This is a genomic window from Bacillus sp. EB106-06-01-XG163 (genome assembly GCF_058791615.1).
Map to the genome: position 1 here is coordinate 1 of NZ_JBYTDS010000012.1, position 56,563 is coordinate 56,563.

Here is a 56,563-nt window from a genome sequence, read left to right on the forward strand (position 1 = left end):
TCTAATTTCGGATAACAACGATCCGTTTTCAAACTTGAAGGTGTTTTTTGTTTGTCTCATATTATGGGGTCAGTCCCGCTTGGCTCCGGGGTTTTTCTTTCACTTATACTTCTTCACAATATTCTTCAAATGCTTCCTGCAGTTTTGTGACGACGGCCATCGGCTCATGGCCTTCAATTTCATGGCGTTCCACCATTTTCATGATTTTCCCGTCTTTTAAAATGGCAAATGACGGAGAGGACGGCGGATAGCCTTCAAAGTATTCTCTCGCTTTGGCTGTCGCTTCTTTATCCTGTCCGGCAAATACCGTCACAAGCTGATCCGGGCGTTTATCGTAATGTACGGAATGGTACGCGGCAGGCCGTGCAATACCGCCTGCGCATCCGCACACAGAGTTGACCATGACGAGTGTCGTTCCTTTTTTCGAAAGCGCTTCGTCCACTTCCTCAGCGGTTTTCAGCTCTGTATACCCGGCGGCCGTGATTTCCTGGCGGGCTTGACGCACGACATCATTCATAAATAAATTAAAATCCATATTCAACTGGGACCTCTCCTTTTTGATCATCTCTTCTTATGATAGCAAGGAACCTCCCTATCGGCAAATGACACCGCTCATATCCAATTGTTTTTTGTCCCTTTTATGTTCCCGATGTAAGTTTATGACCCTTTAAAAACGGGAAACTTGTTAAGGAGATTGTCTGAAATAAAGGAGCAGTCATATGAGCCAACGGAAAGCAGTTTTAATTTATAATGGAAACGCCGGTCAAAAACAGATTGATAAAACGCTCGGCACGGTCGTCCCCATTTTGGCCCAGTCAGCTGATGAACTTTTGATTAAACCGACCAAACATCAGGATGATGCCCGTCAGTATTGTGAAAATCTCGACAGTTCAGTTGACCATTTATATATTTTAGGCGGGGACGGCACTGTGCATCAATGCATCAACAGCATCAGCAAGCTTGATCACAGACCCGCTGTCGGCATTTTGCCGGGAGGAACGTGCAACGATTTCTCCCGGGCGCTCGGCATCCCGCAAAACCTTCAAAAGGCCGCTGAAGTGCTCGCGGCCGGACATAAACGGATGATTGACGTCTGTAAAACGGATGACGGCTATTTTCTGAACTTCTGGGGCATCGGACTGATCACCGAAGCATCAAGCCATATTAATGAAACTGAAAAAGCATGGCTTGGTAAAATCAGCTATTTCACGAGCGCCTTGCGGACGATGACAAGCGCGAACCCGTTTCCTGTCAAATTGACGATTGACGGCGAGGTGAAAGAAGACGAAGCCGTAATGGTGCTTGTCATGAACGGGCATTATATCGGGACAAACAGAGTTCCCCTGCCTGATGCCAGCCTCCGGGACGGCTTAGCCGATGTGTTAATCTGCCGCAACACAAGCCTTGCCGCGCTGCGGGAGCTGATGACGATGGAGCAGGGTTCGTTTGATGATTTCAAAGGGGAGCTGTCCTATATCCAGGCCTCCAGGATTGAAATCGAAACCGCACGTGAGATGGACGCGGATACAGATGGCGAGGTATACGGAACAACACCTTGTACGATCGAAGTGAAAAAACATCATCTCACTATGCTTGTTCCCGAGGATTCACAATGAAAATAAAAAAGCTCCTTTTGCCGCCCGGGCAAAAGGAGTTTTTTTTAATAGACGGAAGTATGTTCATCAATGTTTTCTAAGATCTCTTTGACGCGTCCGAGGAATCGGCCGCACACGAGCCCGTCGAGCACTCTGTGATCTAAAGACAGGCAAAGATTAACCATATCACGAACGGCGATCATCCCGTTATTCATGACAACCGGACGTTTGACGATAGATTCTACCTGAAGAATCGCCGCCTGCGGATGGTTGATAATGCCCATAGATTGAACTGAGCCGAAAGATCCCGTGTTATTGACGGTAAATGTGCCGCCCTGCATATCTTCCGCAGTAAGTTTTCCGTTTCTCACTTTTTTCGCAAGGTCCGTTATTTCTCTGGCTATGCCTTTAATCGTTTTTTCATCAGCATGCTTAATAACCGGAACAAACAGCGAATCTTCCGTGGCAACGGCAATGGAGATGTTGATGTCTTTCTTTTGGACGATTTTGTCTCCCGCCCACATGCTGTTCATCTGCGGGAACTCCTTGAGAGCCTGCGCCGCCGCTTTTACAAAGAAAGCGAAAAACGTTAAATTGAAGCCTTCTTTCTGTTTAAATGAGTCTTTAATGCTGTTTCTGTACGCCGTCATGTTCGTGACGTCGACTTCCATCATCGTCCAGGCATGCGGAATTTCTGTTTTGCTTTTATGCATATTGGCGGCGATGGCTTTTCTGACGCCTGTAACCGGAATTTCAATATCACCGGCTGACAGAGCGGGTGCCGGCGCTTGTTTTTGCTGTTGTTTCGGCGCTTGTTGCGTTGTTTGAACGGCAGCCGGCGCCGGTGCTTCCGACTTCTGCTTCATTCCCGAATCAATGATCTTTTGAATGTCTTTTCGCGTAATTCTTCCGCCTGCACCCGTTCCTTCAACTTCTTCAAGCTGAATGCCGTGTTCTCCCGCTAATCTGAGCACAGCCGGCGAATAACGCGCTTTATTTGACTGATCTTTACCTTGACGGTTTGCACCGGTGTCTGAAGGGGTATTCTGCTCTTCTTCCCGCTTCGGCGCCTCTTCGGTTTCCGTTTCTTCTGTTTCAATTTTGCAGATGATCTCGCCGACTGCAAGAGTCTGGCCTTCTTCTCCTACAAGTTCTGTAATCGTACCGGTAAAAGAAGACGGCACCTCCGCATTCACTTTATCCGTCATGACCTCCGCGATGGGGTCATATTTATTCACTTGATCACCGGGGGATACCAGCCACTTGCTGATCGTCCCTTCCGTCACGCTCTCTCCGAGCTGAGGCATAGCCATTTGTTCAATCGCCATGTCAAAAACCTCCTTACGTCTTTAAAACTCCGCTAATTCTCTCATCGCGGCTTCTGCTTTGTCAGGATTCATCATGAAGTATTTTTCCATTGTCGGCGCATAAGGCATTGCCGGAACGTCAGGACCTGCAAGCCGCTTGATCGGCGCGTCTAAATCAAATAAGCAGTTTTCAGAAATAATGGCGGCGACCTCGCTCATAATACCGCCTTCTTTCGTATCTTCTGTGATCAGCAATACTTTTCCCGTTTTAGACGCGGCTTCAATGATGGCTTCTTTATCTAACGGATAAACCGTACGCAAATCTAATACGTGTGCGGAAATTCCGTCTTTTTCAAGGCGCTCGGCAGCCTGCAGAGCAAAATGGACGCATAATCCGTACGTAATAACAGTAATGTCGCTGCCTTCGCGTTTTACATCCGCCTTTCCGATCGGAAGGACGTAATCATCCGCAGGGACTTCGCCTTTAATCAGACGGTACGCCCTCTTATGTTCGAAAAACAGCACCGGATCTTCGTCACGGACTGCAGCTTTCAACAACCCTTTTGCGTCATAAGGAGTTGAAGGCATGACAATTTTAAGGCCCGGCTGGTTGGCAAAAATAGCCTCCACAGATTGGGAATGATACAACGCGCCGTGCACGCCGCCGCCGTAAGGCGCTCTGATGACCATCGGACAGCTCCAATCATTGTTTGAACGGTAGCGTATTTTTGCCGCTTCTGAAATGATTTGGTTGACCGCAGGCAGAATGAAATCGGCAAACTGCATCTCGGCAATCGGGCGCATGCCGTACATCGCGGCGCCGATGCCGACACCGGCAATCGCTGATTCAGCAAGCGGCGTATCCATCACCCGCTCTTCTCCGAACTGTTCATAGAGACCCGCCGTGGCTTTAAACACGCCGCCTTTTCTCCCGACGTCTTCCCCGAGAACAAACACGCGCGGATCTCTTTCCATTTCTTCTTTCATTGCTGCATTAATACTGTCAATATAAGACATTACAGACATAAGTATTCCTCCCTACTTCGCATAAACGTGATCAAGCGTTGATTCAGGAGATGCGTATGGCGCTTTCTCCGCTTCGTCTGTCGCTTCGTTTACGATAGCCATGATGTCATCCAGCATGGTCTTTTCTTCTTCTTCACCTAGAAGCCCGGCTTCTTGCAAGTATGCTTTGTATAAAAGAAGCGGATCTTGTTTCTTTGCTTCTTCTACTTCTTCGCGTTCTCTGTAGCTGCTGTCGTCGTCATCACTGGAATGCGGCGTCAAACGGTAGGAAACCGTTTCTATTAATGTAGGGCCTTCGCCTTTAGACGCCCGTTCGCGCGCTTCTTTTACGGCCCGGTAAACTTCCAGCAGGTCGTTTCCGTCAACAGTGACTCCCGGCATGCCGTAGCCTGCCGCCCGGTCGGATATTTTCTCGCACGCCACCTGTCTGTCATACGGGACAGAAATGGCATACTTATTGTTTTCACACATGAAAATGACCGGCAGTTTATACACGGCGGCAAAGTTTGCCCCTTCGTGAAAATCCCCCTGGTTGGAAGATCCTTCTCCAAAGGTAACGAAAGAGACGATATCCTTTTTATCCATGCGTCCCGCAAGCGCGATTCCGACTGCGTGAGGAACCTGCGTCGTAACAGGGGATGAGCCCGTTACGATTCTGTTTTCCTTTTGCCCGAAGTGGCCCGGCATCTGCCTTCCGCCTGAGTTCGGGTCAGCTGCTTTCGCAAAACCCGACATCATCAAATCCTTTGCAGTCATACCGAATGCAAGCACAACCCCTATATCTCTGTAGTACGGAAGCACATAGTCGGTATCACGGTTTAAGGCATAGGCCGCGCCTACTTGCGCCGCTTCCTGTCCTTGACATGAAACAACGAACGGAATTTTGCCCGAGCGGTTTAAGAGCCACATTCTTTCGTCGATTTTTCTGGCTAACAGCATGGTTCTATACATTTCAACGGCTTCTTCGTCAGAGAGCCCTAATGCTTGATGGCGGTTTGTAGTCATTCAAACCCCTCCTTCTTTCCTTTTAAAAATGAATCGCGTTTCCGTCTGCGGCTAACGCAGCTTCTCCAATCGCCTCTGAAAGCGACGGATGCGGATGTATGGACTGGCCGATTTCCCAAGGCGTCGCGTCGAGCACCTTGGCAAGCCCCGCTTCAGAGATCATATCGGTGACGTGCGGGCCGATCATATGAACACCGAGAATATCATCTGTATTCCGATCGGCGACGATTTTGACAAAGCCGTCGCTTTCTCCGTATACAAGAGCCTTTCCGATCGCCATGAACGGAAACTTCCCGATCTTCAGTTCATGCCCTTTTCGAAGAGCTTCCTCTTCTGTCAGACCGACGCTCGCCGCTTCCGGATTTGAATAAATACATTTCGGCACAAGAGCGGCATCAAGCGGAGCCGGATTAAGACCCGCCATATGCTCAACGGCAATGATGCCCTCACGGGAGGCCACATGCGCAAGCTGCAGCCCGCCGACAACATCACCGATCGCATAAATGTGCGATTCCTTCGTCTGCCCGGCTTCGTTCACGATGATAGAACCGTTTTCCGCTTCAATATCCGTGTTTTCAAGCCCGATCCCTTCAATGTTCGGCTGGCGGCCGATGGAAACAAGCATTTGTTCCGCGTGATACGTTTCTTTTTTTCCATTCTTTTCAGCGGCAATTGAAACGCCGTCCGCTTTTTCCAATGTATCCGGAAGCACTTTCGCACCCGTCACGATCTTAATTCCTTTTTTCGTTAACAGTTTTTCCATCTCGCTTGAAATATCACGGTCTTCCGTCGGCAAAATGCGGTCCGCATATTCAATCACAGTGATATTGACGCCGAAATCGTTCAGCATGGAGGCCCATTCAATTCCGATGACACCGCCGCCGACGATCATCATGGATTGGGGCAGACGTTCAAGCTCTAACGCTTCATCTGATGTCAGAATATATGTACCGTCTGCTTCTAAACCCGGCAGCATTTTCGGCCTTGAACCGGTTGCGATAATCAATTGTTTCGGTATCAGCATGTCGTTTTCTTCACCATTTGCGTATTCGACGGAAACCGTACCGGGCAGAGGTGAGAAGATGGAAGGGCCGAGCATACGTCCGTACCCGTTGAATACATCAATCTTCCCCTTTTTCATCAAGTGGGCGACACCACCGGCCAGCCGGTCAACGATTCCCTGCTTTCGTTTTTGCACGCTGTCAAAGCGGAGGGAGACACCTTCCGTTTCAATGCCGAATGCTGCCGCTTCCTTTGCGGTTCGGTACACTTCCGCGCTTCTTAACAGCGCTTTACTCGGGATACATCCTTTATGCAGGCATGTTCCGCCGAGCTTTTCTTTTTCTACAACGGCCGTTTTTAAGCCGAGCTGGGCCGCTCTGATGGCGGCTACATAACCGCCCGTGCCGCCGCCCAGAATGACCACATCATACTCAGTCGCCATTTGTTTTCACTCCTTCGCCGATCTGATATTGCTTTGACTGCTCCTCACCGGCTAAAACCCGAAGCGCGCCTTGCGCGAGAGATTGCAGTTCATTTTCTCCCGGGTACACCAGTACATCCGAAATCCAATCTATGTACGATCTGATGGCGGATACGAAACTTTTCCCGTACGCCAATCCGCCCGTCAGGACGATAATGTCTACTTTTCCTTTTAAAACGGCGCTTGCCGCCCCGATTTCTTTTGCTACTTGATAAGCCATGGCGTCATAAATGAGACGCGCATGCTCATCTCCGGCCTGAATGCGTTTTTCCACCTTCACCGCGTCCGTTGTCCCCAGGTAGCCGGAGAGTCCGCCCGTGCCGACAAGTTTTTTCATCATATCGGCTTTTGAATACTTGCCGGAAAAACACATTTCTACCAAATCACCCGCCGGAACAGTTCCCGCGCGCTCCGGGCTGAAGGGTCCTTCTCCGTGAAGCCCGTTGTTGACATCCGTCACCCGTCCGCAATCATGGACACCGACTGTGGTGCCGCCGCCCATATGAGTGACGATCATCTTCATCTGTTCATACCGTTTGCCGAGGGACGCCGCCGCCTGACGGGCAACAGCTTTTTGGTTCAAAGCATGGAAAATGCTTTTCCGCTTGATCTCAGGCATTCCTGATACTTTAGCGAGCGGAGTCATCTCATCCACCACGACCGGATCGACGATATACGCGGGGATATTTAATCCGTCAGCTATTTCCCTGGCAATAATTCCGCCCAGATTAGAAGCATGCTGGCCGTTGTAGCCGTTTTTCAAATCAGTGATCATGGCGTCATTCACTTCATATGTGCCGCCCTCAATCGGTCTGAGCAGGCCGCCCCTGGCACAAACGGCATCGAACTTTGAAATGTTGATGCCCTGTTCGTGCAAAGACTCAAGAATGCTTATTTTTCGAAATTCGTATTGGTCGATGATGCTGTTAAATGTTTTCAGCTCTTCTTCGGGATGCCGCAGCGTCTTTTCAAAGATACAGCGTTCATTGTGAAAGACACCGATTTTCGTTGATGTTGAGCCTGGATTCAGAATGAGAATGCGTTTTTCCTTTTCGAACATTTTCATACCTCCAGATCAAATTCCTATCGTCTGCTTAATATACTTTGGCCGTTTTGCAGAAACTGGCTTCTTGAACGGCGCATGCGCTCAATTCGTTCCTCAGCCAGACGGTCGGCCGCTAAGTATGTCGGAATGCCGTCACGCGCGGAAATATCGAGCACCCGCTCAATGTTTGCATAGATGCCTTCAACTTTTTTCAAAGCCCGCTCAGCATTGTAGCCGTAAAGCTCATCGGCCACATTGATGACGCCGCCTGCATTGATGACATAATCCGGAGCGTACACGATTCCCATTTCATGAATGGTATCGCCGTGACGTGTTTCTTTCAGCTGGTTATTGGCCGCTCCCGCAATGACTTTCGCCTTCAGCTGTTTAATCGTGTCATCGTTAATGACGGCGCCGAGAGCACATGGGGCATAAATATCGCACGCCTGTGAGTAAATGTCGCCGGGATCAACTGCGCGGGCGCCGAAGTCCTCAACGGCACGTTTAACAGATTCTTTATTGATATCCGTTACGATTAAAGAAGCGCCTTCTTCGTGAAGGTGGCGGCATAGATTGTAAGCCACATTTCCCACGCCTTGCACGGCAATTGTTTTACCTTCCAGGGAATCAGTGCCAAACGCCGCTTTCGCTGCGGCTTTCATCCCTTTGTAGACGCCGTACGCCGTAACCGGGGACGGATTTCCTGATGAACCGAATGCCGGAGAAATTCCGGTTACATAGTCTGTTTCATCATGAATGATGTCCATATCTTCAACGGTGGTGCCGACGTCTTCCGCCGTAATATACCTTCCGTTTAAGCCTTGGATGTACCGGCCGAACGCGCGGAACATTTCTTCATTTTTATCTTTGCGCGGGTCTCCGATAATAACGGTTTTCCCGCCGCCTAAGTTTAAACCGGCAGCCGCATTTTTATAAGTCATGCCTTTTGCGAGTCTTAGTGCATCTTCAATCGCCGCTTCTTCACTGTCATATGTCCACATTCTTGTTCCGCCGAGTGCGGGGCCGAGCGTCGTATCATGAATCGCGATGATCGCTTTTAATCCGGATTGTTCATCTTGGCAGAATACCAATTGTTCGTAATCATAAGTCTCCATATATTTAAAAATTTCCATAGGTTCGTTCCTCCTACTGTTCTTGTGATGCGCAAATCGCAAGCGCAATTGAATACAGTTTATTTTCTGCGGTATCCGCTCTGCTCGTTAATGCGATCGGCGCTTTTGCACCGGCGATGACGGCAGCAACACTTGCTTTCGCAAAATAAATCATTGACTTATAAAGCATATTTCCGGCCTCGATTGAAGGAACCAAGAGAATATCCGCCTGGCCCGCTACGCTTCCGGAAATCCCTTTTTGCAGCGCAGCCGCTTGAGATACGGCATTATCCAAAGCAAGCGGTCCGTCCGCAATGCAGCCGGTAATCTGTCCTCTATTGCACATCTGGACGATCGCAGCCGCGTTCAGCGTCGCCTCCATTTTCGGATTAATCGTTTCAATAGCGGCAAGGACTGCGGCTTTCGGCATAGGATTCCCTACTGAATGTGCGACATGAACCGCATTTTGCAGAATATGCCCGAGCTCTTCAAGAGACGGGGCAATGTTCAGCGCTGAATCAGTCACATACATCAGCCGGTCATAGTCCGGCACCTCAAAAACGGCTACATGTGATAACACCCTTTTTGAACGAAGCCCTTCATGGCGGTTTAAAACCGATTTCAGAAGAGTTGAGCTCGGGAGATTCCCTTTCATTAAAACGTCCGCCTCTTGTTCACGCACTGCGCGCACTGCTTTTGCCGCAGATTCTTCGGGTGAATCGGCGTGGATGATTTCAGCATTGAACTTCGGCTCATTTGCCAGAAGCTCTTTCAGCTTTCCGCTGTCACCCGTCAGTAAAAATCGTGCCGACAAGTGTTCTGCCGCCATTTTGACGGCCTGGATCACTTCTTTATCTGCTGCGTGGGCCACTGCAATGGTTTTTGCGTTTTTTGCCGCGGCTTTTTCAACTAGGTCTCTCAGCTTCATTTTGTACCACCTTCCTTGTGCGAATCCGCTTTTAACAATGCAAGTTCCGTGCCAAATGTGCGGGAGGGTTTATTCCGGATTTCTTCAAGAAAACATGCAGCTGTTTGCGCTTTCTCTGCAATTTATTGCATGCCGTCATTTGCAAGGCCGTACTTATCCATTTTGTAGTACAGATTCCGAATGCTGACACCAAGCGTTTTTGCCGTTTTGGTTCGGTTGAATTTATGCTTTTCAAGCGTTTTTTGAATGACGTGCGCTTCAAATTTTTCAACAGCCTGAGACAGCTTTTCCCCTTCCACATCCGGAAAATCACTTTGGGTGCCGTTTTTTTCATTCAGCTCTGATTCAAAAACAGGCAGATGCTGCTGTTCGATCCGTTCCATGTGCGGCTCTAAAAATATCATTGCCCGTCCGAGAACATTTTCAAGCTCCCGGACGTTTCCCGGCCAGCTGTAGGCTGATAAAGCTCGCAGCGCGTTCGGCGTGAGCCCCTTTACATTTCGGCCGTAATCCTGATTGATTTTTTCAATGAGCCGAATGCTCAGCGCTTCAATATCTTCTTTGCGCTGCCGAAGCGGCGGGATTGAGATCGGATAGCGGTTAATCCGGTAATACAGGTCTTCACGGAACGCGCCTTCCGCCATGGCCTTTTCGATGTTGACGTTTGTCGCTGCGATAATTCTGACATTGACAGAAATCGCTTTAGCGCCGCCGACTCTGATAATTTCTTTTTCCTGCAGAACTCTGAGCAGCTTTGCCTGGGTGCTTTGGGTCAGCTCTCCGATTTCATCTAAGAAAATGCTGCCGTTATTCGCTTCCTCAAAAAGTCCTTTTTTGCCCCCGCGCCTCGCGCCCGTAAACGCGCCTTCCTCATAGCCGAAAAGCTCGGATTCTAGCAGGGATTCAGACAGGGCGGCACAATTGACCCGGATGAACTTATTGTATTTTCGGTCGCTTTCATTATGGATGGCGTGGGCGAAAAGTTCTTTTCCTGTGCCGGATTCTCCCCGCAGCAGAATCGTCGCCGGCGTTTTCGCCCCGAGCTTCGCCTGTTCAAGGGCGACCAGCATTTGTTCACTCGTGCCGATAATGTCGTCAAACGTGTATTTCGCTTCAAGCGTGCGGATGATCTGGCGCGCCCGATTCAGCTCAGCAGTCAGCGTTTTAATTTCTGACACGTCGTGGATGACGCCGACGCTGCCTTTTAAAATACCGTCCACAATAACGGGGGCAACATTTACGATAACATCCTTTTTATTGGGGCCGACCTTCATTCTCACACCCCGCACGGGCCGCCTTGTCCCCAATACTTTCAGGTGCATGCTCTCCCCTTCTGAGATATCGGTGGAAGCGGGTTTTCCGATGACTTCGCTTTCTGACAGCCCGGTCATTTTTGTATACGCTTTGTTGATTAACATTCCGATGCCGTTTTCATCAACGACAGAAATGGCCTCGTCTGACGATTGTATAATCGCTTCAAGCATGGTGCGGATTTGTTTTAAGTTCGTGACCTCTTCCGCCAGTTCAACTGCGTCGGTGATGTCTTTAAACACGCATAACGCGCCGAGAAGTTTTCCGCCTTCATCAATGATCGGCAGTCTTGTCGTGACAATCTGCAGGTGCTTTCCGAGAAGCTGCTTCTGGTTATATTCCGGCTCTCTCGTTTCCAGAATCCGCGGCAGCTTTGTGTTCGGCACTACATCTTTAATTTGGCGGCCGATGACATCCTCCCGTTTTTGGCCGACCATTTTTTCTGCCATCTGATTAAATAAAATGATCGTTTCGTTGACGTCTATAAAAATCATGCCGTCGTGCGTTGAATTAAAAATCCGGTCATGCTTATACGTCTGCGACTTCAGCATTTGGATAAGCTGCTGTTTTTCCTCCATCAGCTGAAACACCATGTACGCCAATTTTCCCGGCATGACGATGGTTTGTTCTTTTTTCTCATGGAGCAGCTCATCCATGACCGCTTTATCGCCTGTTGTATGGATGATAATATCTATATCTTCAGTTATGTAGGGTTTCCAATCTGATGAGGTTGCAATTCCATATCTCCGGGCTTCTTGCAGCCCTTGCGCCTCCGGATCTTGATCAACCACCGCAATAATCCGGATCAGCTTTGTTTTCATCAAAATCTGTAGGAGCGCCGTGCCTCCTTTACCAGCACCTATAATCAGCACCTTCTGCATCCCGATACCCCTTTATATGAAAAAATTTGCACACCTGTATTTCCCGTTGCAATAATTTGCACAACCCCTATGTTACCACGTTTTGATCTCTTGACAAAATATTTTTTCGATTGGACAATAAAGGAAAACATATCGTAAAGGGGTTTTCTGAATATGAGCCGGCTTGTTGCGCTTTTGATTCTGGTCCTCCCCGGCGCTGTCGCGGCGCTCGGCATTAAGCTGATGAGAGATGCATTATTCGGGCATGCGTTTTCCCCGTTTCCGTCCCTTTTTCTTCAGGGGGCGGCCGGATTGGCGTTTTTTTTGTTCGGCCTTTATGTTCTGGCCGGATTTATTCTGTACAGAGATCGGAAACGCAATCAAGTCAGCCCGCGGTTCAGGAAAAAAAAGCTGTAAAAAAAGCCCTTGCAAAAAAAGGGCTTTTTCAGTCGTCCGGCAGTATTGTTTTGGCAATGGATTGATCCAGTTCTTCATAGTCATCGTAAGCGATCGTTTCATATAATTCTTTTCTCGTCTGCATATCCGAAAGCCCCTCTTTTTGCGAGCCTTCTTCTTTCAGAAGGCGGAAAATACGCTCAAAAGCCTTGGCTGCCGTTCTGAGTGACGTGACCGGGTAAATGACCATCTGACAGCCCATATCGGAAAATTCATCAGCACTGTAATACGGCGTTTTTCCGAATTCAGTCATGTTTGCGAGAATCGGCACACTGATTTGTTTGGAAAACGCTCTGAATTCACTTTCGGATTGGAGCGCTTCCGGAAAAACAGCGTCAGCACCCGCTTTTATATAAGCGGACGCCCTTTTTAATGCCCCCTCCAATCCTTCCTGCTGCCTGGCGTCTGTTCTCGCAACAACAAGAAGAGTCGGCGCGGCCCGCTTGACCGCTTGGATTTTTTGTGCCATTTCTTCAATCGGCACGAGCTGCTTCCCATTCAGATGTCCGCATTTTTTCGGCAGGCGCTGATCCTCCATCTGGACGGCGGCCGCGCGCGCTTCATACATTTCTTTCGCCGTCCGGGCGGCATTCAGCACGCCTCCGAAACCCGTGTCAATATCGACAAGGACGGGCAGATCAGACGAGCGGACCAGATCTTTAACCCGTTCAGCCATTTCCGCCGACGTGATGATCCCTAAATCGGGCAGCCCTCTGCTCGCCGTGTAAGCCGCGCCTGATAAATAAAGAGCCGAAAAACCCGTTTTCTTGGCGATAAGAGCGGCCATGGCATCGTGAGCGCCGGGAATCTGCAATAGATCCGGCGCTGCCATCAGCGTACGGAACCGCTCTGCAAGCTCCTCTTGAGACGACTGCTTGCTGACGATCCACGTCATGTTTGTCACCCTCCTATTTTATACGAGAAATAAGTCCATAAATTCACTAACGCTGAGCTTCTGCATTCGGCCGCTATCTTTACAGACCTCTTCGATTTTCCGCTGTTGCTTCAATGAAAAATGAGTGCTGATGTTTGCTGAAAACTTGGCAAGAATCTTCGGAACGGCTTCTTTTCTGCGGAATCGGTGCCCGAGCGGATATTCACATTCAATCCGTCCCGTAGCCGTGCCGTCTGTAAAATGCACCTGTACGGCATTTGAGATGGATCGCTTATTCGGGTCTAAGTAATCTATTGAGTACGCTTTGTGTTCCGTCACCTCCATTTTGCTCCGCAATGTATCAATTCGCGGGTCAGACGCCGTTTCCTCTTCATAATGATCCGCCGTGATATCTCCGAAAAGCAGCCCGATTGCCGTAATATACTGGAGGCAGTGATCCCGGTCAGCCGGATTGTGAAGCGGCCCTTTTTTATCGATAATCCGGATTGCCGACTCATGGGTCATAATCGTGATCCTATCAATGTCTTCGATGCGGTCTTTCACCTCCGGATGAAGCCGGACCGCGCATTCCGCCGCTGTCTGGGCGTGGAATTCAGCCGGGTAGGATACTTTAAACAAAACATTCTCCATCACATAGGACCCAAGCGGGCGGGCAAGCTTCATTTCCTGCCGGTTAAACAATACGTCTTGAAATCCCCACCCAGATGCGGTCAGAGCCGTCGGGTACCCCATTTCACCTTTTTGCGCCATAAGGGCCAAATATACGCCTCTGCTCGTCGCGTCGCCGGCCGCCCATGATTTGCGTGATCCGGTGTTCGGCGCATGACGATACGTTCTGAGGCTTGAATTATCAATCCAAGCGTGAGATACGGCGTTATTGATTTCCTCTCTTGAGCCGCCCAGCATTTGTGCGCAAACAGCCGCAGTCGCCACTTTCACAAACAGCACATGATCAAGCCCCACTCTGTTTAAGCTGTTTTCCAAAGCGAGAATCCCTTGAATTTCGTGCGCTTTGATCATTGCGCAAAGCACATCACGCACGGTAAGCGGTTCTCTCCCTTCTGAAATCCGCACTCTGGATATATAATCCGCACAAGCCAATATGCCTCCGAGATTATCAGACGGATGACCCCATTCCGCAGCAAGCCACGTATCATTATAATCGAGCCACCTGTTGATACAGCCGATATTAAAAGCAGCCGTGACCGGGTCTAAAACAAAAGGCGTGCCCGGGACTCTGCTGCCGTTGGGGACGGAGGTTCCCGGGACAATCGGGCCGAGCAGCTTTGTACATTCGGGATAGCTGAGCGCCAAAATTCCGCAGCCTATCGTATCAAGAAGCACATGTCCTGCCGTAGTAAAAGCTTCTGAACTGTCAATCTCCTGATGGAGCACGTAGTCAGAAATCTCTTCGATTACAGCGTCCATTCGGCGGGGTTCTGTCATGTTTTCATCTTCCTTTCTCATCTGTTTACAGGCGCGCTCCGGTATAGCGGACACGCGGGCGGAAAAGCCGGTTTCGGCTGTGCTGTTCAATGACGTGGGCACACAATCCGACCGTCCGTGCACTGAAGAATATAGGCGTGTACAGCGGTATTGGGATGCCGAGCATGTAATAGACCGGCGCTGCGTAGTAATCTAAATTCGGATAAAGGCCTTTTTTCTCCCGCATGACGGTTTCGCCGGCTTCACACATATGATAAAGACGGAAATCACCTGAAAGATCAGACAGCTTTTTTAACGCTTCTTTCATCATGAGCGCCCTCGGGTCCATTTTTTTCATGTAGACACGGTGGCCGAAGCCCATGATTTTTTCTTTGTTTGCGAGTTTTTGAGTTAATAATTGTATAAACCCGTCTGTATCCTTCGCTTCCTCAAGCATGTACATAACCGCTTCGTTCGCTCCGCCGTGAAGATTTCCCTTAAGCGAGGCGACGGCTCCGGTCAGCGCACCGTAAATATCCGATTGCGTCGAAGCGATGACACGGGCCGTAAACGTTGAGTTCGGCAATTCATGCTCACTGTATAAAAGAAGCGACCGGTCGAAGATTTCTTCTTCCAAAGATGACGGTGTTTTTCCGGTAATCATATATAAAAAGTTTGCGCTGTATGATAAGGTTCCGACCGGCGCCAAAGGCTCCAGCCCGTTGATGACTCGATAGCTGTTGACCGTCAGATTCGGCATTTTGCCTATCAGTCCGCGTACGCGGTGCTGATTTACGGAAGATGAACGGTCATCGATGTCCTTGTCAAAGCCTCCAAGCGCGGACAAACCCGTCCTCAGTCCGTCCATCGGGTGAGTATGTTCAGGCAGCAGACGGCATATGTGCAAGATTTCCTCGGGAAGGTGCCCGCCGCGCCGAACGTCTTCTTCAAGCGCCGCCTTCTCTTTCGCATCAGGAAGTCTGTCTTCCAATAAGAGATGAACAATGTCCATATAGCCGGCCGTTTTAGAAAGCTCAATCAGATCGTGGCCTTTGATTAAAATACTGCCCTGCTGTGTATCCAGGAAAGAAATCCCCGTTTCCACCGCTATGACGCCATCTAAACCGGGAGAATAAGATTCCATGGTTTCGCTCCTTTGCGCACTTTTTATTGAAGAAGATACTTAGAAATAATCAGCCTTTGAATCTCATTGGTTCCTTCATAGATTTGCGTGACTTTCGCATCCCGAAATAAACGCTCCGCGGGATACTCTTTCATATAGCCGTAGCCGCCGTGAATCTGCACAGCCTCCACCGCCGCTTTCATCGCCGCATCGGACGCGAATTGCTTCGCCATAGATGCTTCTTTTCCGCACGGAAGCCCTCGCTGATACAGATCAGCAGCATGATAGACCAATAATTTGGCAGCTTCCGCATTCGTCGCCATGTCAGATAATTTAAATGAAACGGCCTGATTCGAAGCGATGGGTCTGCCGAACTGGCTGCGGGTTTTGGCGTACTCCACCGAGCAGCCGAGCGCCGCTTCGATAATCCCGAGCGCCTGAGCCGCTATGCCGATCCGTCCGACGTCAAGGTTTTTCATGGCGATTGAAAAGCCTTCACCCTCTTCGCCGAGCCGGTTTTCAACCGGAATTTCCGCTTGGTCAAACTGCAATTCGACAGTATTGGAACCTAACAGTCCGAGCTTTTTTTCTTTTTTTCCGACAGAAAAACCGGGTGTGTTTTTTTCAACGATAAACGCTGAAATTCCCTTTCTCCCTTTACCCGGATCGGTTATGGCGAATGTCAGATACAGATCTGCCGCTCCGCCGTTTGTAATAAAGATTTTTGAACCGTTCAGAATATATGAACCGCCTTTTCGCACGGCCGTTGTTTTCAGGCTGCCCGCATCAGATCCGGATTGAGGCTCAGTAAGCGCAAAAGCCCCAATATATTCGCCCGCTGCCAGCTTCGGAATATACGTTTGTTTTTGGGCTTCTGTCCCGAAATGCAAAATCGGGATTGTCCCTACCGATGTGTGGACGGATAAAATGACGCCGACGGCCGCGCTGACTTTTGATATTTCATGAATCGCTAAAATGTAAGATGTTGTATCAGCACCCGCCCCGCCGTAAGTTTCCGGGACGGGAATGCCCATCAATCCCGCTTCGCCCATTTTTTTAATCAGCCGCTCCGGAAATTCATCTGTTGATTCCATGAGCTCAACCACCGGCGCGATTTCCTTGCGGGCAAAATCACGCACCATTTTTCTCATCATGATGTGCTCTTCTGTAAAATGCATGGCTGCCGTCTCCCCTCATGATCTTTACGTCATCTGCCGTACTCATAAAAACCGCGCCCGCTTTTTTTGCCGAGCCAGCCGGCGCTGACATATTTTCTGAGCAGAGGGCATGGGCGGTATTTCGGATCTCCGAGCCCCGCATAGAGAACCTCCATAATGGAAAGGCACGTATCCAGCCCGATGAAGTCAGCTAATGTTAATGGACCCATCGGATGCCGCATGCCGAGCTTCATCACCGCATCAATGGCTTCCTTTGAAGCTGCTCCTTCGTAAAGGCAATAAACGGCTTCGTTAATCATCGGCATTAATATGCGATTAGATATAAAGCCCGGGAAGTCATTGACTTCGACAGGGGTTTTATTCATCCGGACGGCAAGCTTCTTTACTGTTTCCGCCGTTTCTTCCGATGTGGCGAGTCCTCTGATGACTTCGACAAGCTCCATGACAGGAACCGGATTCATAAAATGCATGCCGATTACTTTTTCAGGCCTTTTTGTGGCCGCGGCAAGCTCCGTAATGGGAAGAGAAGACGTATTGCTTGCCAATACGGCATGAGGGGGACAGATTTTATCTAGTGTGTCAAACAATTCTGCTTTTGCTTTTTTGTTTTCGGCAATGGCTTCAATTACAAAATCAGCATCTCCCGCTTCTGTGAGTTCTGCCGGGGAAATACGGCTGAAAACGGCATCTGTCTCCTGCCGTGACTTCCGTCCTTTTGCCTGCTCTTTCTCCAGGTTTGTCTTTATGCGGTGAAGACCTTTTGTTACCGTTTCCGGCTCCCAATCGTATAACATGACGGCAAACCCGGCTTCTGCAGCCGTCTGCGCGATGCCTGCTCCCATCTGACCGGCACCTGCGACCATGATTGTTTTCATTTTCATCCGGCGCTCCCTCCTTTGATCAGTACACCTCAAGCAGGACGGCATCTCCTTGAGCCGCTCCGCTGCATATAGCCGCTATGCCTAAACCTCCTCCGCGACGCTTTAATTCGTATATTAAACTCATGATGATTCTCGCTCCGCTTGCGCCGATCGGGTGGCCGAACGCGATTGCCCCTCCGTTTACATTCACTTTTTCCCGGCTGAACCCGGCTATTTTTTCACTCACGAGCACGACGGACGCAAATGCTTCATTTACTTCAAACAAATCAATATCGTCAACGGACAGTCCGGTTTTTGTCAAGAGCCGGCTGATGGCCTCTCCCGGCGCGCTTGCCAGCTCGCACGCTTCCAGTCCGACTGACGCAAAGCCAAGTATCGCTGCGAGCGGCCTGACATGCTGCTTCGCGGCTTTTTCCTCTGACATCAGCACAAATGCTCCGGCCCCGTCATTTACACCGGGAGCGTTTCCGGCTGTAACCGTTCCGTCGGCTGTAAAAATTGGCTTGAGCGCTGCAAGCTGCTCAAGGCTCGTATCAGGGCGCAGCCCCTCATCCGCTTCAACGGTATGCTGTTTGCCCTTTTTGCCGGTCCAGGTGACGGGGACAATTTCTTCACGCAATTTGCCCGCCTCGGCCGCCTCAGCCGCGCGTTTCTGGCTCAAAAGAGCGTAATGATCCTGTTCATCCCGGGAAATGCCGTACTTTTTGGCCGCAGTGCTTCCGTGGACAGCCATATGCACCTGGTCGAACGCACAGGTCAGCCCGTCATGAACCATTAAATCCTGAAACACCCCGTCCCCCATCCTCACACCCCAGCGGCCGGCCGGAATGGCGTACGGAATGTTGCTCATGCTTTCCATTCCGCCTGCAATCAGCACGTCCGCATCTTTCGCCCGGATCATTTGATCACAGATGGTAACGGCCCTGAGCCCTGATGCACAGACCTTATTAATGGTTTCAGCCGGAACGGACCACGGAAGCCCGGCATATCTTGCAGCCTGCCGTGCCGGAATCTGCCCGGCACCCGCCTGGACGACCATTCCCATCACCGCTCCTTCCGCTTCGCTTTCACTGATAGCGGCGCGCTTGATTGCTTCTTTTATGGCAATGCCGCCAAGCTCGGCCGCCTTTACCTCTTTTAATGCGCCGCCAAATTTTCCGAACGGCGTTCTTGCCGCACTGACGATAACCGTTTTTCCCACAATTTTGCCTCACTTTCAATAAGATAAAAGATAACGCTTACACAAAACGCCCTGTTACAATATATGAACCGGCTGACCGAGTTATGAGTGCACCGCCTTTTTCCCGCCCATAAAAAAAGAAGACTGTCTGAACAGTCTTCTCAGCTGCGGCATTCTTCTTTTATAGAAACAGCCAGCTTTGGATAATCGGTGAAAATTGCGTCTGCTCCCGCTTTCATCAGCTGCTTCATATCCTCAGGACGATTGACGGTGAACGGACGGAGCGCCGCTTGGTGTTTTGCAAGATGTTTGATCACTTCAGCGCTCACCGCCGGCGTACCGAGCTTCGGATGATAACCCGAAGCGGGAATGGCGGCAAGATACCGTTCAGGCCGGTACAGCACATCCATTGTCAGCACCGCCCGTTCAATTTCAGGCGCCAGGGCGTGGCAAACCGCGAGACTCTCATGATTAAATGAAGAAAAAATAACGCGCTTTTCCAGTCCGTAATATCTGACTTTTTTAATCACTTCTTCTTCCATTCCTTCGTAACGGAATACACTGTTTTTCAGCTCAATGTTTATCAGAAAATCAGCACGTTCCGCAAAACGCAGCACATCTGACAAAAGCGGAATTCTGACACCTTTAAAAGCATCTTTCCATTTTCCGGCGGCATCGGCGGTTCTGATTTTGTCATACGCCGTATCTTTCACAAATCCTTTCAAAGACGTCGTGCGGTCGAGGGTTTCATCGTGAATGACCACGATCCGGCCGTCTTTTGTCATCTGTACATCAAGTTCGATTCCGTCAGCCCCGTCCTTAATCGCTTTTTTGAACGCGGGCATCGTATTTTCAGGGCAGTCGCCCGACGCCCCCCGGTGGGCAAAAATATTCGTCATATGTGTCACCTCAGGTGTTTGTCATCGGTTTTCTCTATTATAATCGTTATGCACATAAGGAGGGCGCTATTTACACATATTTTATAATTACCGTCCGCTGTAATAGGTTTCGATTCCGTTTACAACGGCGTCCGCGGCGTGCTCTTGTCCGTTATCGCTTTTCAGCTTGTCCGCATCTTGAGGATTTGTGATAAAACCTAATTCAGCCAGCACACTCGGCATCTTTGAATATGTAATGACATAAAAAGGAGCTTCTTTTACGCCTCTGTCCTTCATTCCTAAAGACGTGACAAGCTGCTGCTGGATGTCGGAAGCAAGCCTTTCGCTGTCTGCTCCTTCATATGTCGAATTAAAATACGTTTCCGTGCCCGATGCCGTTGAGACGGCTGAATTCGTATGGAGGCTGACGAATAAATCGGATTGGCTGGCGCTTGCTTTCGCCACCCGCTCGTCCAAACGTAAAAAAGTATCGTCAGTCCTTGAAGCAACAGGTTTTGCGCCTTCTGTCTCCAATTTGGCGATCACCTTGTTTGACACCGCTAAATTGATGTTTTTCTCAAGCAGTCCATTTCCGCCGGCCCCGCTGTCTTCTCCGCCATGTCCGGCATCGATATAAATGGTTTTCCCTTGCAAAGGTTCAGCTGCATAAGCAGACGGCGCAAGCAGAAGAAGAGCGGCACCGAAGGCAGCAGCGCTTTTTGTCAGTAAACCCACGTTTTTTCCTCCCCGTTTTCACATATCTGTTTCTTTTTTCAGTTCCTCAAGCCGTAATTGTCCGTTGCTCTCTTTTTTATAGGTGATTTGCACCGCCGTATGTTCAGGCAGAGACTGACATTCAAACCGCTTAGCGAAAGGCACCTTCACCTCTTGCCTTTCTCCGTCAATTTCGACCGCGATCGTATCGTTTCCGGCCGATTTTATAAATGTTCCTTCCTGTGTAAATGACGGCGCCGCATCAGCCTCCGCGGTATACTCGCAGCCTGATAACAGCCATGCGGTGAAGATCAGAAGTATGACAGACTTCACACAGATCACCTCACGTTTTCTCATTCGGCTTTATCTTTGAACAGAATGACCGATTTGTAAAGGGAGCCTCCATTCCTCCAACGCTTTTCCATATTTGGAATGAAGGCTATCTGACCTGCTGTTTACCTGAACTTAGAAAGAAAACAAGCTGATCAGTCTATGAAAAAAGTTCTGTCTGAAGGCCGAATATGCAGAATTTAACGGAAACGGACGACTTTCTGTTCATTTTGAAAAAATATCAGATCGGCAAAAAAAGAGAGCCGCGTCATGCGCTCTCCCGAATAGAAACATTCATATTTATTTTGAGCTTTTCATAAAATGAACGGGACAACTTAAAAGAGCAGCGTATTGGCGGCAATGATGAGAATAATCACTCCGCTCAGCACCGTGCTGAACTGTCCGACGTGAAAAGAACCGATGCGCAATGACGCGGCTTTTTTTCCAAGCGAGCAGCCGATCCATATGGTCAAAAAGCTTCCGACCGCCGCAGTAATGGAAATGGCAGCGGGAGAAAGCCCGATCAACCCCGCGCTTAATCCGTTGGTCAGCGCATTTGCGGATACGGCCACCCCGAGAACCATGGATTCCAATATACCGATTTCTCCCGAACCGTCGGCATCCGCTGCCTCCGGATTTTGCAGCAGACCGGCAAAACGGCCTTTTTTTCCTGACGCGCCAACACGCGCTGTTTTTCTCGGCACAGCCAGCAGAATGATGCGGATACCGATGACAGATAAAATAAACGCCGCCAGCAATACAGGAAGAAAGCCCGGTAAAACGGCTGAAATCCATTTGCCGAAATAAATTCCGATATAACTGAATACAAAACAGATAAAAGCGATCATCATATTTGACGCATGCGATATTTTGATTTTTCTGATGCCGTATGACATCCCCACTCCTAAATTATCAATGCTCGAGGACACTGCCAAACCTAAAATCAATAACCAAGCCATGTTCGTTTCTCTCCATTCTTTGATGTCTTTTCAACATGTTGTGCCGTTGAATCTACACTATCCTATTCAGCAGCACAGAAAAGGTACCTTTTCTGCAAAAATTATTGATTAATGATCATCATTCCGGCGGAAACGAGGTGACACCCTTGACAGAAAATAAAAATACGACACTGGGGCCCCTTTTAAAATCACTGCTTGATAAGCACTCGCTCTCCATGAGAAAACTCGGCGCCTTAACAAACATTGATACGGCCACCATCTCCCGGATTATAAACGGCAAGCAGAAGGCCAATTTAAAGCATCTTCAGGAATTTTCAAAACATCTCCGCACCCCGCTGGAGGAATTGCTTGAGGCGTCAGGCATAGACATCGGCCATGAAAAAGAAGCTGCGCCGCAAGACCCGATGCACGCGATTCAGGATATGCTGAATATGGCCGAGATGTTTGATCAGCCTTTTTCCCGGGAGCAAATTGAGCGCGAACTGACCAGATATGAACAATATGCCAAAACCCAGCAGGGCCATCGCCTGATTTGCGATGAGTTTCAAAAGAAAATGGACAATGAAGAAAGCGTCGGCCCTTTTATTGATCATTTGAAAAACATGCATCATCAGTATATGGATGAATCAACACCGGCTGAAGACCGCGCGATTCTCGGGAGCGCGCTGCTGTATTATATTTTAGCGACCGACGTCATTCCGGATTACATGTTTCCGATCGGCTACCTGGATGACGCCATCGCCGTTCAAATCGCTTTGAACCGGCTGAAAAAAAAGTAAAGGCGCTTAAAAAAGCGCCCTTTTTGTGTTGAAAAATATGAAACACCGCATTACGGTTTTGTCAAAACAGAGACAGCTGTCATATGATACATCAACCTAACAAAAAGGAGGGTGTCTTCTATGGACAGCAACACAGTTGTGGCAGTGTGCGCTCTGTTAAGTGTTGTGATTCAGATCGGAACGATATTCGCCGCAGGAAAGTGGAAAAAAGAATAAATAAAAACAAATTGACGGTTTTTTCGCACAAGCGTATGCTTATAAATAACCTTGTAAAAGATAAGAAAGAAGATATGCATATGAAAAAAATCATTCTCCTCTTCGCCGCCGCTGTCATATTCAGCTCGATCGGCCATCAAATTTCAGGAGGATATAAAGATCCTGAAAAGGAACGGAGAAAACCGTTTCATTCGTTTAGATGGTTCAGCCGGTCATAACCTCAGGAAGAAGAACAAGCAAAATAATTGCACACAATTAAAACATAAGCTAGAATACGGACGAGTTAAACTCCTAAGGAAGAAGGCGAAATGATGAAGCAAACTTATAAACCGCTGTTTGAACCTTTTACGTTCGAAAGCGGCGTCACCATACCAAACCGCATTTCAGTCGCACCGATGACACACTATTCATCAAATGATGACGGAACGATTTCCGACCGTGAATTAAGCTACATTACTCCCCGTTCAAAAGAAATGGGCATGGTTATTACGGCATGTGCAAACGTAACGCCGGACGGCAAAGCGTTTCCAGGCCAGCCCGGCATCTATGATGATTCTCACATTCCCGGCTTGAAAAAACTCGCTCAGGCGATCCAGTCTCAAGGAGCGAAAGCCGTTGTGCAGATTCACCACGGAGGATTGGAATGCCCTCCTGAACTCGTGCCAAACAACGACGTCGTCAGTCCGAGCGGCTCAGAAGAAGACGGGAGACAAACGTCCCGGGCTCTCACCGAACAAGAAATTGAGCACATCGTGAAAGCATTCGGCGAAGCGACACGCAGAGCGATTGAAGCCGGCTTTGACGGTGTTGAAATTCACGGGGCAAACGGGTACCTGATTCACCAATTTTATTCACCGAAAACAAACCGGCGCACAGACCGCTGGGGCGGAAGCGATGAAAAGCGCCTTGCGTTCCCGCTTGCAGTCGTTGACGCTGTCAAACAGGCAATTGATACACACGCTGAAAATCCATTCGTTCTCGGCTACCGCCTGTCACCGGAAGAGCCGGAAACACCGGGGCTTACAATGAAAGAAACATTCATGCTCGCTGACGCGCTTGCGGAAGAGAACTTGGATTATCTGCATATTTCACTGATGGATGTCAATTCCAAAGCCCGCCGCGGAGCGGATACTTCACGGACGCGGATGGATTTATTAAACGAACGCGTCGGCCATAAAGTGCCGCTGATGGCCGTCGGTTCCATCTATACCGCGGACGAAGCGCTTGCTGTATTAGAAAGCGGAATTCCGCTGGTGGCTCTGGGACGTGTCATTTTGATTAACCCCGAATGGGCGGTGCTGGTCAAAGAAGGCCGCGAACAGGAAATCGAAAAAGCCATTCAAGCATCTGAAATTGAGAAATACCGACTTCCTGAACCGTTATGGGAAATGATTCAGAATACAGGCGGCTGGGTGCCGTTTGAAAAGTAGACTAAAAAAACTGCCGGATGTCCGGCAGTTTTTTTGATTTACAAGTTTTTACCGCTTTGTTTACTCCTATTTCTAACACACAGCGTACATATAGTAAATAGATTAATAGAAAGGAGACCGTATATGATGGCTGGTTTTCCTATTACGATTAACAGTCTTTCCGGAAACGGGGTTGTCAATGTCGGCGGTGCGTTTTCGATAAGTCCTTTAACCGTATCAAAAACCGTCTACGGCTCAGGTGGGGGAAATACAGGGATGGTCCTGCAAATGAATCAATCCAGCACATCTCAATCTTCAAGCTCTCAATACTCTGATCAAAATGTAACGAAAACACTATGACATCCGTATTTCCCTCCCTTTCCGGCTGGCAGCAGCCGGATTCTTTTTGCCGTTTTGTTTAATCTTATTCCATATCACAGCGTACATATAGTTAGTAGACTGTGAGAGAAAGGAGAAAAAATAGAATGAGCGGTTGCCCGATTACGATAAACAACGTATCAGGAAACGGAGTTGTCAATGTTGGCGGCGCCATATCCATCAGTCCGCTGACTGCATCAAAAACCGTTTTCGGTGCCGGAGGGGGAAATATCGGCATTGTCATTCAAAACAATGCTGTAAGCCAGTCCAAAATGTTTGAACATCAATTTTCAGATCAGAATATTGTAAAGTCAATTTAAGGGCTGCCAAGCAGCCCTAACTGCATAAATAAAGCAGGCACACTGATTTCCCGAAAACTTGATTTTAAACATCAGCGATCACCTTTCCATGTTTTGAATGATTTCAGTTAAAGATGAATAGAATGCAGATTGAAAGCATGAGTACTGAATCTCATTAAGGAAAGAAGGAATCGTGATGAAAAAACTTTGCCGGGAAGTTTGGATTGAAGTTGACCTTGATGCGATAAAAAAGAATGTACGGGCGATCCGCCGCCATATTCCGAATACGTCTAAAATTATGGCCGTCGTAAAAGCGAACGCTTATGGCCACGGGTCTGTGGAAGTAGCGCGGCAGGCACTGGAAAGCGGGGCGAGCGAGCTCGCTGTCGCAAGTGTCGAAGAGGGAATTGTGTTACGGAGAGCGGGAATTACGGCACCTATTCTTGTGCTCGGCTTCACAGCTCTCAGCTGTGTGAAAAAATCTGCCGTTTGGAACATAACATTATCAGCGTTTCAAGTCAGCTGGATCAAAAAAGCGAATCGGATATTGGAAAAAGAAGCAGATTCGAAACGGCTGTCCATTCATATCAATGTGGATACGGGAATGGGCCGGCTGGGTGTGCGTACGGAAGAAGATCTTTTAGCAGTGGTGAAAGCGCTCAAGTCGAGTACATATCTGTCATGGGATGGCATCTTTACACATTTTTCAACAGCGGATGAACCGGACACTGAGCTGACGATGCTGCAGCACGAAAAGTTTATCAGCTTTCTCCGCTTTTTAAAAAATCAAGACATTACGCTGCCTACCGTGCATATGTGCAATACAGCCGCCGCTATCGCATTCCCGGAATTCAGCGCCGACATGATCCGTTTAGGCATTGGGTTATATGGTTTATATCCGTCCGCCTCGATAAAGGAACTGAACCTCGTGGATCTCACACCCGCACTAAGTTTAAAGGCGCGTATCGCTTATGTGAAAGCCATGGTGACAGATCCCCGGACCGTCAGTTATGGCGCCACATATATCGCCGAACCTGGTGAAACCATCGCGACGATTCCAATCGGCTATGCTGACGGTTACTCCCGCGCCCTGTCCAACCGCGGGTTTATTCTTCACCGCGGCAGACGGGTGCCGGTGGCGGGGAGAGTGACAATGGATATGATCATGGTCAGTTTAGGTGAGAATGAGGGCAAACAAGGAGAAGAAGTCGTCATCTACGGTAAACAACAAGGAGCCGAGATTTCCGTTGATGAAATTGCCGAAATGCTCGGTACGATCAGCTACGAAGTCTTATCTGTGTTAAGCCGCCGCGTCCCCCGCTTTTATTTCAGAGACGGCAAAATCATTAAAATATCAGCTCCGGTATTATACGTGTAGACGGCATAGATCCCGCATTTATGTATAGAACAAGTACCGGCGTGAGTGATTTCCATTGTTTTCGTCAGCAAAATTTCAAAACGCCTTCTCTTCCGCGTTCATGCACGGAATAGAAGGCGCGAAAAAGACATTTAGCCAAAAGCTTGCGTTACGAAGCTTTATGCTCCAATCTCAGCTTGTCAGCAACCATCGCGATGAACTCTGAATTGGTTGGCTTTGCTTTTGTCATGCTTACCGTATATCCGAACAGTGAAGAAATGGAATCAATATTTCCCCTGCTCCATGCGACTTCAATGGCGTGGCGGATGGCCCGTTCTACACGGCTTGCGGTCGTGTTGAATTTTTTGGCGATGTCGGGATAAAGGACTTTTGTGATGCTGCCGAGGAGTTCAATATCGTTATACACCATGGAAATGGCTTCACGCAAATAAAGATAGCCTTTGATATGGGCAGGCACACCGATCTCATGGATAATGCTTGTAATGCTGGCATCGAGATTTTTCCGCTTCGGCTCAGGCTGGCTGCGGATAATGCTGCTTTGCGCAGACGGCGCACGGTGTGTGACACTGCTGACATTTCCGCTTACCTGGCGAATATGGCCGACAAGGTTTTCCATATCAAACGGCTTCAGGATGAAATAGGACGCGCCTAAATCGACGGCTTTTTTCGTAACGTCTTCCTGACCGAATGCCGTCAGCATGATGACGTTCGGCTGCTTCTCGAGCTCTGATTCCCGCAGACGCTCCAAAACCGCAAGTCCGTCCAGATGCGGCATGATAATGTCTAAAACGAGCACATCTGGATTCTTATCTTTAAACAAAGAAAGACATTCCTGTCCGTTATAAGCAACGCCGATCACTTCCATATCATCCTGTCCCTCTATATATTCACTCAACAGGCTTACAAGCTCTCGATTATCATCAGCAACACAAACTTTAATTTTCTCCACGTTTCTTCCTCCCCCAATGTATTAACAGGACGCAACCCATTTGACTGCTACATGTTACATTCGACAAAACCACTACTTCCCCTTTTAAAAAATCCATATTTACCAATAATAGTGGTATATCTTTGTTTTTCTAGCATTTTCTAGGTTTTTCGACTAAAAATTAAGTTTGACAAATCAGGAAACGTGAATTTGTCGAAAAATCTTCATGTCTTATTTTACATGAATCCAGGAAAGAAGTGAAGAACGCATCACATAAAAAAACTGCCGGATCATCCGGCAGTCAGCTTGCTTTGTCTTTCCCGTAAACATCAACACCCGCTTCAGACAGCATCCATTCGATATGAACGCCGTAGCCGCTTGTCGGATCATTGACAAATACGTGGGTTACGGCTCCGACGACCTTTCCGTTCTGGATGATCGGGCTTCCGCTCATCCCCTGAACGATTCCGCCGGTTCTTTTCAGCAGTTTCGGATCTGTCACTTTCAACACCATTCCCTTTGTCGCCGGGAATTTTTGCGGCGTGGTGCTGACGATTTCAATATCAAATTTCTCTACTTTATCGTTTTCGATAACCGTCAGCATTTGCGCAGGTCCTTTTTTCACTTCATTTGACAAAGCAATCGGAAGCGCTTTGTCGGAAATGTTGTTTTTAATCGGCTGATGCAGTGTCCCGAAGATGCCGAACGGGCTGTTGCGGTTAATATCGCCGATCGTTTTCCGTTCTGACGAAAACCTTGCCAGTTTTTCGCCGGGATTGCCGCCTTTTCCTTTTTCAATCGATGTTACAGTTGAACGGACGATTTCTCCGTCTTCTACAACAATCGGTTTTTTTGTATCCATATCAGAGATGACGTGGCCCAATGCGCCGTATTTTTTTGTTTTCGGTTCAAAAAATGTCATGGTGCCGATGCCGGCTGCCGAATCGCGGATATAAAGGCCGATTCGATATTTCCCCTCGGCTTCGTCCTTTGTCGGAATCAGCTTTGTTTTGATTTTTTGCTTATCGCGTTTCACCAATAAATCCAAAGATTCACCGGTTTTGCCCGCTTTTTGAATAAACGGGGCGATGTCGCTCATTTTTTCAATTTTATGTCCGTTCATTTTAATAATGATGTCGCCAGATTCAATTCCCGCTTGTTCTCCCGGAGACTTTTTTCCATCCTTTGTCATCACTTGGTGAAAACCGACCACCAAAACACCGACTGAATGCAGTTTTACACCGATGGACTGTCCGCCCGGAATGACCTTCAATTCTGGAAGGACACGCACTTTTGTTTTTTTAATGGGAAACCCGGCAAGATCATATACTACTTCTGACCGGCCTTGTGTTTGCCCTGTTATGTTTGCATGGCCGTGCTCTTCTTTCAGCGTAAAGGCTTCTGATAATTCGCCCTTTTCAGCGCTTATTGATGCATTGACCGGAACGGCCTGTGTCTGGTTTTCAAAGACGCTCATTTCTGATGGTATCAGTAAATATTCTTTAAACGGCTTAAAAAAGCCTACACTTAGTAAAGAAACAAGGAGAATTACACCTATTGCTTTCCTCATGTTATCGTGCATTCATTCCTTCACTCTCCTCGCTCCTATCCCACACCACTTTCTTTTTCTGCTACATCTATACTTTTGCCTTCCTGCGCTTGATTTATAACCGGCATACGAAGAAAAACATTGGATACACTGTTAGAGAAATGGAACAAAAAAATAAGCTGCCTGTATCAGCAGCTTATCCTGTCGTTTTTACCTGTCCGGCCTGTTTTAAAAGCTCTTGTGCATGCCGTTTTGTCAGATCGGTCACTTCGACGCCCGCAATCATGCGGCCGATTTCCGCTACCTTGTCCTGTTTGGAAAGCGGCGTGACATGCGTTGTCGTCCGGCCGTCTTTGAATTCTTTTGCGATTAGAAGGTGCGTATCCGCCATAGCTGCAACCTGCGGCAGGTGTGTAATGCAGAGCACCTGTGAACCGGTCGATACTTTATGGATTTTTTCCGCGATGGCTTGGGCAACCCGCCCGCTTACACCGGTGTCCACTTCGTCAAAGATGATGGAGGTGACATCCTGCTGGGAAGAAAAAATACTCTTCATCGCCAGCATCACCCTTGAAAGCTCGCCTCCGGAAGCGACCTTTGACAGCGGTTTTAAAGGCTCACCGGTGTTTGTTGAAATTAAAAACTTCACAAGGTCAATCCCCTTTTGGGTAAGCTGCACGGGCTGCCCGTTAACAACCGGTGCTTCACTGGCTGACGGATCGGTTTTCACGAGAAATTCCGTATCAAACGTTGATTTGCCCATATACAGACTTTTTAATTCCTGATGAATCGCTTCCGCCAGTTTCTTAGCCCAAGCTTTTCTGATTTTTGATAAATTGGCGGCTTCTACGGCCACATCTTTGCCGACCGACTCCAATTCCTTCTTCAGCGCTTCAAGGTGGCTGTCGCGGTTCTCGATTTGATCGATTTCCTCTTCTATTTTGGAGCCGTATTCCAAAATGTCTTCTACCGTCGCTCCGTATTTGCGCTTCAGCTGTTTAATTTCGTTTAAACGGGTTTCAATAAAATTCAGCCGTTCCGGGTCATATTCCAGATCATCTAACAGATTGCGCATCTGAAAGGTTGCATCCTCCAGCAGATAATAGGAACTTGACACACTTTCTGACAGCTTTTGCAGCGGTTCATTGATATCCGAAATATCTTCAAGCTGGGCAGAGGCCATTCCGACCCAGTCAAGCCCCCCCTGTTCGCTGCGGAGCGCATTATAGGCGTTTTGCAATGATTCATAAATTTTTTCAAAATTGGATATCTGCTTCCGCTCTTCCTGAAGAAGCTCGTCTTCATTCAATTCAAGCTTCGCCGACTCGATTTCTTCAAGCTGAAATTGAATCAGGTCTAACCGATGCGCCATTTCCTGCTCGCTTTCTGACAGCTTCTTCACTTTTTTGAGCAGCTTCATATAACGCTCATAGCCTTCATGGTAAGCCTGAAGCGCGGATTCGGCCTCAGCGCCCGCAAACCTGTCCAACAGCTCTAAGTGTTTATCGTCCTCCATTAACAGCTGGTTATCATGCTGTCCGTGAATATCTAATAAAAGTCTGCCGATCTCCCTTAAAGCCGCAATCGTCACTAATTTTCCGTTGACACGGCAGACGCTTTTTCCTCCGGCATTAATGTCCCTTCTCATGACAATCATGTCGTCAGATGCGTCTATTCCCTGCTCACGGCATACTTCAAAAACGGGATGACCGCTGTCCAAAAGAAACAGTCCTTCAAGCTCGGCCTTTGTTTCACCGTAACGGACAAATTCAGACGAGCCGCGGCCGCCGACTAATAGGGAAACGGCGTCTATAATAATTGACTTGCCGGCCCCTGTTTCTCCCGTCAGGACGGTGAGCCCCCGTTCAAACGAAATCGTCAGTTCCTCTATAATGGCAAAGTTTTTTATTGATAGTTCAGCTAACAAACAGCATTCCACCTTTTATCTGATAATTACGCTACAGCAGCTCCAAAAGACGGCTTTGAACGCCCTCCGTATCTTCAGGCGTCCTGCAGATGATTAAGATCGTGTCATCTCCGCAAATCGTGCCCATGATTTCTTCCCATTCGAGATTATCCATCAGAGCGCCGATTGCCTGAGCATTCCCCGGCATCGTTTTTAATACGATCATATGGCTTGCTGAGTCAATTTTTACGAACGCATCCATTAATGAACGCTTCAGTTTTGACAGCGGATTGAACCGCTGATCCGCCGGCAGGCTGTATTTGTAGGAGCCGTTGTTTGTCGGCACCTTTACGAGATGCAGCTCTTTAATGTCTCTGGAGACAGTCGCCTGAGTTACCTTATATCCTTCTTCTCTCAGCATGTCAACTAAGTCATCCTGCGTTTCAATCTCATGGCTTGTAATAAGCTCTCTGATTTTTATATGCCTTTGGCCTTTTGTCATGTAAGCACCTCTGTTTTCAAGCTGTTCTTGTCATTATGTTAACCGCTTCTTGATAAAAAGTACATGATGGCAGAAAAAAGGAATAATAGCCCCCTATTATTCCGGTACATCTGTCTTTTTGGCTTTTAATGTCTCATGTGCTTCGCGGACGGTACGGAGAATGTCTTCTTCCGGCAGTTCAGCGCCGTTTCCGTCTTCTCCGCCCCATTCCAAATGAAGCAGAAACTCAATATTGCCGTCTCCCCCTGTAATCGGTGAGAAGGACAGTCCTTTCACTGTATATCCTTCAGAAGCGGCAAATTGATTCATGCGGCGGAGAACGTCAGTATGAACACCGGGATCTCTGACAATGCCTTTTTTTCCGACGGATTCCCGTCCGGCTTCAAATTGCGGCTTCACCAGTGCGATACAATCGCTCCCCGGTACAAGCAGCGTTTTTAAAACCGGCAGAATGAGGCGGAGTGAGATGAAAGAAACATCGATTGTCGCAAATTCCGGCAAACCCTCTGTGAAATCGGAAGGCTCGGAATAGCGGAAATTCGTCCGTTCCATGACGACGACCCTCTCGTCCTGTCTGAGCTTCCAAGCAAGCTGATTATAGCCGACATCCACTGCGTAGGACCGCTCGGCTCCGTTTTGGAGGGCGCAATCCGTGAATCCCCCTGTAGACGAGCCGATGTCAATCATCGTTTTGCCTTTTACCGAGACGGGAAACACTTCCAGAGCTTTTTCAAGCTTTAATCCGCCTCTGCTGACGTATTTAAGAGGGTTTCCTTTTACCGTTAACGGAAGATCCCGGGCGATTTTTTCACCCGGTTTGTCCAATCGGTTTTCATTTGAGTATACGATGCCCGCCATAATGGCGCGTTTCGCTTTTTCCCGCGTTTCCGCAAGGCCTTTTTCTACAAGAAGTACATCTAATCGTTCTTTTTTTGCTGTCATGATCCAATTCCTTTATGTGTCTTCGGCGGCATCAGCAGTTTGATCCGGTTCATAACCTCAGCCTTCGTGAGACCGATTTCTTCAAGCAGGGCGGTTACGCTGCCGTGTTCAATAAACCGGTCTGGGATGCCCATTCTGTCAATCGGCGTATGATACATGCCGAGGTCATGAGCGTATTCAAGAATCGTGCTGCCGAATCCGCCTTCAAGCACGGCTTCTTCTATCGTTAAAATCGGCAGGCCTTCATTAAGAATGGCCTTCATCATTTGTTTATCAATCGGTTTTATAAACCGCGCATTCACGACACGCACGGACAGGCCTTCTTTTTGCAGTTCTTCAGCCGCTTCCAGCGCCATTTCAATGGTCGTACCGAATGTTAAAATGACCGCGTCTTTTCCGGGACGGAGCACTTCCCATGTTCCGATCGGAATGGTTTTCAGCTCTTTATCCATCTTTACGCCGAGCCCGTTCCCGCGCGGGAAGCGCATCGCGATCGGACCCTCCTCATAATTAAGGGCTGTATTGACCATATGGCGGCCTTCATTTTCATCCTTCGGCATCATTAAAACGAGGTTTGGTATATGCCGCAAAAAGGCGATGTCAAAGACGCCTTGATGCGTCTCCCCGTCAGCGCCGACCAAACCGGCGCGGTCAATGCCGATAAACACATTCGCGTTTTGACGGCAGATGTCATGGACGACCTGATCGTACGCCCGCTGCAAAAAGGTCGAATAGATCGCAAGAAACGGCTTCATACCCTGAAGCGCCATTCCAGCCGCCATCGTCGCCGCATGCTGTTCTGCGATTCCGACATCAAACATGCGTTCAGGGAATTCTTTCGCAAACCCTTCCAGTTTGGAGCCGACCGGCATGGCCGGTGTAATCGCGACAATTCTGTCATCCTCGCGCGCCAGCTCCTGCACGGTGCCGCTGACAAGTCCGCTCCATGAAGGCGCCGCGGCTTTCGGCTTGACGAAATCACCCGTATTGATTTTATAAGGACCCGTTCCGTGCCATGTGCCGATTGTGTCGGTCTCAGCCGGTTTATAGCCTTTGCCCTTTTTCGTAATGACATGTAACAGGACAGGGCCTTTCGTTTTTTTGGCGTATTGCAGGTTTTCAAACAGTTCGTGGTAGGAATGACCGTCAACCGGGCCTAAATACGTAAAGCCCAGCTCTTCAAAAAACATGCCTGACACAAGCATATATTTCAAACTGTCTTTTATCCGTTCAGCTGTGGCGGCCAATTTTCCGCCGACGGCCGGGATGCGCTTAAATAAATATTCAAGCTCGTCTTTTACCCATTGATATTTGCCGGCCGTGCGAAGCCGTCCCAGCATAGAATGAATCGCCCCGACATTCGGCGCAATGCTCATCTCATTATCATTCAGGATGACGATCATGTCTTTTTTCTCATCACCGATATGGTTCAGCGCTTCAAGCGCCATTCCTCCGGTTAAAGCGCCGTCTCCGATAATCGGGATGATATATTCTTTCGATCCTTTAATATCACGGGCGGCAGCCATTCCCATCGCGCCTGAGAGCGAGGTTGAGCTGTGCCCTGTTTCCCATACGTCATGTTCGCTTTCGCTGCGTTTCGGGAAACCGCAAAGCCCTTTATATTGGCGCAAGGTTTCAAACTCCTTGCCGCGTCCGGTTAACAGTTTATGAACATAGGACTGATGTCCGACATCCCATAAAAATTTATCTTTCGGACTGTCAAATTCTTTGTGAAGCGCAATTGTCAGCTCGACAACCCCAAGGTTCGGCCCGATATGGCCGCCAGAGGCAGACAGCGATGTGATGAGGAAATTGCGGATCTCCTCACTCAGCTCTTCCAGCTGTTCAATTGACATCTTTTTAAGAAATGACGGGTCCTGTATTGATAAAAGATCCAAAGCGGATCAACTCACTTTCAGCATGAATTTCTGCAAATTAAACAGTGTCTTTTTGAAAAGAGAAAAAGACTCCCTTTGTATTTTCATCGAAACTGCTTACATTTTACCATAGGAGCGGCAGCCCCTTCAAATCAGGACCGTTTTTAATGATCTCTCGCCGCGATTAAATCACAGAGGTCATGCAGCAATTCTTTCTGAAGAGAAAGGCCGCTGATGATCTGTTTCGCCTCGCTGATATGATACGCAAGCTTTTCTTTCGCGCCTTCAAGCGTTAAAAGCGACGGATACGTTGATTTTTCATTCGACGTGTCTGAGCCGACCGGTTTGCCGATCTTCTCCTCATGCCCTTCAATATCAAGGATGTCGTCTCTGATTTGGAATCCGATGCCGATATGGCTGCTGAACAGACGGAGCTTTTCGACTTCATCCTCCGGCGCATCTGCCAAAATGGCGCCCGCCGTCACGGAAAAACCGAGGAGCTTGGCCGTTTTCCGCTCGTGGATGGATTCCAGCTCCTCAAGCGTTATCCGCTTTTGTTCCGCTTCCATGTCGGCAGCCTGTCCGCCGACCATTCCTTCCGTTCCCGCCGCGCTGATCAGCTCATCGACGAGACGGAGCCGTTTTTCTGCTGAAACCGCCTCAGACACATGAGATGTGATCAGTTTAAAGCTTTCTGTCAGAAGCCCGTCTCCGGCCAATACGGCTGCCGCTTCTCCGAAGACTTTATGGTTTGTGGGCTTTCCCCGGCGCAGATCATCATCGTCCATGCAAGGCAGATCATCATGGATCAAAGAATACGTATGAATCATTTCGACAGCGCATCCGACCGGAATCCCGTCTTTTTCATCTTTTCCGTAAGCATTCAGAACGGCTAAGACGACGAGGGGGCGCAGCCTCTTTCCGCCCGCTTCCAAAGAATACAGCATAGATTTTTTGAGGGTTTCCGGCATTGCAAGCCGTTCTGTATACAAAGAAAGCTGCTGTTCAATCAGTTGTTTGCGCGATGCTAAAAATGCGTCCAGTTTATTTGTCACCTTCGTCTTCCTCCTGAACGCTGAAAGGTGCAAGTTCGCCGTTATCTTTTAAAATAAAGTCCATTTGCTTTTCGACATGCTGAAGCTTTTCATGGCACATTTTTGAAAGGGCCATCCCTTCCTGAAAATAATTAATCGCCTGCTCCAGCGGCACGTCTCCTTCTTCAAGCTTTGCCACAATGCTTTCAAGGCCTTTCATCGCCTCTTCAAATGTCAGCTCTTCACTTTTTTTGGTTTCTGTCATTATCGTTCGCCTCTCTTTTGCAATACTTCACACGTCAGAACGCCGTCTGTCATCTTTACTTCTACCGTATCATTTTGTTCCACTTGATCAACGCTTTTGATCAGCTCTTTGTCTTTATAGGCCAGGCTGTATCCTCTCTCCATCACCTGAAGGGGACTTAATGCATTCAGTTTACCAAGAACCGTCTGGAACTGCGAATGAAGCTGCTTCAGCTGGACATTCATGCTTCGGGCGAGCTGATTTGAGCGCTCCTCGTACCGTTTTTTCGCCTGTTTCAGCTGGGTTTCAGGGTGGAGCGCCGTTAATCTGTACGTATTCCGCTCCAGCTGCCTTTGTTTCCTGTCCGTAAGCCCTGTGAGCTGTGATTGGAACTGCTGATACAAAAGGTCAAACTGCTGTTCTTTTTGGGTATACAATCGTTTCGGAAAACGGAACGCGTAGGATGACTGGAGCGATTGAACCCGTTCTTTTTTCTTGCTGATATGCTGCTGCATCGCTCTTGTCAGGCGGACTTCCGCCGTTTTTGTCCGTTCCATTAAGTCCGTCGTGTGGGGGACGGCGATTTCTGCCGCTCCTGTCGGCGTTGCCGCCCGGATATCCGCGACGAAATCACTGATTGTAAAATCTGTTTCATGTCCGACGGCTGATATAATCGGAATGGCGGAAGCAAAAATCGCCCGGGCCACGATTTCTTCGTTAAATGCCCACAATTCTTCGATCGAGCCCCCTCCCCTTCCGACGATCAGGACGTCACACATTTTTTGTGCATTGGCTTCTTCAATGCGCTTCACAATCGATCTGCTGGCATTTTCACCTTGAACGAGCGCGGGAAGCACAATGACTTTCACAAGGGGGTATCTTCTTTTGAGTGTGGTAATGACGTCTCTGACGGCAGCTCCCGTCGGTGACGTGACGACCCCGATCGTGGCCGGAAAAGCGGGGATGGCCTGCTTATGCCGGTCATCAAACAACCCTTCGCCGGCAAGTTTTTTCTTTAATTCTTCATATGCTAAGTAGAGCGCCCCCACACCGTCCGGCTGCATTTCCTTCGCGTACAGCTGATAGCTTCCGCTCGGTTCATAGACGGAGATGCCGCCTCTTACGATGACCTTCATTCCGTCTTCTGGCTTAAACGCAAGCCTCGAACTTTGCCTCTGAAACATGACGGCCTGCATGCGGGCATGCTCATCTTTTAATGTAAAATAGATGTGGCCTCTCGTATGAATTTTAACATTGGAGAGCTCACCCTTAATCCAAATGTCTTCAAGATGAGGGTCCACATCGAATTTTCGTTTAATGTATTTGGTCAGCGCGGAAACCGTGACATATGCCGCTTCACTCACATCCTGCACTCCTTTCATAAAGGCTTTTTGCCCTAAACTAAGAAAACCCGCTCTGGCTGAAAGGAGCCTTAAGAAGCGGGTATCGTGCTCATTGTCACACTTTTTGTGACTGTCTCCGGTTATCTATGATAACGTACGTCTGGCAGATTTAACAGTATTATGCGCAAGCATTGTGATGGTCATCGGACCTACTCCGCCCGGCACCGGCGTAATGAAAGATGCTTTTTCTTTCGCTTCATCAAACTGAACGTCTCCGCAAAGTTTTCCGCTTTCGAGACGGTTGACGCCGACATCAATGACAATGGCGCCCTCTTTGATTTGATCGGCTTTGATGAAGTTCGCTTTACCGACCGCTACCACAAGAATATCTGCTTTTTTCGTATGCTCAGACATATTTTTCGTCCGGGAATGGCAATATGTGACGGTCGCGTTTTCGTTCAGCAGCAGCTGGCCGACCGGTTTACCGACAATATTGCTTCGTCCGACTACAACAACTTCTTTGCCGGAAAGATCTACGTTCGTCTTTTTCAATAACTCGACAATTCCGTGCGGCGTGCATGGAAGAAATGTATCTTCGCCAAGCAGCATTTTCCCGACGTTGAGAGGGTGGAAACCGTCAACATCCTTATCAGGGGAGATCCGCTCGATTACGGCTTTTTCAGAAATATGATCCGGGAGCGGCAGCTGGACGAGAATGCCGTGGAATTCCGGATTTTGATTATACTGATCAATCACTGTTAAAAGCTCCGCCTCGGTTAAGCTTGAGTCAAAGCGGTCAAGCTTAAATTTCATTCCCATTGTTTCAGCGGCTTTTTTCTTGCCTGTCACATATGAAACAGAAGCGGGATCGTCTCCGATTAAAATGACCGCCAATCCAGGCACTACGCCTTGTGCTTTCAGCTCTTCTACTTCTTTTGCCAATTGTTCGCGTTTTTCTTTAGCCGTTTCTTTTCCGTCGATGATTGTTGCAGTCATTTTCTTTCCTCCTATGATTCGATATCAGTTTTAATGTTAGAAAGAACCCCGTTTACGAATTTTGCAGCTTTATCGTCGCCGAACCGTTTTGCCAGCTCGATTGCTTCGTTTAATGACACGTTTGCAGGAATGTCGTCAGAATAAACCATTTCATACACCGCCAGACGCAGGATCGCGCGGTCTACGTTTGCAATCCGGTCAAGCTTCCAATTGACGAGATGGCCGGAAATCATTTCATCAAGCTGAACCTGATGTTCGATCACTCCGTACACCAGCTGTTCAAAGAAGGCATCTGTTTTTTCACCATCAAGCGCGTGCTCAATGGCATCGTTCGGTGCAATATCGCTGACATCAATCTGAAAAAGTGCCTGCAAAGCTTTTTCTCTAGCTGTTCTTCTTTTCATTTTCTTTCTCCTTCAGATCCGCTTTATCCGCTTGTCGTTAAGCTTAAAGAGATCATAACATATTTTTTTCTCAATCGCATGTCGAAATTTAGGTTTTTTACCCTAATGCCGAATATTTTCACAAAACGCATTAATTTCATTCGGATTTCACAGCATGAAGAAACTCGGCTGCCGTTTGTAAGCCGGCTTTCTTCATGCCTGAAATGACGGGAAACGTATAAAAAACCAAAGGGCTGCCCATCCCCTTGGTTTTTATACGCTCATTACATTTCTTCGTCGATTTCGACTTCTTGGGCTTTCGTGTCAAATTGAATGCCGACGATATGAATATTGATTTCATTAATGGTCAGAGACGTCATGTTTAATAAGGTTTGGCGGATATTCTCCTGAACGCTTGCCGCCACTTTCGGGATCGAGATCCCGAATTGAACGACGCAATAGACGTCGATGGTAATCCCGTCATCGGCTAAATCGACCTTTACGCCTTTGCCGTGATTGATTTTGCCGAAGCGTTCTACGACGCCCGTGGCGAAATTGCCGCGCATTTCAGCAACTCCTTCAACTTCGGAAGCGGCGATGCCGGCAATGACTTCAATGACCTCAGGAGCAATTTCAACCTTGCCTAAATGAGCCTCATCATGATCCATTTTAAGCACACTGTTGTCTTCCATTCAATTCACCTCCCGCAAAAATTATGAGCCCATTACATCATATGTTTCTAAAAACTTTGTATTAAACTCTCCGCTGACAAATGTTTCGTGTTCAAGCAGTTTCAAATGGAACGGAATCGTCGTTTCAATACCTTCAATCACGAATTCGCTCAGCGCGCGTTTCATCCGTGCGACTGCCTCATCACGCGTTGTTCCGTATGTGATGACTTTAGCAATCATACTGTCATAGTACGGCGGGATCGAGTAGCCGGGATATGCGGCTGAATCCACGCGTACACCGAGTCCGCCCGGCGGCAGGTACATGTTAATTTTACCGGGTGAAGGCATGAAGTTTTTCGCAGGGTTTTCAGCGTTGATGCGGCATTCAATCGCCCAGCCGTTAAATTCAACATCTTCCTGTCTGAGCGAAAGCTCCTGTCCGGATGCCACTTTGATCTGTTCTTTGATCAGATCCGTTCCCGTCACCATTTCTGTGACAGGGTGCTCTACTTGAATACGCGTGTTCATCTCCATGAAGTAGTAGCGCTGTTCTCTGTAGTCATAGATGAATTCTACTGTGCCGGCTCCCGTGTAACCGACGGCCTTCGCTGCTTTTACCGCTGCTTCACCCATCTGCTCCCTGATTTCAGAATCAAGCGCAGGTGACGGTGACTCTTCAAGAAGTTTTTGCAGACGTCTTTGGATAGAACAGTCACGCTCTCCGAGATGGATCGTGTTTCCGTAATTATCCGCAAGCACCTGAATTTCAACATGGCGGAAATCTTCTATGTACTTCTCGATGTACACACCCGGATTTCCGAATGCCGTAGCGGCTTCCTGCTGGGTAATCTCAATGCCTTTGATCAGTTCTTCTTCTGTGCGTGCGACCCGGATGCCTTTTCCGCCTCCGCCCGCAGTGGCTTTTATAATGACAGGATACCCAATTTCACCTGCAAGCGAAACCGCTTCTTCCGTATTTTTTATGATTCCTTTTGAACCGGGCACAATCGGCACGCCCGCCAGCTGCATCGTGTCGCGCGCGATATCTTTTGTTCCCATTTTTGAAATGGCGTCAGCCGTAGGGCCGACAAACGTTACGTTTAATTCCTCGCACAGCTCGGCAAAGTCGGCGTTTTCAGCTAAAAACCCGTATCCCGGATGAATCGCATCCGTGCCGGTCAGCTTTGCGACGCTGACGATGTTCGTTACATTTAAATAGCTTTCTTTTGATGTTTTCGGCCCGATACAAAAAGCCTCATCGGCCATTTGGACATGCAGGGCGTCTTTATCTGCCTCAGAATAAACGGCTACAGTTTCAATGCCCAGCTCTTTGCAGGCCCGGATGATTCTGACGGCGATTTCTCCTCGGTTGGCGATCAATAGCTTTTTAATCATAATAGCAGGTCTCCTTACTCAGCTTTTACAAGAAATAGAGGTTGTCCGTATTCGACCAGCTGGCCGTTTTCAACTAACACTTCAACGATTTCTCCTTTTACTTCGGCTTCAATCTCGTTAAAGAGTTTCATTGCTTCTACGATACAAACAACTGTATTTTCGCTCACTTTTGAACCTTGGTTTACGTAAGGGCCGGCTTCCGGCGATGAAGAAGCATAAAACGTTCCGACCATCGGAGACGTAATTTTGTGCAGGTTTTCGTCTTGTTTCGGCGCTTCCTGAGCAGGAGCGGCTTCACTCGCTTCCGGTTTTGCAGCCTGCGGAGCAGGTGCGTAAGCGGCGGGAACGGCTTGGGCTTGTCCCGTTACATTCACTGCCGGCGCTTCATTTTTTTTCAGTTTGAGGCTTACGCCTTCAATTTCGTAAACAAATTCGTCGATGGAAGATTCATCGATTCTTTTTATCAGTTCATGAATTTCGTTGATTTTTAACATCAGTTTCCACTCCTATGTATAAAAAATAGAAATTTATGGGTTGCTACTAAAAGTACATACTATGTTTATCTTACAGGAGCGCTTGTGTAAATTCAACACTGATCTAAAATGACATCAGAAAAGCCCGCAGCGGGTGCGGGCGGTTCAGGTCTCTTATTTTGTCGGTTCAAACGTGACGGCGACGTCTTTCATCGTCTTGATTTCTTTTTCCACCAGGTCAATGATAGCGGAAGCTTTTGCGTTTGAATGTTTGTCAGACATGACGGTAATGTTGATTTTGTCTCCTTCAGCATCCACGAGCGCATCTTTGTAGCCTTGTGTTTTAATCAGCGTTTCCAGCTGTTTTTCCGTCCCTTCAGCATTGCTCAGCGCCGTCATTTTATCGTAGGCTTCGCTTTTTTCCTTTGCGGTCGCATCATCGCTTGAAACAATGCTGTTTAACTGTTCCCTTTCTTTGCTTCTCGCGTCTTCAAGCTCCATGCGGTATGCGGTAAATAAGTTTTCATCAGCTGTTTCTGTGGCGACCGATCCGTCTTTGTCCGAAGCTTCGGCTGATGTTTCTTTATCCTCTTTTGTGCCTTTAGAATCTTTCGTTCCTTTTGTACCGTCTTCTTTTTCCGTGCCGCTTCCGCTCTTATCTTTCGTTTCAGGAGCCGGCGTTTTTTCAGTGGCGACTTCTCCGCTGCTTTTTTCGCTTTTCATCTGCACGGCATTTTTGCTTTCCGGCGACATAATATAATAAACACTTAATACCACGACGAGACTGAGCATTGTTAAAAGCCAAACCGTTTGTTTTTTCAGCATGATTTATGAATCCTCCTTGATTTTTTTAGGGGCAACCGCTACACGGTAGCTCGGAACATCAAGCACCCTTGTGACGGCATCAATGATGGTTTTTTTTATTTGAACGTTGTCCACTCCCTGAGCGACAACGAGTACACCGCGGATATCGGGCTTTTTCGTCTGGACGACGACCGGGGTTTCCTGATCCCCGTTTCGAATCATGACAATTTGTTCTTCAGAGGTTTGATCGGTTACGCTTCTTTTGCCGCCTTCTTTATCGGTTTCTTCAGTGGTGGTGTCTTTTTTCGTTTTATTTTTCTCAAACACTTTCAAAGATGTTGCGTCTACGTTTACGACAATTGAGACATCCTCCACGCCGATAATCGTTTCAAGGATTTCTTTCAGCTGGTTTTCATAGTCTCTTTCGTAATCATCGATCGTGGTTTTTGCGCTGCCGTCTTTCGATGCCTTAAAAACGGGTGCGCTTTTTTGCCCGCTTTTGTCTTCCGTTCGGCCGGACATGACGGTCTGCACCGCTTGGTCCTTCCCGGTATTCTCCGGTGAAGAGAACAGCTGGCTCACCAGCATAAAAGATACCCCGAGCACAAACACGAACAGAAAGTAATGATATTTTGTCAGTTTTGGTTTTTCTCCGTCTTTCGCCTGTCCGATCATCAGCTGTTTTTTGAGTATGGTCCATAGTCCGTTTTTATTCATGGCCGTTTTTCTCCCCGCCTTCCATATAAACCGTAATTTTCTCACTGCCGATTTCCCATATATCCGCAAGTTTTTCTTTGATGTCTGCGGCCTCTTTTTTGTCGGCTGCGCCTTCCGGTTCGTATTTGCGGTCTGTGCGGATGTCGATCGGTGCGACGGTTTGCACGGTTTTTTCAGAAGATGGGGCCATATACACGCTGATCGTTTTTACATCTTCTTCTGAACGAACCTGTTCTTCCGCTGTAAGGCGGATGTCGTCTATTTTGTATTCGTCATGACTGAACATCTCCTCCGCTTTCTTTTTTAGTTGGACAGCCATTTCTTCTAAAACATATGCGCGGTTTGATGCTTGTATTTCTTTTTTTTCTGATTTAATTTGATTTTTTATATCAGCGGATTGAGATTGCTCTTGTTTTGTCAAATAATCGAAGATGATTTCCGGGTCTGTTTTGAAAAGTTTGAATATCGGGTTGAGCATGACAATGATTAACAGCAGACTGACAACCATCTTTGCGTATTTTTGCATACTGGAGCTGGGCAGCAGCATGTCGATGACGATGGCGAATAAGATAAATAAAATAATGCTTGTCAGCCATTCTGTTAAAAAGCTCATATCCAATGGGCCTCCTTTATTTCATCATCATGGTGAGGTTGCCTGCTGTAATAATGACTGTGATGCTGAGGAAAAACATGAGAGAGACGATGGCGAGCGCCGCGAAAATATACAGTACGCTTCTGCTGATGACGCCGAGGCACGTAATGACGGGCCCGCCTCCGAGCGGCTGCAGAATAGCGGCCGCGAGCTTATAAATAAAAGCGAGCGAGAGCACTTTGATCGCCGGAAACGCGGAGATGCAGATCAAAATTCCGACTCCGAGGATTCCCACGGTGTTTTTTAATAAGAGCGAGGCGCTGATGACCGTATCCGTCGCATCCGTAAACATCCGGCCGAGCACGGGAATAAAATTGCCTGTTATAAATTTTGCAGTCCTGAGCGTAATCCCGTCCGTCACGGCAGCCGAAGCCCCCTGTACGGAGATGACGCCGAGAAACACGGTGAGAAATACGGCAAGCGCGCCGATCGCGATATTTCTGAGCAGATTGGCAAGCTGCGTGACTTTATATTGATCCGTCATCGTGCTGACGATGCTTAAAATCGCTGACAGGAAGATAAGCGGCATGACGATGTTTTGAATAAGAAGGCCGCTCGTATTCATCAGAAATAAAATAACGGGGTGAAAAAAAGCTGCGGAGACGGCTCCCCCGGAAGACGCCAAAAGCGCGAGTAAAAGCGGGATGAGCGCGAGAATGAAGCTTGTCATCGTCTGAATTGCTTCACTGGCATAATTGACGGCAACATGAAAGCTGTTTAAAGCGAGAATAATCAGCACCATGTAGACGATTGCATAAGCCACTTTGCTGACGGTGCTCTGCTGGAACGCATTTTGCAGGAGCTGCAGAATGACACAAAAAATGGTGAGAAGAATCAAAGTTCCCAGAAGCTTTCCGTTTGCGAGCACTTCATGAAACAAGTATGAAAATAAAGCCTTCAGCCATGCCTCCGGTGAGAACGTTTTTTCTCCGTTAATAAAGTCGATGATGCTTCCCTTTTGGCTTTCAGGCAGAAGACCGCCGTATTCTGTCATGATGTCGTCCCAAAACTTTCCGATGCCTTCTGTTTTCAGCGCTTCGGCCTGCTTTTTCGCCACTTCATCAGCGGATTCTTGGTGAACTGCGGTTTCCTGCGACGCACCGTCTGTTCCGGCAGCTTGTACACATTCAGTCTGAAAAAATAAGAGGATGAACAAAAAAGCTCCCGCCCACCGAAAGCGCTTCATTTTTTGTGCCCCCCTTTCCATTTTATTTATGATCAAGAAGGAATAAGTCCGAGAATCGTTTCAATAATGACGGTGAGTATCGGCACGGCCATTACCAGTATCAAAATTTTTCCGGCCAGCTCTATTTTCGAAGCAATCGCTCCCTGGCCCGCATCCTTTGTAAGCTGCGCTCCGAATTCAGCAATGTAGGCGATGCCGATAATTTTTAAAATGGTTTCCACATAGACCATATTGACATTTGCATTGACGGCTATTTTTTCTATCATTCTGATAATGTCGTAAATCTGGTCGATGAGATAAAGAAAGATCACGCAGCCGCTGAAGACGACAATCATAAACGCGAAAGTCGGTTTCTGTTCTTTTACGATCAGGGAGAGAAATGTGGCGATCAGGCCTAAACCTACAATTTGAACAATCTCAATCTGTAAGCCCCCCTATCCTTGGAATAGAAACACAGCTTTGATCTTTTTGAACAGGTCATCGACAATCGTCGCCACCATAAATAAAATATAGATAAAGCCAAGCAGCGTCACCCACTGGGCGTATTCTTTTTTTCCCATTTGGTCAAGTATGGTGTGCAGAAACGCAACCACGATACCGACTCCGGCGATTTGAAAAATGACATTTACGTCGACTCCCATTTTATGTTTGCTCCCCTCATGTTTACATCAATAGAAGAATGAGTAACAGTCCGGCTAAAAATCCTAAGCTTTTCACCATTTTTTCATTTTTCGCCTGCGCCCGTCCGGCATCCGCTTCCGCCGCTTCCAAATGTGTAAGCGCAAGCTTGATATGTTTCTGCTGAGAAACACGGTCATGGAGCCCGAGCGTCTCTCCGAATTGCTTCAGTACATCATATTCGCTTTTTTTCATCGCCATGGACGACCAATTATGTTTCAAGCTCTGTTCCCAAGCCGTTTTGGCGGAATCGCTTCCCTGCTCAAGCCTTCTGCTGAAAGCTTGAAACAATAACGATACAGGTTTGGAAAGCTGTGCGGCAATTTGTCCCGAGGCGATATGCAGCGGTGTATGCCCGAACATGATTTCCGCTTCAAGCGATTGGAGCGCCGCGCGCAGCTGACGGATCTGCCTCGGCCTTTCTATATACATTTTGGCGATCTCAAATCCGGTCCAAGTCGTCGCTGTCAGAATAAACACGGCACCCAAAAGCTTCAGCATGTCATCACGCTTTCAGCATGCGGAACAGGTTCCCCGTCCTTTCCGTACATCCTGCTGATCGTTCCCGGACCGCGGCGCCTTGACAGTTCAACATACCGGTCAAACACGTTTTCCTCCCAAAGCATTTTCAGCGACGGCCTCTTGACCAAGTCTTTCATATTCCACCCGTGCGCAGATACGATAACGGATACGCCCGCATGGAGCGCCTCCAGCAGCGCTTGTGAGTCTTCCATTCTCCCGATTTCATCCACAATTATGACATCAGGACTCATAGAGCGAATCATCATCATCAGCCCTTCCGCCTTCGGACAGGCATCAAGGACATCGATTCTGCGGCCGAAACTGTGCTGGGGAATGCCCCGCAGGCAGCCGGCAATTTCCGAACGTTCATCTACGATACCTGTCTTTTTTGCGGGAATGCGTTTTGATCCGGTGCTGGAAAGCCGGGCCAAATCACGAAGCAAGGTCGTTTTCCCCGTTTGCGGAGGACCGATGATCAGCGTATTCAGCCAGTTTTCTTTCCATAAGAAAGGAATGAGCGGTTCTGCGATTCCCAGCTTCTCCCGGGCGATTCGGATATTAAAAGAAGTAATATCCCGGAGTCCTTTGACGGCTCCGTTTTCGACGATGACTCTTCCGGCCAGCCCCACACGGTGGCCTCCTCTGATTGTGATATATCCTTTTTTCAGCTCTTCTTCCAGCGTGTACATACTGTAATTGCTGAGCCGGCTGAGGATCAGCTGTGCGTCGCCGGCCGTACAGACATATGACAAATACAAAGGTTGTCCTTTTTGGATCAGTTCAACCGGCCTGTCGACGCGGATTCTGATTTCTTCTGTATCCCGCCTCGCTTCTTCGGGCACAGCGGAGATGGCATCTCTCAATAATTCAGGGAGAACCTCTGTAATCTCATTCAATAGAGTCTCCTCCTTTTTTACCGATTGGCTTCTTTAAAATGTATGATCCGGGACAGACTTTATGACACCCCGGCCCTCTATTTATGCACACCGGCCAAAATCAGCACCACTCCCGCAAAAATCAATATTAATTTTGCATATGAGAGCTGTCCGGCAATCTGATAAATGCCGATCGTCATTGTGATGATAAAGATCAGCGGGCCGACGATTGCCAAAATACTATTCACCACAACCGCCTTTCTGATGTCGTTTGTCAAAAGCATGATAATAGCGGCCGATAATTCAATGAGCGAGGACAAAACTCGTAAACCGGCCATCGTTAAAACAGTAGAATTGATTGAACCAAACAAAAATTTCATTGCAATCCCCCAACTTCAAGCATTTTGTTACACTATATGCTCTAGCTGACGGAAGTAGTCTCACTATTTTCATATAGAAGAAAGATTCAGGCAGAACGCAAAAAAAGCCTGCCCCGTAAAAGGAGCAGACTCCGAATTTCTTTGACTACGCTCTTGACACGTAAGAGCCGTCTGATGTATTTACAACCAGCGTATCGCCTTCGTTCACGAAAAACGGTACGTTTACGACAAGACCTGTTTCCGTTTTGGCAGGTTTTGTGCCGCCTGACGCCGTGTCGCCTTTAATTCCCGGCTCTGTTTCAACAACTTTCAGTTCAACTGTGTTCGGCAGTTCAATACCGAGCGTTTCAGACTGATACATCATGATGTGCACAGACATATTTTCCAGAAGATATTTCAATTCTTCTTCGATTTGGTTTTCGTTCAATTCAAGCTGTTCATATGAGCTTGTATCCATGAACACGTGCTGATCGCCGTTGGCATAAAGATACTGCATCGTTTTTGTTTCGATTTGAGCTTTCGCGACTTTTTCACCTGCACGGAATGTTTTCTCCTGAATAGCGCCCGTGCGGAGGTTACGCAATTTAGAACGGACAAATGCCGCTCCTTTTCCCGGCTTTACGTGCTGGAAGTCAACGACGCGCCAAATGCCGCCGTCTACTTCAATCGTTAGTCCTGTACGAAAATCGTTAACTGAAATCATGTTTGATGTCCTCCTATATTCCGATCACAAAATAATTAATTCTTTAGGGGAATGCGTAATTGTCCGGTTGCCGTCGTCAGTGATGATGATATCATCTTCGATTCTTGCGCCCCCAACTTCCGGTATGTATATGCCCGGCTCAACCGTTACCGCCATGCCCGGCTCAAGAACGGCCGATGACCTGAAAGACAGCCCCGGTGATTCATGGACTTCCATTCCAAACCCGTGTCCTGTCGAATGGCCGAAATACTGTCCGTAGCCTTTTGCGGTGATGTGATCCCTCGTCAGGGCGTCCGCTTCTTTTCCCGTCATGCCGGGTTTAATATGCAGGACACCAAGCGCTTGGGCATCGTATACGACCTGATAAATCTCTTTCAGTTTATCACTTGGCTCTCCGACCGCGACGGTGCGTGTGATATCAGAACAATAGCCTTTATAATAAGCGCCGAAATCGAGCGTGACCAAGTCTCCCTTTTCAATCAATTTGCCGCTTGCCACTCCGTGGGGAAGGCTGGATCTGACTCCCGAGGCGACGATCATATCAAAGGAAGAGCCGTCTGCTCCTTGACGTCTCATATAAAATTCAAGCTCGTTTGCAACTGAAATCTCTGAGATGCCCGGTTTGATAAACGTCAGAATATGTTCAAACGCATCATCCGCAATCTTCGCAGCTTCCTCTAATATCTTAATCTCTTCACTTGACTTAATCAAGCGCAACTTTTCAACGGAATCCGCGACGGGAACCATCTCCGCTTCCTGCAGCACCGCTTGGTAGGATGCATATGTTCCGTACGTCATGCTGTTTTGCTCGAAGCCGAGTTTTTTAATGCCGTACTCAAGAATCGTATCCGCAGCCGTTTGGATTAAGCTTCCGCCGTGCTTGATAATGTCAAAACCCTTCACTTGCGTCTTCGCCTGCTCGGTGTAACGGAAATCCGTGATAAATGCCGCACGTTCTTTCGATATGACCGCAAGGCCTGACGAACCCGTAAATCCCGTCATATACTGCAGATTGGCGGAGCTTGTCACCAACATTCCGTCTATATCCAGCTGACCGAAAAGATTTCGCAATTTCTCAAGTTTCATTCCCTTTCTCCTCCTCGCCGATTCTTGACTGCCGCCTGACAACGCGGGAGCATCCCCGCCCGGTTTTCAGCATAAAAAATGTTCACTTCTCGTGAACATTTTACCATACCGGACAGGGATTATACACTTATTCACTTGTTGCCGAGCGCCCTTGCAAGCTTGTCTGACGTAAGTTCATTGTAGTTGAAGGAAATTGAGTAGCCGACAAACAAACCGTACAGAATGTAAAGGCAAAGCGTCGTCACGATTGTATCTGATTTCAATTCAGTGACTGATTTCACATCTTCGAAAATCGGATTGAATAAGAAAAAAACCGCACACCATAAAATGACGCCGTACACCATCCCCGGCCACATGGTTTTAAAACGCTTCAGGCAGACGAAATAAATAAACGCCCCGGCAATTGAAATGAATCCGATGACAACGATGCTGACCATCGTGCCGAGCCATTGTTTTTTCCATTCTCCGATCATAAACGGCTGAAGAATCATGTTGGGGCTGATCTCTGAAAAATGAAAGACATACCCGAGATAGCCGATCAAACTCCAAAATACACCGCCGGCAAATCCGATACCGCAAATTCTGCCGGTAAATGAAACAGGCTGCTGATCATCATCCTGCTTCTTTTTTTCTTCCTGTTCTGAATGTTTTTCGCTTGTCATCATGGCACCTCCAGTCATAGACTGCCCCAAAATTGAAAAGTCATAAAAAACTGCGCCATATTTTCATTCAATGAGTAAAATCTAAAGAAACGGGGTATACTGCATGTAGAAAAAGCATTGATTTTCCGGCTGTCTAACTAGAGGTTTACCGCGGTTTCCTGTACAATAGAGTGAAAGGAAATGGTTAGTAAATCCTAAAAAAACAGGCAGGTTGATAAACAATGTCCAAACAAAAAACGCCCCCTGCTTACGGCGGGCAGGCTGTCGTTGAAGGGGTCATGTTCGGCGGCAGAAAAAATTATGTTACCGCCATCCGCAGGAATGACGGAAGCATTGATTTTTTCAAGCTTCCGAGAGTGCCGAACGCCAAGCTTTCGGCTTTAAAAAAGATTCCTTTTTTGCGGGGAATCGTCGCCATCATTGAGGCGAGCGCCAACGGCACAAAGCATTTAAACTTTTCCAGCGAACGTTACGGGCTTGATCCTCAAGATGACGCAAAGCTGGAGCAGGAAGATAAGAAAGGTTCGGGCTTATCGATGTTTTTCAGCCTGGCGGTGATCGGCGTTCTGTCGTTTTTGTTCAGCAAATTCGTTTTTACGCTCGTCCCGGTCTTCTTAGCGGAGCTTGTAAGGCCCGTATTTTCCTCAGACGCCGCGCAGATCGGAATCGAAAGTCTGTTTAAGCTTATTCTGCTTCTCGGCTACATTTATTTTTTATCAATGACGCCGTTAATTAAAAGAGTGTTTCAATATCATGGAGCCGAACATAAGGTCATAAACTGTTATGAACAGAATTTGCCAATTACAATAGAAAATGTTCAGAAACAGTCACGGCTTCATTACCGTTGCGGTTCAAGCTTTATTTTATTTACGATCATTGTCGGCATGTTCATCTATTTACTCGTTCCGACAGATCCGCTTTGGGTGCGGATTTTAGACAGGATTGCGCTTATACCGGTCGTTCTCGGCATCTCCTTTGAAGTGCTCCAGCTGACGAACAGAGTGCGGAATATCCCCGTTTTGAAAGTGCTCGGTTATCCCGGCCTGTGGCTGCAGCTTTTAACGACAAAGGAACCGGCGGATGACCAGGTCGAGGTTGCCATAGAAAGCTTTAACGAGCTTCTCAGACTGGAAGACATTTCAGAACAGAGCGAAAAACCGTCTCACAACGTAATCTGAACAGTTACCGTTATTATTTTGGAGGTGGGCAGTTATGAATCATCGTGTACAACCTTTTTTTGCTGTATTGATAGCGCTTGGCGCATTCGGTTTCATTTATGCGGCGGTAACCAACCCCGGGCAGATGATTTCAAGAGCGATCACCGTTATTATCGCAGGCATCATAATTTATTTTATCGTGAGGACGGTCCTGAACCGCCGCACCGGCCGTGACGGAACCGCTTTCAGAAAAGCGGCCAGACAATCGCGGCTCCGAATGAAGGAGCAAAAAGCGAAGCACCGCGCCGGACACAGAGGCCGGGTCAGCCATTTGCGGAGCGTGCCGAGCAGCAGCAGACCGAAGCCGATGATTCTTAAGAAAAAAAGCCAGACCCAGCTTACCGTCATAGAAGGCAAAAAGAATAAAAAGAAAAACAGAGCGCTTTTTTAATAGCTCCATTGCTTCAAAAATTGCTCTGTTCTGCTTTTTCCTAGCTCAATGAGAGCTAGTTTTTTTTGCGGTGTGAGATGAAACTCCGTCGCCATCACATGTTCCACCGGAATAAAAATAATATTCTGTTCGTACTTTGTCGCGATATGCCTGGCATCATGAGCGTCTTTCATCGTTTCAAACAAAGCCCCGAACAGCTCAAAAGCGTTGCGGATTGATTTTTTCGGGCGCTCTTTTTCGTTTGGCGAAAGCGAAATTCCGATGACCGGCCGTTTGCGTTCTTTTGAATACAGCCAAATCGGGAAATTGCTTAACACGCCGCCGTCAACAACCGTTGAGCTGCCTTTTTCTGTCTTCAGTTTTATCGGTTCAAAAAAATAAGGAATGCTGCAGCTCATTCTGACGGCTCTGGCAACCGGGAACATCTCCGGATTTAATCCGTAGCGGGGAAGATCGTCAGGAAGCACGATCATCGTTCCGTTCGTCAGATCTGAAGCGATGAGACGGAGCGAGCCTTTTTTCAAATCGCCGAACGCGATGATGCCCTTCGCTTTTAATTTATCCGCAATCCATTTTTCCAGCATATCGCCTCTGTATAGTCCGAGGCGCCAATATATCGACACCCACCGCAGGATTTTCAGCGGGAGGAATGAGTATCTCTGATCAAGCAATTGCCTTCCGTCCACCTCATCTATGATGGAATGAACCTCTCTGCTCGTATAGCCCGCAGCGATAAATGCGGCAATAATTGCGCCGGCGCTTGTTCCGGCGAGCCTTTCAAAGCGAAAGCCCTTTTCTTCCAGCGCTTCATAAGCGCCGGCAAGCGCCACCCCTTTTATCCCCCCGCCCGAAAATACGCCGTCAATCTGCATAGCGCGCCCTCTCCCTTCCATCTCAAGGTGTATTATTATTTTAAGAAACGGCTGGGCGAAATAGACCAAAGAATGAAGACATTAAAAAAAGGGCGCCCCATTTCGGGCTGCCCTTTATTCACCGGGATTTTCGGTTTTTTTCTGTACGGATTTCAATTCTTTTTTCCGGCTTTCGTCATCTTCAAAATACTGAACGAGGTCGCCGATGCGGTCAATGCTGTTCCAGCTCAGATGATGTTCGATTCCTTCAACATCATTGTAAATCTTCTCTTCATCAACACCAATGATTCTTAAAAACTGCTCAAGCAATTCGTGTCTGTATACGAGCCGTTTGCCGATCTTTTTGCCTTTTGACGTCAATACGAGCCCGCGATATTTTTCATAAATCAAATACTCGTCTTTATCTAGTTTTTGAACCATTTTCGTTACAGAGGAGGGGTGGACTGCCAAAGCTTCCGCGATATCAGAAACCCGTGCATATCCTTTTTCTTCTATCAGCATATAAATCTGTTCAATATAATCTTCCATACTTGGTGTTGTCATAAGTAACCCTCCCAAAAAGCACCTTAACTTTATAAACCATTACAAGTTTACACTAACGGTCATGAAAAAACAAGGATGCTTCCGGTCTGTCAAGCCTTATCAGCGCTTATAATTCCATTCATCGGACGCGTATTTCGTCTCAGCCAGCTCATTGACAAATGCAAGCTCTTCAGACGTGAGTGTGTAGGGCTCAAGATGTATGTTCAGCCCTTCCTCAAAACCGGCTTTAAAAGCGATTCTGGCCTCATCCATCGTTACCCGTTTCGGCGCTAAGGCGTTGATGGCTACCGCTTTGTTTTTGAAATTCCGCTGCATGCGTTCACGGACTCTGTCGCTCGGATATAAAAACAGATCAAACAGCTTATCCTCATCAATGTCAAGCAGGATGGAACCGTGCTGAAGAATGACGCCTTTTTGGCGTGTCTGTGCGCTTCCGGCAACTTTCCGTCCTTCGACGACCAGTTCATACCACGAAGGCGCATCAAAGCAGACGGACGAGCGCGGATTTTTCAAGCTTTCTTTTTCTTTCTCCGTTCGCGGAATCGCAAAGCAGGCATCAAGTCCAAGGTTTCTGAATCCCTGCAGAATACCTTCTGAAATCACCCGGTACGCCTCTGTCACCGTGGCCGGCATTTCCGGGTGATCCTCTGAAACGATTACGCTGTATGTCAATTCTTTATCATGCAGAACACCCCGTCCGCCTGTCGGTCTTCTGACAAACCCGAGGCCGTGTTTATGTACTGCATCAAAGTTAATTTCCTTCTTAATATTTTGAAAATACCCGACAGACAAAGTTGCCGGATTCCAGCCGTAAAAACGGATCACCGGTGGAATTTTTTTTTGGCTGTGCCAATATAAAAGCGCTTCATCCAGCGCCATGTTAAATGCCGGGCTTTCATTCCCTGAGTCAATAAACCGCCATGTTTCTTTTTCCATACACTGAACCCTTCTTTATCGTTTTAATAAAATCAGTTTAACAAACTGCCTTGAAAATGAAAAATATTTCGTTTCATTAAGGATGACAATCGCTTCATGCTTTACTATAATAGTATTTGTCCCAAAACGTCCGGTAAGCCTTGTTTTCAGGAAGCAGGGTTTTGATTTTATAAGTTAAAGGAGTAGAATCGCATTGTCTAATATGATTGCTTTAATTATTGTTGCTGCGTTTATCGTTTATATGATCGTGTCGTATTTTTACCAGCAGCGTTTAATGAAAACACTTACGGAAGAGGAATTCCGCGCGGGCTACAGAAAAGCGCAGCTGATTGACGTCCGTGAACCGAATGAATTTGAAGGCGGCCATATTCTCGGCGCGCGCAACATTCCGCTGTCACAGCTGAAACAGCGCAAAAGTGAAATCCGTCCTGATAAACCCGTTTATCTGTACTGCCAAAACAATGTCCGCAGCGGACGCGCGGCACAGACGCTCCGCAAACACGGCTGTAAAGATATTTACAACCTGAAAGGCGGATTTAAAAAATGGGGCGGAAAAATTAAAGCAAAAAACTAATCATAAAAAAGAGCTTCCGTATAAAACGGACAGCTCTTTTTTTTACACCGTGTCAGCGGATGCCGTCAAGTGTACGTTCGTATTTTAAAACGGGCTTTCTTGCCGCCTTGGTTTCATCCATTCTTTTGACAACTGTTGTATGCGGCGCTTCCTGAACGATTTCAGGCGATTCCTCCGCTTCCCGCGCAATTTGAATCATGGCATCTATAAACGCATCTAGCGTTTCCTTTGATTCCGTTTCCGTCGGTTCGATCATGATGCTTTCTTCAACATTGAGAGGAAAATACACAGTCGGCGGATGATAGCCGAAATCCAAAAGCCGTTTGGCAATATCAAGCGTTCGTACGCCGAGCTTTTTCTGCCTTCTTCCCGATAACACAAATTCATGCTTGCAATGACGGTCATACGGGAGATCATAATAAGGCGCGAGTCTTCTCATCATATAATTTGCATTTAAAACCGCGTTTTCGGTCACAGCTTTTAAGCCGTCAGGCCCCATGGACCGGATATACGTGTAGGCTCTGACATTAATGCCGAAGTTGCCGTAATAAGGTTTTACACGCCCGATCGACTGCGGCCGGTCATAGTCAAAAGTCAAACGCCCCTCTTTTTTCGTGAGAACGGGTTTCGGCAGATATGGAATGAATTCTTTTTTCACTCCGACCGGACCTGAGCCCGGTCCTCCCCCGCCGTGCGGCCCGGTAAATGTTTTATGCAGATTAAGGTGAACGACGTCAAATCCCATATCTCCCGGTCTTGCTTTACTTAACACGGCATTTAAATTCGCTCCGTCATAATAAAGCTTTCCGCCGGCCTGATGGACGATTTCAGCCATTTCCGTAATGTTTTCCTCAAATAACCCGAGGGTGTTCGGATTCGTCAGCATCAGCGCCGCTGTTTCTTCGTTTACCGCTCTTTTCAAATCTTCAATGTCAACCAGCCCGTGCTCATTTGACTTGACGGTAATCGTTTCAAAACCGGCGACCGTGGCTGATGCCGGATTCGTACCGTGGGCTGAATCAGGGACAATCACCTTCGTCCGTCCGAAGTCTCCCCGCGCTTCGTGATAGGCGCGGATCATCATCAGGCCGGTCCATTCGCCGTGAGCGCCCGCCGCAGGCTGCAGCGTCACCTCGTCCATGCCCGTAATCTCCTCCAAGTGTCCGCTTAAATCGTATAAAAGCTCAAGCGCCCCCTGAACCGTGTCCTCGTCCTGAAGCGGATGAATAGCGGAAAAACCTGCGATCCGGGCAATTTTTTCATTTAATTTCGGATTGTATTTCATCGTACAGGAGCCGAGCGGATAAAAGCCTGAATCAACTCCGTGGTTCCTCTTAGAAAGAGCGGTATAATGCCGCATAATATCGAGCTCTGATACTTCCGGCAGCTTTGCGTCTTCATCGCGGATATAGTCACCGGGAAGAAGGCTTTCAAGCTCTGTTTCCGGCACATCAAGCTCCGGAAGGCTGTAACCGATACGCCCTTCGCGGGACATTTCAAAAATAAGCGCCTGATCTTGATTATTCATGTTGATCCCCCAATCCCGCAATAAGCGAATCGATCTCTTCTTTTGTTCTCAGCTCTGTGACGGCAATGAGCATATGCTGATTCAGTTCCGGATACGCAAGGCCTAAGTCATATCCGCCGATTATGCCGTCTTGCAGAAGCCGTCGGTTTGCTTCCTTGACGGGAAGATTCAGCCTGACGGCAAATTCATTAAATATCGGGCCGTCAAATGCTACGTGCAAGCCTGCTTTTTCCGCTTGGCGTCTCGCGTAATCAGCTTTCAATATATTTTGGCGGGCCATGTCTTTGACGCCGTTTTTTCCGAGCGCCGTCATCGCGACTGAAGCCGCTAAAGCATTCAGCGCCTGATTTGAACAAATGTTAGACGTGGCTTTGTCTCTTCTGATATGCTGCTCGCGCGCCTGAAGAGTGAGAACAAAACCTCTTCGCCCGTTTTCATCCTCCGTTTGGCCGACAAGCCGGCCCGGCACCTTTCTCATCAGTTTTTTCGTTACTGCAAAATAGCCGCAGTGCGGGCCGCCGAACGCCGCAGGTATGCCGAAAGGCTGCGCGTCCCCGACGACGATATCAGCTCCGTATGCCCCGGGCGGTCTCAAAATACCGAGCGCGAGCGGGTTTGAAGAAACAATCAGCTGGCTGTTTCCTTTATGTGCGAGCGGCTCAATGTCCTTTAACGGCTCGATTTGTCCGAAGAAGTTCGGATACTGGACGATCACGGCGGCCGTTTCATCACAAACGGCATGTTCCAATGCTTCAAGATCTGTGACACCGTTTTTCGCAGGCACCTCTACAACCTCAATATATTGGCCCTTTGCGTATGTTTTCAAAACATCCCGCGATTCCGGATGAACGGCTGCGGAAATAACGATTTTTTTCTTTTTCGTATGTCCCGACGCAAGCATCGCCGCTTCCGCCAGCGCCGTTCCCCCGTCGTACATAGAGGAGTTTGCGATATCCATTCCCGTTAATTCACAGATCATCGTTTGAAATTCAAAAATCGCCTGCAGCTCTCCTTGTGAGATTTCAGGCTGGTAAGGCGTATATGCCGTGTAAAACTCTGATCGGGATATCACATGATCGACGATAACCGGCTGGTAGTGATCGTACACTCCTGCGCCTAGAAAAGATGCATATGTAACAGCGTCTTTATTTTTCGCCGCAAGCTTTGTCAGCTCTCTCGTCAGCTCTGTTTCTGATTTTGCTTTTTTAATTTGGTAGTCTTTTTGAAACCGTACATTTTCCGGAATATCGGCAAACAGTTCATCAATTGTTTCTGCGCCGATGGCTTTCAGCATTTCTTTTTTATCCTGTTCTGTCGCGGGCAAATATCGATGCTTCATATGACTCTCCTTTTTCAGCTCTGTTTTGGACGTTTATAAAACGGTGTTCGGACAATCTTCGCTTTTACCGTTTTTTTACGGATTTCCACTTCTACTTCCGTTCCGACTTCACTGAATTCCGTTTTGATTAAGGCAAGGCCGATATTTTTCTTTAAAGTCGGAGATTGCGTGCCTGTCGTGACTTCACCGATCGGAACACCGTCTTTTTTCACGGCGTACCCGTGTCTCGGAATCCCTTTTTCAATCATCTCAAGTCCGACCAGCTTTCGCGGGGCTCCTTTTTCTTTCTGTTCGCGCAATACAGACTTCCCGAAAAAATCGGAATCTTTCTTGTGTTTCACGGCAAATCCGATTCCGGCTTCAATCGGTGTAATATCTTTCGTCAATTCCTGACCGTATAAAGCAAGCTTCGCTTCAAATCTCAGCGTATCACGGGCGCCGAGGCCGCACGGAACGAGGCCTTCATGCTCTCCCGCTGCAAGTATCTCCTTAAATAGATGAACCG

General features: G+C 47.9%; 62 protein-coding genes (1 of these 62 cut by a window edge). 11 read left to right on the top strand and 51 right to left on the bottom strand.

All coding sequences use genetic code 11. The features are described from left to right. Positions 1-103: 103 nt before the first annotated feature. Positions 104-541 (bottom strand): bacilliredoxin BrxB, encoded by a 438-nt coding sequence (brxB, locus tag AC3WTF_RS14100; RefSeq protein WP_003153223.1) that lies wholly within the window; start codon positions 539-541, stop codon positions 104-106. 178 nt (positions 542-719) lie between these two features. Between brxB and AC3WTF_RS14105 the strand changes: the two genes are divergently transcribed. Then, positions 720-1,616 carry a YegS/Rv2252/BmrU family lipid kinase gene (locus AC3WTF_RS14105; RefSeq protein WP_106080157.1) on the top strand — a complete coding sequence of 299 codons (897 nt, stop codon included), beginning with the start codon at positions 720-722 and terminating at the stop codon, positions 1,614-1,616. 44 nt (positions 1,617-1,660) lie between these two features. Here the strand turns inward: AC3WTF_RS14105 and AC3WTF_RS14110 are convergent, their stop codons facing one another. The 8 genes from AC3WTF_RS14110 to AC3WTF_RS14145 all read right to left on the bottom strand — a co-directional run bounded on the left by AC3WTF_RS14110 (position 1,661) and on the right by AC3WTF_RS14145 (position 11,693). After that, a complete protein-coding gene (locus AC3WTF_RS14110) occupies positions 1,661-2,923 on the bottom strand; it encodes a dihydrolipoamide acetyltransferase family protein (RefSeq protein WP_039063300.1) in 1,263 nt (420 codons plus the stop codon). A 21-nt stretch (positions 2,924-2,944) separates the two neighbouring features. After that, the gene (gene bfmBAB / locus AC3WTF_RS14115) at positions 2,945-3,928 is read right to left on the bottom strand and encodes a 3-methyl-2-oxobutanoate dehydrogenase subunit beta (RefSeq protein WP_003153216.1); all 984 of its coding nucleotides are present in this window, start codon (positions 3,926-3,928) and stop codon (positions 2,945-2,947) included. 12 nt (positions 3,929-3,940) lie between these two features. Continuing rightward, positions 3,941-4,933, bottom strand: coding sequence for a thiamine pyrophosphate-dependent dehydrogenase E1 component subunit alpha (locus AC3WTF_RS14120; protein WP_007408383.1), 993 nt, complete (start codon positions 4,931-4,933; stop codon positions 3,941-3,943). Between the two features lie 22 nt (positions 4,934-4,955). Continuing rightward, positions 4,956-6,377, bottom strand: a complete 1,422-nt coding sequence (gene lpdA / locus AC3WTF_RS14125; protein WP_014418337.1) for a dihydrolipoyl dehydrogenase — start codon at positions 6,375-6,377, stop codon at positions 4,956-4,958. After that, positions 6,367-7,482, bottom strand: a complete 1,116-nt coding sequence (gene buk, locus AC3WTF_RS14130; RefSeq protein WP_094032254.1) for a butyrate kinase — start codon at positions 7,480-7,482, stop codon at positions 6,367-6,369. The genes lpdA and buk overlap by 11 nt, the downstream gene beginning before the upstream one ends. Positions 7,483-7,499: 17 nt before the next feature. Beyond that, entirely contained in the window at positions 7,500-8,594 is a 1,095-nt protein-coding gene (gene bcd / locus AC3WTF_RS14135; protein WP_003153209.1) for a branched-chain amino acid dehydrogenase, read from the bottom strand. A gap of 13 nt (positions 8,595-8,607) precedes the next feature. Beyond that, entirely contained in the window at positions 8,608-9,501 is an 894-nt protein-coding gene (gene yqiS, locus AC3WTF_RS14140; RefSeq protein ID WP_042635344.1) for a phosphate butyryltransferase, read from the bottom strand. Between the two features lie 122 nt (positions 9,502-9,623). Continuing rightward, positions 9,624-11,693 carry a sigma-54 interaction domain-containing protein gene (locus AC3WTF_RS14145; protein WP_129003263.1) on the bottom strand — a complete coding sequence of 690 codons (2,070 nt, stop codon included), beginning with the start codon at positions 11,691-11,693 and terminating at the stop codon, positions 9,624-9,626. A gap of 153 nt (positions 11,694-11,846) precedes the next feature. On the opposite strand from AC3WTF_RS14145, the gene AC3WTF_RS14150 reads away from it, so the two are divergent. Beyond that, positions 11,847-12,089 (top strand): DUF2627 domain-containing protein, encoded by a 243-nt coding sequence (locus tag AC3WTF_RS14150; protein ID WP_007408378.1) that lies wholly within the window; start codon positions 11,847-11,849, stop codon positions 12,087-12,089. 28 nt (positions 12,090-12,117) lie between these two features. Here AC3WTF_RS14150 and prpB read toward each other — a convergent pair whose 3' ends face one another. The 10 genes from prpB to ytaF all read right to left on the bottom strand — a co-directional run bounded on the left by prpB (position 12,118) and on the right by ytaF (position 21,691). After that, a complete protein-coding gene (gene prpB / locus AC3WTF_RS14155) occupies positions 12,118-13,023 on the bottom strand; it encodes a methylisocitrate lyase (RefSeq protein ID WP_015417790.1) in 906 nt (301 codons plus the stop codon). Between the two features lie 18 nt (positions 13,024-13,041). Then, the gene (locus AC3WTF_RS14160) at positions 13,042-14,469 is read right to left on the bottom strand and encodes a bifunctional 2-methylcitrate dehydratase/aconitate hydratase (protein ID WP_095352956.1); all 1,428 of its coding nucleotides are present in this window, start codon (positions 14,467-14,469) and stop codon (positions 13,042-13,044) included. Between the two features lie 25 nt (positions 14,470-14,494). Further along, the gene (gene mmgD / locus AC3WTF_RS14165; RefSeq protein ID WP_047935944.1) at positions 14,495-15,592 is read right to left on the bottom strand and encodes a citrate synthase; all 1,098 of its coding nucleotides are present in this window, start codon (positions 15,590-15,592) and stop codon (positions 14,495-14,497) included. Positions 15,593-15,615: 23 nt separating this feature from the next. Beyond that, positions 15,616-16,749, bottom strand: coding sequence for an acyl-CoA dehydrogenase (locus AC3WTF_RS14170; RefSeq protein ID WP_032866405.1), 1,134 nt, complete (start codon positions 16,747-16,749; stop codon positions 15,616-15,618). Positions 16,750-16,778: 29 nt separating this feature from the next. Beyond that, complete coding sequence (locus AC3WTF_RS14175) at positions 16,779-17,630, bottom strand: 3-hydroxybutyryl-CoA dehydrogenase (RefSeq protein WP_020956070.1); 852 nt, start codon at positions 17,628-17,630, stop codon at positions 16,779-16,781. A 19-nt stretch (positions 17,631-17,649) separates the two neighbouring features. Then, positions 17,650-18,831 carry an acetyl-CoA C-acetyltransferase gene (locus AC3WTF_RS14180; protein ID WP_032866408.1) on the bottom strand — a complete coding sequence of 394 codons (1,182 nt, stop codon included), beginning with the start codon at positions 18,829-18,831 and terminating at the stop codon, positions 17,650-17,652. A gap of 140 nt (positions 18,832-18,971) precedes the next feature. After that, complete coding sequence (locus AC3WTF_RS14185; protein WP_047935946.1) at positions 18,972-19,709, bottom strand: glycerophosphodiester phosphodiesterase; 738 nt, start codon at positions 19,707-19,709, stop codon at positions 18,972-18,974. 87 nt (positions 19,710-19,796) lie between these two features. Beyond that, the gene (locus AC3WTF_RS14190) at positions 19,797-20,423 is read right to left on the bottom strand and encodes an N-acetylmuramoyl-L-alanine amidase family protein (protein WP_017418119.1); all 627 of its coding nucleotides are present in this window, start codon (positions 20,421-20,423) and stop codon (positions 19,797-19,799) included. An 18-nt stretch (positions 20,424-20,441) separates the two neighbouring features. Next, complete coding sequence (yqiH, locus tag AC3WTF_RS14195) at positions 20,442-20,735, bottom strand: lipoprotein YqiH (RefSeq protein WP_492314287.1); 294 nt, start codon at positions 20,733-20,735, stop codon at positions 20,442-20,444. Between the two features lie 332 nt (positions 20,736-21,067). Further along, entirely contained in the window at positions 21,068-21,691 is a 624-nt protein-coding gene (gene ytaF / locus AC3WTF_RS14200; RefSeq protein WP_007408366.1) for a sporulation membrane protein YtaF, read from the bottom strand. 146 nt (positions 21,692-21,837) lie between these two features. On the opposite strand from ytaF, the gene AC3WTF_RS14205 reads away from it, so the two are divergent. From AC3WTF_RS14205 to alr, 6 genes are all read left to right on the top strand, one after another. After that, positions 21,838-22,470, top strand: coding sequence for a helix-turn-helix domain-containing protein (locus AC3WTF_RS14205; RefSeq protein WP_007408365.1), 633 nt, complete (start codon positions 21,838-21,840; stop codon positions 22,468-22,470). A 296-nt stretch (positions 22,471-22,766) separates the two neighbouring features. Beyond that, positions 22,767-22,904, top strand: a complete 138-nt coding sequence (locus AC3WTF_RS14210) for a hypothetical protein (protein ID WP_162839613.1) — start codon at positions 22,767-22,769, stop codon at positions 22,902-22,904. Positions 22,905-22,997: 93 nt separating this feature from the next. Continuing rightward, positions 22,998-24,116 (top strand): NADH-dependent flavin oxidoreductase, encoded by a 1,119-nt coding sequence (locus AC3WTF_RS14215; protein WP_032863662.1) that lies wholly within the window; start codon positions 22,998-23,000, stop codon positions 24,114-24,116. A 126-nt stretch (positions 24,117-24,242) separates the two neighbouring features. Next, positions 24,243-24,455, top strand: coding sequence for a spore germination protein (locus AC3WTF_RS14220; protein WP_007408362.1), 213 nt, complete (start codon positions 24,243-24,245; stop codon positions 24,453-24,455). 125 nt (positions 24,456-24,580) lie between these two features. Next, complete coding sequence (locus tag AC3WTF_RS14225) at positions 24,581-24,793, top strand: spore germination protein (RefSeq protein WP_003153181.1); 213 nt, start codon at positions 24,581-24,583, stop codon at positions 24,791-24,793. A gap of 175 nt (positions 24,794-24,968) precedes the next feature. Next, positions 24,969-26,150 carry an alanine racemase gene (gene alr / locus AC3WTF_RS14230; protein WP_047935947.1) on the top strand — a complete coding sequence of 394 codons (1,182 nt, stop codon included), beginning with the start codon at positions 24,969-24,971 and terminating at the stop codon, positions 26,148-26,150. A gap of 148 nt (positions 26,151-26,298) precedes the next feature. Here the strand turns inward: alr and spo0A are convergent, their stop codons facing one another. The 26 genes from spo0A to AC3WTF_RS14360 all read right to left on the bottom strand — a co-directional run bounded on the left by spo0A (position 26,299) and on the right by AC3WTF_RS14360 (position 48,658). Next, positions 26,299-27,099, bottom strand: a complete 801-nt coding sequence (gene spo0A / locus AC3WTF_RS14235) for a sporulation transcription factor Spo0A (RefSeq protein ID WP_003153177.1) — start codon at positions 27,097-27,099, stop codon at positions 26,299-26,301. A gap of 280 nt (positions 27,100-27,379) precedes the next feature. Then, entirely contained in the window at positions 27,380-28,660 is a 1,281-nt protein-coding gene (spoIVB, locus tag AC3WTF_RS14240) for a SpoIVB peptidase (protein ID WP_007408360.1), read from the bottom strand. A gap of 163 nt (positions 28,661-28,823) precedes the next feature. Next, positions 28,824-30,554 (bottom strand): DNA repair protein RecN, encoded by a 1,731-nt coding sequence (recN, locus tag AC3WTF_RS14245; RefSeq protein WP_007408359.1) that lies wholly within the window; start codon positions 30,552-30,554, stop codon positions 28,824-28,826. A gap of 31 nt (positions 30,555-30,585) precedes the next feature. Next, positions 30,586-31,035 carry a transcriptional regulator AhrC/ArgR gene (gene ahrC / locus AC3WTF_RS14250; protein WP_003153173.1) on the bottom strand — a complete coding sequence of 150 codons (450 nt, stop codon included), beginning with the start codon at positions 31,033-31,035 and terminating at the stop codon, positions 30,586-30,588. 96 nt (positions 31,036-31,131) lie between these two features. Continuing rightward, positions 31,132-31,977, bottom strand: coding sequence for a TlyA family RNA methyltransferase (locus tag AC3WTF_RS14255; RefSeq protein WP_007612503.1), 846 nt, complete (start codon positions 31,975-31,977; stop codon positions 31,132-31,134). Continuing rightward, positions 31,974-33,875, bottom strand: a complete 1,902-nt coding sequence (gene dxs / locus AC3WTF_RS14260) for a 1-deoxy-D-xylulose-5-phosphate synthase (RefSeq protein ID WP_012117963.1) — start codon at positions 33,873-33,875, stop codon at positions 31,974-31,976. The genes AC3WTF_RS14255 and dxs overlap by 4 nt, the downstream gene beginning before the upstream one ends. Positions 33,876-34,018: 143 nt before the next feature. Continuing rightward, the gene (locus AC3WTF_RS14265) at positions 34,019-34,909 is read right to left on the bottom strand and encodes a polyprenyl synthetase family protein (protein WP_032866416.1); all 891 of its coding nucleotides are present in this window, start codon (positions 34,907-34,909) and stop codon (positions 34,019-34,021) included. Further along, complete coding sequence (locus AC3WTF_RS14270) at positions 34,899-35,153, bottom strand: exodeoxyribonuclease VII small subunit (RefSeq protein WP_042635351.1); 255 nt, start codon at positions 35,151-35,153, stop codon at positions 34,899-34,901. Before AC3WTF_RS14270 ends, AC3WTF_RS14265 begins: the two co-directional genes overlap by 11 nt. After that, the gene (gene xseA / locus AC3WTF_RS14275; RefSeq protein ID WP_042635352.1) at positions 35,153-36,496 is read right to left on the bottom strand and encodes an exodeoxyribonuclease VII large subunit; all 1,344 of its coding nucleotides are present in this window, start codon (positions 36,494-36,496) and stop codon (positions 35,153-35,155) included. Before xseA ends, AC3WTF_RS14270 begins: the two co-directional genes overlap by 1 nt. A gap of 123 nt (positions 36,497-36,619) precedes the next feature. Beyond that, positions 36,620-37,471 carry a bifunctional methylenetetrahydrofolate dehydrogenase/methenyltetrahydrofolate cyclohydrolase FolD gene (gene folD, locus AC3WTF_RS14280; RefSeq protein WP_007408350.1) on the bottom strand — a complete coding sequence of 284 codons (852 nt, stop codon included), beginning with the start codon at positions 37,469-37,471 and terminating at the stop codon, positions 36,620-36,622. 11 nt (positions 37,472-37,482) lie between these two features. Next, on the bottom strand, positions 37,483-37,875 hold the full coding sequence (gene nusB / locus AC3WTF_RS14285) for a transcription antitermination factor NusB (RefSeq protein ID WP_007408349.1): 393 nt from the start codon (positions 37,873-37,875) through the stop codon (positions 37,483-37,485). 263 nt (positions 37,876-38,138) lie between these two features. Then, positions 38,139-38,546: an Asp23/Gls24 family envelope stress response protein gene (locus tag AC3WTF_RS14290; RefSeq protein ID WP_003153156.1), complete on the bottom strand. Its 408-nt coding sequence runs from the start codon at positions 38,544-38,546 to the stop codon at positions 38,139-38,141. A 21-nt stretch (positions 38,547-38,567) separates the two neighbouring features. Further along, positions 38,568-39,920, bottom strand: a complete 1,353-nt coding sequence (gene accC / locus AC3WTF_RS14295) for an acetyl-CoA carboxylase biotin carboxylase subunit (protein ID WP_007408348.1) — start codon at positions 39,918-39,920, stop codon at positions 38,568-38,570. A 14-nt stretch (positions 39,921-39,934) separates the two neighbouring features. Then, complete coding sequence (gene accB, locus AC3WTF_RS14300; RefSeq protein ID WP_007408347.1) at positions 39,935-40,414, bottom strand: acetyl-CoA carboxylase biotin carboxyl carrier protein; 480 nt, start codon at positions 40,412-40,414, stop codon at positions 39,935-39,937. 153 nt (positions 40,415-40,567) lie between these two features. Continuing rightward, positions 40,568-41,218: a SpoIIIAH-like family protein gene (locus tag AC3WTF_RS14305; protein WP_007408346.1), complete on the bottom strand. Its 651-nt coding sequence runs from the start codon at positions 41,216-41,218 to the stop codon at positions 40,568-40,570. 3 nt (positions 41,219-41,221) lie between these two features. Next, positions 41,222-41,914: a stage III sporulation protein AG gene (spoIIIAG, locus tag AC3WTF_RS14310; RefSeq protein ID WP_007408345.1), complete on the bottom strand. Its 693-nt coding sequence runs from the start codon at positions 41,912-41,914 to the stop codon at positions 41,222-41,224. Next, a complete protein-coding gene (gene spoIIIAF, locus AC3WTF_RS14315) occupies positions 41,907-42,527 on the bottom strand; it encodes a stage III sporulation protein AF (RefSeq protein ID WP_003153146.1) in 621 nt (206 codons plus the stop codon). Before spoIIIAF ends, spoIIIAG begins: the two co-directional genes overlap by 8 nt. A gap of 16 nt (positions 42,528-42,543) precedes the next feature. Further along, complete coding sequence (gene spoIIIAE, locus AC3WTF_RS14320) at positions 42,544-43,752, bottom strand: stage III sporulation protein AE (RefSeq protein WP_003153145.1); 1,209 nt, start codon at positions 43,750-43,752, stop codon at positions 42,544-42,546. 32 nt (positions 43,753-43,784) lie between these two features. After that, the gene (gene spoIIIAD, locus AC3WTF_RS14325; RefSeq protein WP_071392571.1) at positions 43,785-44,174 is read right to left on the bottom strand and encodes a stage III sporulation protein AD; all 390 of its coding nucleotides are present in this window, start codon (positions 44,172-44,174) and stop codon (positions 43,785-43,787) included. 12 nt (positions 44,175-44,186) lie between these two features. Continuing rightward, on the bottom strand, positions 44,187-44,393 hold the full coding sequence (spoIIIAC, locus tag AC3WTF_RS14330; protein ID WP_003153142.1) for a stage III sporulation protein AC: 207 nt from the start codon (positions 44,391-44,393) through the stop codon (positions 44,187-44,189). A gap of 22 nt (positions 44,394-44,415) precedes the next feature. Next, complete coding sequence (gene spoIIIAB / locus AC3WTF_RS14335) at positions 44,416-44,931, bottom strand: stage III sporulation protein SpoIIIAB (protein WP_032870611.1); 516 nt, start codon at positions 44,929-44,931, stop codon at positions 44,416-44,418. Continuing rightward, positions 44,925-45,848 carry a stage III sporulation protein AA gene (gene spoIIIAA / locus AC3WTF_RS14340; RefSeq protein ID WP_007408342.1) on the bottom strand — a complete coding sequence of 308 codons (924 nt, stop codon included), beginning with the start codon at positions 45,846-45,848 and terminating at the stop codon, positions 44,925-44,927. The genes spoIIIAB and spoIIIAA overlap by 7 nt, the downstream gene beginning before the upstream one ends. Positions 45,849-45,925: 77 nt before the next feature. Further along, on the bottom strand, positions 45,926-46,207 hold the full coding sequence (locus AC3WTF_RS14345) for a YqhV family protein (RefSeq protein WP_003153124.1): 282 nt from the start codon (positions 46,205-46,207) through the stop codon (positions 45,926-45,928). 145 nt (positions 46,208-46,352) lie between these two features. Continuing rightward, positions 46,353-46,910, bottom strand: coding sequence for an elongation factor P (gene efp / locus AC3WTF_RS14350; protein WP_003153123.1), 558 nt, complete (start codon positions 46,908-46,910; stop codon positions 46,353-46,355). 24 nt (positions 46,911-46,934) lie between these two features. Continuing rightward, positions 46,935-47,996, bottom strand: a complete 1,062-nt coding sequence (locus AC3WTF_RS14355) for a M24 family metallopeptidase (RefSeq protein WP_129004181.1) — start codon at positions 47,994-47,996, stop codon at positions 46,935-46,937. Positions 47,997-48,127: 131 nt separating this feature from the next. Further along, positions 48,128-48,658: a YqhR family membrane protein gene (locus tag AC3WTF_RS14360; protein ID WP_003153121.1), complete on the bottom strand. Its 531-nt coding sequence runs from the start codon at positions 48,656-48,658 to the stop codon at positions 48,128-48,130. 221 nt (positions 48,659-48,879) lie between these two features. Here AC3WTF_RS14360 and AC3WTF_RS14365 point away from each other — a divergent pair, with 221 nt between their 5' ends. Continuing rightward, a complete protein-coding gene (locus AC3WTF_RS14365; protein ID WP_007408341.1) occupies positions 48,880-49,836 on the top strand; it encodes a DUF1385 domain-containing protein in 957 nt (318 codons plus the stop codon). Between the two features lie 34 nt (positions 49,837-49,870). Next, positions 49,871-50,266: an SA1362 family protein gene (locus tag AC3WTF_RS14370; RefSeq protein ID WP_007408340.1), complete on the top strand. Its 396-nt coding sequence runs from the start codon at positions 49,871-49,873 to the stop codon at positions 50,264-50,266. Here AC3WTF_RS14370 and AC3WTF_RS14375 read toward each other — a convergent pair. The 3 genes from AC3WTF_RS14375 to AC3WTF_RS14385 form a co-directional block, all read right to left on the bottom strand. Next, positions 50,263-51,138: a patatin-like phospholipase family protein gene (locus AC3WTF_RS14375; RefSeq protein WP_032870606.1), complete on the bottom strand. Its 876-nt coding sequence runs from the start codon at positions 51,136-51,138 to the stop codon at positions 50,263-50,265. The genes AC3WTF_RS14370 and AC3WTF_RS14375 overlap by 4 nt on opposite strands. 114 nt (positions 51,139-51,252) lie before the next feature. Beyond that, positions 51,253-51,681, bottom strand: a complete 429-nt coding sequence (gene mntR, locus AC3WTF_RS14380; protein WP_007408338.1) for a transcriptional regulator MntR — start codon at positions 51,679-51,681, stop codon at positions 51,253-51,255. A gap of 99 nt (positions 51,682-51,780) precedes the next feature. Continuing rightward, positions 51,781-52,617 (bottom strand): lipoate--protein ligase family protein, encoded by an 837-nt coding sequence (locus tag AC3WTF_RS14385; protein WP_003153114.1) that lies wholly within the window; start codon positions 52,615-52,617, stop codon positions 51,781-51,783. A gap of 193 nt (positions 52,618-52,810) precedes the next feature. Here AC3WTF_RS14385 and AC3WTF_RS14390 point away from each other — a divergent pair, with 193 nt between their 5' ends. After that, positions 52,811-53,191, top strand: a complete 381-nt coding sequence (locus AC3WTF_RS14390) for a rhodanese-like domain-containing protein (protein ID WP_007408335.1) — start codon at positions 52,811-52,813, stop codon at positions 53,189-53,191. Positions 53,192-53,243: 52 nt separating this feature from the next. On the opposite strand, the gene gcvPB is transcribed toward AC3WTF_RS14390, so the two are convergent. The 3 genes in view from gcvPB to gcvT are tightly spaced (at most 14 nt apart) and all read right to left on the bottom strand, a layout consistent with a single transcriptional unit that may run on beyond the window. Next, positions 53,244-54,719 (bottom strand): aminomethyl-transferring glycine dehydrogenase subunit GcvPB, encoded by a 1,476-nt coding sequence (gene gcvPB, locus AC3WTF_RS14395; RefSeq protein WP_015417807.1) that lies wholly within the window; start codon positions 54,717-54,719, stop codon positions 53,244-53,246. Beyond that, positions 54,712-56,058 (bottom strand): aminomethyl-transferring glycine dehydrogenase subunit GcvPA, encoded by a 1,347-nt coding sequence (gene gcvPA / locus AC3WTF_RS14400; RefSeq protein ID WP_007408333.1) that lies wholly within the window; start codon positions 56,056-56,058, stop codon positions 54,712-54,714. The genes gcvPB and gcvPA overlap by 8 nt, the downstream gene beginning before the upstream one ends. A gap of 14 nt (positions 56,059-56,072) precedes the next feature. Continuing rightward, on the bottom strand, positions 56,073-56,563 hold the final stretch of the coding sequence (gene gcvT, locus AC3WTF_RS14405) for a glycine cleavage system aminomethyltransferase GcvT (protein WP_025284994.1). It continues 610 nt past the right edge of the window; only the last 491 of its 1,101 coding nucleotides appear in the window; the start codon falls outside the window, past its right edge; the stop codon is at positions 56,073-56,075.

What these genes read in the sequence shown, in the direction of transcription:
- AC3WTF_RS14105 (WP_106080157.1), top strand. Translation starts at nt 720, where the DNA reads ATGAGCCAACGGAAAGCAGTTTTAATTTATAATGGAAACGCCGGTCAA.
- AC3WTF_RS14110 (WP_039063300.1), bottom strand. Translation starts at nt 2,923, where the DNA reads ATGGCGATTGAACAAATGGCTATGCCTCAGCTCGGAGAGAGCGTGACG.
- bfmBAB (WP_003153216.1), bottom strand. Translation starts at nt 3,928, where the DNA reads ATGTCTGTAATGTCTTATATTGACAGTATTAATGCAGCAATGAAAGAA.
- AC3WTF_RS14120 (WP_007408383.1), bottom strand. Translation starts at nt 4,933, where the DNA reads ATGACTACAAACCGCCATCAAGCATTAGGGCTCTCTGACGAAGAAGCC.
- lpdA (WP_014418337.1), bottom strand. Translation starts at nt 6,377, where the DNA reads ATGGCGACTGAGTATGATGTGGTCATTCTGGGCGGCGGCACGGGCGGT.
- buk (WP_094032254.1), bottom strand. Translation starts at nt 7,482, where the DNA reads ATGAAAATGTTCGAAAAGGAAAAACGCATTCTCATTCTGAATCCAGGC.
- bcd (WP_003153209.1), bottom strand. Translation starts at nt 8,594, where the DNA reads ATGGAAATTTTTAAATATATGGAGACTTATGATTACGAACAATTGGTA.
- yqiS (WP_042635344.1), bottom strand. Translation starts at nt 9,501, where the DNA reads ATGAAGCTGAGAGACCTAGTTGAAAAAGCCGCGGCAAAAAACGCAAAA.
- AC3WTF_RS14145 (WP_129003263.1), bottom strand. Translation starts at nt 11,693, where the DNA reads ATGCAGAAGGTGCTGATTATAGGTGCTGGTAAAGGAGGCACGGCGCTC.
- AC3WTF_RS14150 (WP_007408378.1), top strand. Translation starts at nt 11,847, where the DNA reads ATGAGCCGGCTTGTTGCGCTTTTGATTCTGGTCCTCCCCGGCGCTGTC.
- prpB (WP_015417790.1), bottom strand. Translation starts at nt 13,023, where the DNA reads ATGACGTGGATCGTCAGCAAGCAGTCGTCTCAAGAGGAGCTTGCAGAG.
- AC3WTF_RS14160 (WP_095352956.1), bottom strand. Translation starts at nt 14,469, where the DNA reads ATGACAGAACCCCGCCGAATGGACGCTGTAATCGAAGAGATTTCTGAC.
- mmgD (WP_047935944.1), bottom strand. Translation starts at nt 15,592, where the DNA reads ATGGAATCTTATTCTCCCGGTTTAGATGGCGTCATAGCGGTGGAAACG.
- AC3WTF_RS14170 (WP_032866405.1), bottom strand. Translation starts at nt 16,749, where the DNA reads ATGCATTTTACAGAAGAGCACATCATGATGAGAAAAATGGTGCGTGAT.
- AC3WTF_RS14175 (WP_020956070.1), bottom strand. Translation starts at nt 17,630, where the DNA reads ATGAAAATGAAAACAATCATGGTCGCAGGTGCCGGTCAGATGGGAGCA.
- AC3WTF_RS14185 (WP_047935946.1), bottom strand. Translation starts at nt 19,709, where the DNA reads ATGACGAATATTTTTGCCCACCGGGGGGCGTCGGGCGACTGCCCTGAA.
- ytaF (WP_007408366.1), bottom strand. Translation starts at nt 21,691, where the DNA reads ATGGCTTGGTTATTGATTTTAGGTTTGGCAGTGTCCTCGAGCATTGAT.
- AC3WTF_RS14210 (WP_162839613.1), top strand. Translation starts at nt 22,767, where the DNA reads ATGAAAAAAATCATTCTCCTCTTCGCCGCCGCTGTCATATTCAGCTCG.
- AC3WTF_RS14215 (WP_032863662.1), top strand. Translation starts at nt 22,998, where the DNA reads ATGAAGCAAACTTATAAACCGCTGTTTGAACCTTTTACGTTCGAAAGC.
- AC3WTF_RS14220 (WP_007408362.1), top strand. Translation starts at nt 24,243, where the DNA reads ATGGCTGGTTTTCCTATTACGATTAACAGTCTTTCCGGAAACGGGGTT.
- AC3WTF_RS14225 (WP_003153181.1), top strand. Translation starts at nt 24,581, where the DNA reads ATGAGCGGTTGCCCGATTACGATAAACAACGTATCAGGAAACGGAGTT.
- alr (WP_047935947.1), top strand. Translation starts at nt 24,969, where the DNA reads ATGAAAAAACTTTGCCGGGAAGTTTGGATTGAAGTTGACCTTGATGCG.
- spoIVB (WP_007408360.1), bottom strand. Translation starts at nt 28,660, where the DNA reads ATGCACGATAACATGAGGAAAGCAATAGGTGTAATTCTCCTTGTTTCT.
- ahrC (WP_003153173.1), bottom strand. Translation starts at nt 31,035, where the DNA reads ATGACAAAAGGCCAAAGGCATATAAAAATCAGAGAGCTTATTACAAGC.
- AC3WTF_RS14255 (WP_007612503.1), bottom strand. Translation starts at nt 31,977, where the DNA reads ATGACAGCAAAAAAAGAACGATTAGATGTACTTCTTGTAGAAAAAGGC.
- AC3WTF_RS14270 (WP_042635351.1), bottom strand. Translation starts at nt 35,153, where the DNA reads ATGACAGAAACCAAAAAAAGTGAAGAGCTGACATTTGAAGAGGCGATG.
- folD (WP_007408350.1), bottom strand. Translation starts at nt 37,471, where the DNA reads ATGACTGCAACAATCATCGACGGAAAAGAAACGGCTAAAGAAAAACGC.
- nusB (WP_007408349.1), bottom strand. Translation starts at nt 37,875, where the DNA reads ATGAAAAGAAGAACAGCTAGAGAAAAAGCTTTGCAGGCACTTTTTCAG.
- AC3WTF_RS14290 (WP_003153156.1), bottom strand. Translation starts at nt 38,546, where the DNA reads ATGGAAGACAACAGTGTGCTTAAAATGGATCATGATGAGGCTCATTTA.
- accC (WP_007408348.1), bottom strand. Translation starts at nt 39,920, where the DNA reads ATGATTAAAAAGCTATTGATCGCCAACCGAGGAGAAATCGCCGTCAGA.
- accB (WP_007408347.1), bottom strand. Translation starts at nt 40,414, where the DNA reads ATGTTAAAAATCAACGAAATTCATGAACTGATAAAAAGAATCGATGAA.
- AC3WTF_RS14305 (WP_007408346.1), bottom strand. Translation starts at nt 41,218, where the DNA reads ATGCTGAAAAAACAAACGGTTTGGCTTTTAACAATGCTCAGTCTCGTC.
- spoIIIAG (WP_007408345.1), bottom strand. Translation starts at nt 41,914, where the DNA reads ATGAATAAAAACGGACTATGGACCATACTCAAAAAACAGCTGATGATC.
- spoIIIAF (WP_003153146.1), bottom strand. Translation starts at nt 42,527, where the DNA reads ATGAGCTTTTTAACAGAATGGCTGACAAGCATTATTTTATTTATCTTA.
- spoIIIAE (WP_003153145.1), bottom strand. Translation starts at nt 43,752, where the DNA reads ATGAAGCGCTTTCGGTGGGCGGGAGCTTTTTTGTTCATCCTCTTATTT.
- spoIIIAC (WP_003153142.1), bottom strand. Translation starts at nt 44,393, where the DNA reads ATGGGAGTCGACGTAAATGTCATTTTTCAAATCGCCGGAGTCGGTATC.
- spoIIIAB (WP_032870611.1), bottom strand. Translation starts at nt 44,931, where the DNA reads ATGCTGAAGCTTTTGGGTGCCGTGTTTATTCTGACAGCGACGACTTGG.
- AC3WTF_RS14345 (WP_003153124.1), bottom strand. Translation starts at nt 46,207, where the DNA reads ATGAAATTTTTGTTTGGTTCAATCAATTCTACTGTTTTAACGATGGCC.
- efp (WP_003153123.1), bottom strand. Translation starts at nt 46,910, where the DNA reads ATGATTTCAGTTAACGATTTTCGTACAGGACTAACGATTGAAGTAGAC.
- AC3WTF_RS14355 (WP_129004181.1), bottom strand. Translation starts at nt 47,996, where the DNA reads ATGAAACTTGAGAAATTGCGAAATCTTTTCGGTCAGCTGGATATAGAC.
- AC3WTF_RS14360 (WP_003153121.1), bottom strand. Translation starts at nt 48,658, where the DNA reads ATGACAAGCGAAAAACATTCAGAACAGGAAGAAAAAAAGAAGCAGGAT.
- AC3WTF_RS14365 (WP_007408341.1), top strand. Translation starts at nt 48,880, where the DNA reads ATGTCCAAACAAAAAACGCCCCCTGCTTACGGCGGGCAGGCTGTCGTT.
- AC3WTF_RS14370 (WP_007408340.1), top strand. Translation starts at nt 49,871, where the DNA reads ATGAATCATCGTGTACAACCTTTTTTTGCTGTATTGATAGCGCTTGGC.
- AC3WTF_RS14375 (WP_032870606.1), bottom strand. Translation starts at nt 51,138, where the DNA reads ATGCAGATTGACGGCGTATTTTCGGGCGGGGGGATAAAAGGGGTGGCG.
- mntR (WP_007408338.1), bottom strand. Translation starts at nt 51,681, where the DNA reads ATGACAACACCAAGTATGGAAGATTATATTGAACAGATTTATATGCTG.
- AC3WTF_RS14385 (WP_003153114.1), bottom strand. Translation starts at nt 52,617, where the DNA reads ATGGAAAAAGAAACATGGCGGTTTATTGACTCAGGGAATGAAAGCCCG.
- gcvPB (WP_015417807.1), bottom strand. Translation starts at nt 54,719, where the DNA reads ATGAATAATCAAGATCAGGCGCTTATTTTTGAAATGTCCCGCGAAGGG.
- gcvPA (WP_007408333.1), bottom strand. Translation starts at nt 56,058, where the DNA reads ATGAAGCATCGATATTTGCCCGCGACAGAACAGGATAAAAAAGAAATG.